This window comes from Kluyvera chengduensis (genome assembly GCF_044197065.1).
Lineage (GTDB): Bacteria > Pseudomonadota > Gammaproteobacteria > Enterobacterales > Enterobacteriaceae > Kluyvera > Kluyvera ascorbata_C.
The window spans coordinates 115,344-173,014 of record NZ_JBIQOI010000008.1; the positions used below are offsets into that span (position 1 = coordinate 115,344).

Sequence of the window (57,671 nt, forward strand, 5' to 3'; positions counted from 1 at the left end):
CCAAGAAAGCCGCCGGGGATAAATGAGGTGAGCCAGAATCGGCCCTGCCAGACCACCACGGCGGAGAACGGCACCGTCATGACCACGCCCGCCCAGAAGGGTGACAGGCCGCTTACCGACGCCAGCCAACCGGAGGCTGCCGCTGCGAGAAACGCCCAGACGGCGCCGGAGTAATTGACAAAAAGGCTCTTCACAAATCCCGCCTTGCCGCCGCCTGCCGCATAAAAACTGCAGAATGCCACAAAGCCAATCGTACCTAATAATTCCCAGCCTGGGGCCAGCCCAACCTGCGAGGACACCATTTGCCAGAGACCTGCACAGATCCCAACAGTAATGCCCGTTGCGGTGAGTCCGTTCATGATGATTTTCTCTCGTATAGTGGTTTCGTGTTGAAACTATATAGAAAGAAAACCCGATTGAGTTAAGGGGCATAGTGACAAACAAATAAACGGTGCACTACCGCACAGTCTGTATCGATTATTAAATAAAATTCACTAATCAAGCAGGTTATGGCGAATAAAATTTAAGCGGGTTCTTTTATGATTATTTCGTTGCTATTCTCATTTCATCGAAAACAGCCACAAAAAATCAGGGGATTTGACATGACCAACAACAATCTGATTGCTGACTATCTATTGGCTGCGCAACAAGGCGAACTGACGAAATTAAAATCCTGTCTGCATCAGGGTGTCGATATTAATGCCTGTAATCGTCAGGGGCAAACTGCCATTACGCTGGCAAGCCTGAATAAAAAATATGATTGCGTGGTGGCTTTGCTGGATGCCGGTGCGGATATTAATAAACAAGACCAGACCTGTTTAAACCCTTTTTTAATTAGCTGCCTGAATAATGATTTAACGCTGCTGCGTTTATTATTACCGGCCCGTCCGGATTTAAATCGTTTAACCCGTTTTGGCGGCGTGGGGCTAACGCCCGCCTGCGAAAAAGGGCACCTTGAAATCGTCAAAGAGCTATTACATCGCACCCACATCAACGTCAACCACACCAACTTCGTCGGCTGGACGCCGCTGCTGGAGGCCATCGTGCTCAACGACGGCGGTGAAACCCAGCAGACGATTGTCGGCCTGCTGCTGGAGCACGGTGCCAGCCCGCACATGACCGACAAATACGGAAAAACCCCGCTGGAACTGGCGCGGGAGAAGGGTTACGACGAGATAGCCCAGTTGCTGATTGCCGCCGGAGCGTAACAGAGGAGACGCGCTATCGACACCCCAATACGGCGGTGTGTGCAAGCGCTAACTGCGGACGAGCACTTTCTTTTGGAACGCGGCTCTGGTCGGGTCGAACAGGTCTTTTCCCGGGCGGTAAACCTTTATCTCCCGTCGCAGCAGCGATTACTGACGCTGTTGTGTGAATCGTACGACAATGCCCCGAACAGTTGTAGGTTAGCACTCACTCACTTTGACGGCCTTTTCCGGCCGGGTGAGACGGTTCAGTTTCACCCAACAGGGATAACGGTTGGCGAGGATAAATGGCTGAACACCGCCTCCTGCCAGCGCTGGCAGCCAATAATACCGCAGCTTAACGCCGAACGATTCCGGCAGATTCCCTGGCTGCGGTGGCACGACGAGATTCATCAACAATTACAGGATAACCAGACGCTGTTTCTCTGGCGCGGTGATAATCCGTTTTATCAGGCTATCTCCGAGGCATTACAGCAGCGGCGGAAAACATTATTTAATGCGTTATTGCAGGGCCGGGAAATCACCTCGGCGGTGGCTAATATGGTGGGGTTAGGTATTGGCCTGACGCCGTCGGCGGATGATTACTTAGTGGGGTTAAGTGCCGTTTTATTTATCGACGGACACCCGGCAAAAAAATATCGCGATGCATTTTATTCCGCGCTAAGAGTGGCGCGTGACAATACCACTTTATTAAGCGCCATTACGCTGGAATCCGCTTTTTCCCAGCGCTATCGCGAAACGATTTTCGGGTTTATTAACGGCATGGTTAATGAACCGCAACATATTTCTACCCAGACTATCGCCAGTATTAAAAATATTGGCTCCAGTTCCGGCTGCGACATGCTTTACGGCATGGCGGATGCCTGCGCGCTGAGCCAAGCCTATGGAGGGAGTTATGTCAGTCAAAATAGTGATTAAGAAGAATACGTATTTTGATTCGGTCTCGCTGATGTCAATTTCCACGCGCGCCAATAAGCTTGACGGCGTTGAGCAGGCGTTCGTGGCCATGGCCACCGAGATGAATAAGGGCGTACTGAAAAATCTCGGGCTGTTAACCGCCGAGCTGGATGACGCGAAAAACGGCGACCTGATGATCGTCATCAACGGCAAAGACGGTGCTGACAACGAGCAGACGCTGGCGGCCATTGAAGAGTTATTCACTAAAAAAGCGGAAAGCGGCTCGCACGAAGCGCGCTATGCCACGCTTGCCAGCGCCAAAAAGCACGTGGCGGACAGCAACCTGGCGGTGATTTCAGTCAACGGTCTGTTTGCCGCCCGCGAAGCGCGTCAGGCGCTGCAAAACGACCTCAACGTGATGCTGTTCTCCGACAACGTCACCATTGAAGACGAACTGGCGCTGAAACAGCTGGCGCATGAAAAAGGGCTGTTGATGATGGGGCCGGACTGCGGCACTGCGATTATCAACGGCGCGGCGCTGTGCTTTGGCAATGCGGTACGCCGCGGCAACATCGGCATTATTGGCGCCTCCGGTACCGGCAGCCAGGAGCTGAGCGTCCGTATTCATGACTTTGGCGGCGGTATTTCGCAGCTTATCGGTACCGGCGGGCGTGACCTCAGCGAGAAGATTGGCGGGCTGATGATGCTCGACGCGATCGGTATGCTGGAAAACGATCCGCAAACCGAGATTATCGCGCTGGTCTCCAAGCCGCCGGCTCCGGCCGTGGCACGCAAGGTGCTGGAACGTGCTCGCGCCTGCCGTAAACCAGTCGTGGTCTGCTTCCTCGGCCGCGCCGAGCCACCGGTAGACGAGCAGGGCTTACAGTTCGCTCGCGGCACTAAAGAGGCGGCGCTGAAAGCGGTGCTGCTGAGCGGCGTGAAGCAAGAGTCGTTAGACCTGCATCCGTTGAACGACGCGCTGATTGCCGACGTGCGCTCACGCCTGACCCCGCAGCAGAAGTACATTCGCGGCCTGTTCTGCGGCGGCACGCTGTGCGACGAAACCATGTTCGCGATGATGGAAAAGCACGGCGACGTCTACAGCAACATTCAGCCTGACCCGGCCTTCCGCCTGACAGACATCAACCGCAGCGTGAAGCACACCTTCCTCGACTTCGGCGATGACGACTTCACCAACGGCAAGCCGCACCCGATGATCGACCCGACCAACCGCATCAGCCGCCTGATTCAGGAAGCGCGCGATCCGCAGGTGGGCGTGATCGTGATGGATTTCGTGCTGGGTTTTGGATCGCATGAAGATCCGGTCGGCTCAACGATCGAGGCGATCAACGAAGCGAAAGCGATCGCCGCCGCCGATGGGCGAGAGCTTGCGATCCTCGCCTACGTGCTGGGGACCGATCTCGATACGCCGTCGCTGGAAAAACAGCGCCAGATGTTGACCGACGCGGGCGTTGTCCTTGCCAGCAGCAGCACCAATACCGGTTTGCTGGCACGTGAATTTATCTGCAAAGGGGAGGAAGCCTGATGAGCCAGTCACTGTTTACCCAACCGCTGAACGTCATTAACGTCGGCATCGCCATGTTCAGCGATGACCTGAAAAAGCAGCACGTCGCCGTCACCCAGCTCGACTGGACGCCGCCGGGGCAGGGCAATATGCAGGTGGTGAAGGCGCTGGACAGCATCGCCGACTCCCCGCTGGCGGAGAAAATTGCCGCCGCCAACCAGCAGGCGCTGGAGCGCATTATTCAGTCTCACCCGGTGCTGATTGGCTTTGACCAGGCGATCAACGTGGTGCCGGGCATGACGCCGAAAACCATCCTCCACGCGGGCCCTCCAGTTACGTGGGAGAAAATGTGCGGTGCGATGAAAGGCGCGGTCACTGGGGCGCTGGTGTTTGAAGGGCTGGCGAAGGATATCGATGAAGCAGCAGAACTTGCGGCTTCCGGTGAAATCACCTTCTCGCCGTGCCACGAGCACGACTGCGTCGGTTCGATGGCAGGCGTGACCTCAGCCTCGATGTTTATGCACATCGTCGAGAACAAAACCTACGGCAATATCGCTTATACCAACATGAGCGAGCAGATGGCGAAGATCCTGCGCATGGGGGCCAACGACCAGAGCGTGATCGACCGTCTTAACTGGATGCGCGACGTACAGGGCCCGATGTTGCGCGATGCCATGAAGGTCATCGGCGAAATCGACCTGCGCTTAATGCTGGCGCAGGCGCTGCACATGGGCGACGAGTGTCACAACCGCAACAACGCGGGCACCACGCTGCTGATCCAGGCGCTGACGCCGGGGATTATTCAGGCGGGTTACTCCGTTGAGCAGCAGCGCGAAGTGTTCGAGTTCGTCGCCAGCAGCGACTATTTCTCCGGCCCGACGTGGATGGCGATGTGTAAAGCGGCGATGGACGCCGCGCACGGCATCGAATACAGCACCGTGGTCACCACCATGGCGCGTAACGGCGTCGAGTTCGGCCTGCGGGTCAGCGGCCTGCCGGGGCAGTGGTTCACCGGCCCGGCGCAGCAGGTTATCGGCCCGATGTTTGCCGGATACAAGCCGGAAGACTCAGGTCTGGATATCGGCGACAGCGCGATTACCGAAACCTACGGCATCGGCGGTTTTGCGATGGCGACGGCCCCGGCGATTGTGGCGCTGGTGGGCGGCACGGTGGAAGAGGCTATCGACTTCTCCCGCCAGATGCGCGAAATCACCCTCGGCGAGAACCCGAACGTCACCATTCCGCTGCTCGGCTTTATGGGCGTGCCAACGGCTATCGACATCACCCGCGTCGGCAGCAGCGGCATTCTGCCGGTGATCAACACCGCTATTGCCCATAAAGATGCGGGCATCGGCATGATTGGTGCCGGGATTGTGCACCCGCCGTTCGCCTGCTTCGAAAAAGCCATTTTAAGCTGGTGCGAACGTTACTGCGCATAACGTTGTAGCCCGGGCGAGGCGTTTACGCCGACCCCGGGTTTCTCCCGGCGGCGCTTCGCTTGGCCGGGCTACAACGGCCACCCCAACAACAATAATCACATCACCTTCTGCACTGGAACCTACACGATGAAAGAACTTGTGGTCGTTGCCATTGGCGGCAACAGCATTATCAAAGACAACGCCAGCCAGTCGATTGAACATCAGGCAGAGGCGGTGAAAGCGGTCGCGGACACGGTGCTTGCGATGCTGGCATCGGATTACAACATCGTCCTGACCCACGGTAACGGCCCGCAGGTGGGGCTGGATCTGCGTCGCGCGGAGATTGCCCATGAGCGTGAAGGGCTGCCGCTCACCCCGCTTGCCAACTGTGTTGCCGACACTCAGGGCGGGATCGGCTACCTTATTCAACAGGCGCTGAATAACCGGCTGGCGAAACGCGGAGAGCAAAAAGCGGTGACGGTAGTCACGCAGGTGGAAGTCGATAAAAACGACCCCGGCTTCGTCAACCCGAGCAAACCCATCGGCGCGTTCTTCAGCGCCGAGCAGCGTGACGAACTGTTAAAAGCTAACCCGACCTGGCGCTTCGTCGAAGATGCCGGGCGCGGCTATCGACGCGTGGTGGCCTCGCCGGAGCCGAAACGCATCGTCGAGTCTGAAGCCATTCAGGCGCTGGCGCAGAAAGGCTTCCTGGTGATTGGCGCGGGCGGCGGCGGCATTCCGGTAGTGCTGGGGGAAGAGGGTGATTATCACAGCGTCGATGCGGTGATCGACAAAGATCTCTCCACCGCCTTGCTGGCGCACGAGATCGCCGCCGATATTCTGGTGATCACCACCGGCGTAGAGAAGGTCTGCATCCACTTTGGTAAACCGGAACAGCAGGCGCTGGGGCAGGTGGATATCGCCACCATGACCCGCTACCTGCACGAAGGCCACTTCCCGGCGGGCAGTATGCTGCCGAAGATTGTCGCCAGCCTGCAATTTTTACAACACGGCGGTAAACGGGTGATTATCACCACGCCGGAATGTCTGCCTGCCGCCCTGCGCGGCGAAACGGGCACCCATATCGTCCATTGATAAGGAACGACGATGAAAGAGCATAACAGTCGCCGTGAGTTTTTAAGCAACAGCGGCAAAATGGTCACCGCCGCCGCGCTGTTTGGCGCAACCGCGCCAATGGCCTATGCGGCCACTTCTGGCGCTGCCGTCTGCGAGACGAAGGGAACCATGAATATTACCGACAGCCACTACTATCTGGATAACGTGCTGCTTGAAACGGGCTTTGAGTACGAGGGCTCGGTCGTCGTGCATACCCGCACCGCGCAACAGACCGTGGAAATTCAGGACGGTAAAATCGTTGCCCTGCGCGACAACAAAAGCCACCCGGATGCCACGCTGCCGCACTATGACGCCGGCGGCAAGCTGATGCTACCGACCACCCGCGACATGCATATCCACCTCGACAAAACCTTCTACGGCGGCCCGTGGCGCTCGCTCAATCGTCCGGCGGGCACCACGATTCAGGACATGATCAAGCTTGAGCAAAAGCTGCTGCCTGAACTCCAGCCGTACACGCAGGAGCGCGCTGAAAAGCTGATTGACCTGCTGCAATCAAAAGGCACCACCATTGCCCGCAGCCACTGCAATATCGAGCCGGTTTCCGGGCTGAAAAACCTGGAAAATTTACAGGCGGTGCTGGCGCGGCGCAAAGCCGGTTTCGACTGCGAAATCGTCGCCTTCCCGCAGCACGGCCTGTTGTTATCGAAATCTGAACCGCTGATGCGCGAAGCGATGCAGGCCGGGGCACACTACGTCGGCGGACTGGATCCGACCAACGTCGACGGCGCGATGGAGAAGTCCCTCGACACCATGTTCCAGATTGCCATCGACTACCGCAAAGGGGTGGATATTCACCTGCATGAAACCAGCCCAGCGGGCGTGGCGGCGGTGAAATATATGGTGGAAACCGTGGAGAAAACGCCGGAGCTGAAGGGCAAGCTGACCATCAGCCACGCTTTTGCGCTGGCGACGATGAACGAAGGGCAGGTGGATGAGATTGCCACCCGCATGGCCGCGCAGCAGATTTCTATCGCTTCAACGGTACCGATTGGCACGCTGCATATGCCGCTCAAACAGCTGCGCGACAAAGGCGTGACGCTGATGACCGGCACCGACAGCGTGATCGATCACTGGTCGCCGTACGGCCTGGGCGATATGTTCGAAAAAGCTAACCTCTACGCCCAGCTCTATATCCGCCCGAACGAGCAGAACCTCTCCCGCTCGCTGTTCCTCGCCACCGGTGACGTGCTGCCGCTGAACGACAAAGGCGAGCGCGTGTGGCCGAAAGCGCAGGATGAGGCCAGCTTTGTGCTGGTGGACGCCTCGTGCTCGGCGGAAGCGGTAGCGCGGATTTCTCCGCGTGCCGCAACGTTCCATAAGGGGCGGCTGGTGTGGGGAAGCGTGGCGTAACGCTATCTGCATTGACATTGCCGGATGGCGCTGCGCTTATCCGGCCTACATATCACCTGTAGCCCGGACGAGGCGCATCGCGCCGACTCCGGGGCCGCTCGATCCAAAATTTTTTTACCCCGACCGAAACCTTCAGGCCTTAGCGTGCGAACTATTATGTACAGAGCACCTTTATCCCCCTGATGGAGTCGACCATGAATCGTTTGAAAGCCTTGTCAGCCGCCGCCGTACTCAGCCTTTCTCTGTTCGCCGTGAACGCGAACGCTGCCCTTGAACCCGGCGCGAAAGCCCCGGACTTCAGCCTGCAAGGTGCGCTCGGCGGTAAGCCGCTGACCTTCTCCCTGCAACAGGCATTGCAGAAAGGTCCGGTCGTGCTCTATTTCTTCCCGGCCGCGTTCACCAAAGGTTGTACCCTCGAGGCGCATGCCTTTGCTGAAGCCACCGATAATTTCAAAAAGCTTGGCGCAACCGTGGTGGGCGTGACCGCCGGGAACGTCGACCAGGTGGATGAGTTCTCAAAACTGGAGTGCCGGGATAAATTTGCCGTGGCGGCAGACCCAGGCGCGAAAGTAGCGGCGCAGTACCAGACGCTGATGCAGATGAATGGCAAAACGGTGTCCGACCGTACCTCGTTTGTGATCGCCCCGGATGGCAAGATTTTGATGAGCTACACCGACCGTAACCCTGATGAACACATCCAGAAAGCGATGGATGCCGTGAAGCAGTACGCACAATCGCATTCGTAATTTAGCCGCCGGGGTTCGCTATGCTAACTGCTATTCTGGCCGCCTTTGTCGGCGGCATTATCCTCAACCTGATGCCCTGCGTGTTCCCGGTCATTTCACTGAAGGCGCTGGGTATTTTGCGCCATGAGGGCGATGCCAAAAGTGCGCGTACCGAAGGGTTGGGCTTTTTGCTCGGCGTGATTTTTACCATGCTGGTGCTGGCGGGCATACTGCTGGCGCTGCGCGCTGGCGGCACCGCCGTCGGCTGGGGGTTCCAGCTTCAGTCGCCGATGGTGATTGCCGTGCTGGCGCTGATTATTCTTGGCGCGGCGCTGAACCTGCTTGGCGTGTTTGAAGTGGGCTTGTCGTTGCAGCGAGCCGGGGAAATTTCGGTGGGCAGCGGGGCTTTTGTGCGCTCGGCGCTAACCGGCGCGCTGGCGATTGTGGTGGCGACACCCTGCTCGGCCCCGTTTATGGCGGGCGCGGTAGGCTACGCGCTGGTGCAGCCGCCGGTGGCCTCGCTGGCGATTTTCCTGTCGCTGGCGATAGGCTTTGCCGCACCGTTTACCCTGGTCTCGCTGTTCCCGGCCATCGCCAAACGTCTGCCACGACCGGGCGCGTGGATGGATATCCTCAAGCGCGGCCTGGCGTTCCCGATGCTCGGGGCGTTTGCCTGGCTGGTGTGGGTGCTGACGCAGCAGGCGGGGACGACCGCGCTGTTAGCGATGCTGATTTGCGCCGTGGTGGTGAGCTTTGCCGCGTGGCTGTACGGTATGGCCCAGCGCCGACGCTATATCGGCCAATCCTATAAAGCGCTGCTGGGGGTGACGGTGGTGCTGTTTATCGCTGCGGTTAGCCCGCTGCCGGGCGTGATGCACGTCCAGCCGTCGCAGCCGGAACTCGCGCGCGTGGAAAATATCACCCACGTGAAGTGGTCGCCGCAGACGGTGGCGGAGATGCGCGGGCATGGCAAAGCCATCTTTGTCGATTTCACCGCTTCCTGGTGCATTACCTGCCAGGTGAACGAGCGCACCTCGCTTTCAACGACGGCGGTGAAGCAGGCGCTGGCGAGCACGAATACCATCTACATGGTGGCGGACTCCACCAAATTTAACGCCGATATTGATGACGCGATGACCGCGTTCGGGCAGGGTGGTTTGCCGCTCTACGTGGTCTACCCCGCGGACGGCAGCGCGCCGAAGGTGCTGCCGCAGGTGCTGACGCCAACGATTGTGGTCGACGCCCTGAATCAGGCATCCGCTAAAAAAGCATGAGGTAACGGGCATGGCGGAATATGGATAACGGTTTAGCGCCGCGTGAAGCATGGCCTGCGTTGATGGCAAGCGCGCAGGCGGGGGATCGCGATGCCTATACCCAACTGCTGCGGGCCATTGTGCCGGTGATTCGGGCGATAGTCCGCAAGCAGATTGCCGACAGCGTGCTGGTTGACGACGTTATCCAGGACGTGCTGCTGGCTGTCCATCGGGTGCGCCACACCTACGATCCCGCCTGTCCGTTTTTACCCTGGCTGATGGCTATTACCCAGGCCCGTACCGTTGACGCACTGCGCAAGCGTGGCCGCCACTGGCTGCGTGAAGCCGAGGAGGAAGAGGCCGTTGAGCCTGCCGCCGAACACATCCCGGAAGAGGATGAACGAGAAGAAACGCTGGCGCTGATCCTCGACCAGCTTCCCTCGCGCCAGCGGCAAATTGTGGAGCATATCCACCTGCAGGAGATGAGCCTCGCCGAGGCCGCTGCCCGCCATAATTTAAGCGTTTCGGCAGTGAAATCGCTATTACACAGAGCACTAACCAACCTTCGCCGGATGGGAGCGAACCATGACCGATCATGATCTTTTTATTGCGAAGCTAAGCCGTGACGCCGGGCCGATACGCCGCCCCTGGGCGAGCAACAGGCGGGTCGCCGCCTGGCTGCTGATGGCGCTGCCGTGCGGCTGGCTCAGCAGCCTGGTGTTTCACCGGGTGGCAACAGACTGGACGCAGTCCGGCGCGCTGCTGGCGGCGCTGCAACTGACTGTGGCTTTTGTGATGGGCATACTGGCGATACGTAACGCCTTCCTGCTGAGCATCGCCGGGCGCAAACCGCTGGGCTGGTGCTGGTTCGCACCATTGATTGCGCTCTGGCTAGGTGGCGTTATCTTCAGCCTCGGAACGGCGCACGCGCCGGAAAGTCATCCCGATGAGGTGAACTGCTACGCGTTTATGATGGCGGTGAGTACGCCGATGATGGTCATAATGATGGGCTACCTGCGCCGCACACGGGCGTTGTATCCGCTACGCACGCTGGCGACGTCAGGGGTGGGAATCGCCTGTATGGCGCTGATGATGCTGTCGTTTTGCCACCCGGTGGAGGTACATCCGCTGGATTTCCTGCTGCATATGGCGGCGGGGGTGACGATTGTGCTGGTGATGATGGCGGCGGGGTGGCGATGGGTGAGGATTGGATGACGAGCGCCTTGTATCGATGCGTTTATCTCACTCGTAGCCCGGCCGAGGCGCAACGCGCCGACGCCGGGGCGGCTCTTTCTAAACCTCTTCAACCTCATCCAACCGCCGCTTCAACGCCTGCAACTGAAACTCGCTAAACACCTCAACCCCATGCTGGCGCAACAGCGCCGCCGCGACCCCTTCGCCCGGCACCTTCACCCCGCTAAACGCCCCGTCATACACGTTCTGGCTCCCGCAGGTTGGGCTACCGTCGGTCAAAATCGCAAACCGACAGTCGTGGCTTTGCGCGGCTTTTAACGCCAGCCACGCCGCCAGCACGTACGGCTGTGTCACATCGCGCCCGTCGCTTTCCACTACTTGCGCCCGCCCGCTCAACACCTCGATACCCTGACCGTTAACCATCTCCGCAGACAGCCGCGGCGTCTCAAGCCCCGCTGCCAGCTCCGGGCAATGGGTGACCAGACGGCCTTCATCGCGCCATTGTTGCAGCAGGTTAGCGGTACAGGATTTATCGGTGCCGTTGTAGCGCACGGGATGCCCGGCGAGGCAGGCGCTGAGGAGGATTTTGTGTTTGACGGTCATGGAGAACCTTGAGGATGCGTGGCAAGGCGGTTGTCGCGATGCCTGCGGCTATAGGGTAACAGATAATCAGTCGCGGGGGCGGTCAGACCTTCGGGGGGGACTCGATAAGTACAAGGAGTGATGCACCTTAAAACAGACGTAAACTATATTTTGTCTGTTTAAGGGATTGAGCTTCGGGCATCGCGTTTTGTCTATGGCCTGAAGCACCTGAAACGCAATGGGGCAATTGACATCGACCCCGTCGGGTTGGGCATGCTACAAGGGCAGCAGGTGGCTGGGCAGGCATTGTTTGCACCAGAGTCTGCGCTGTTTGGGGCCGCCGTGTTATTGAGGCCAAAAAGCGGGTTCCGGCTAACGCATTACCGGAGTCAGTGTAGCTAAAAGTACTGCTCCAGAACGCCTTCTAACTTGCTCACCGCCGCCGCATACTTAGCCGGATTCTTATCCTTCAGTACCGCCAGATTACGCAGTTTCCAGCGAATAGCCGGTAGATGTTGAATTTCTGGATAGCGATAAAGCGACCAGTCGGCATTATTTTGCTTATAGCTGAGCAAGAATTGACGATCCCTGTCCGTAAGATGCGATTTCAGCGCTTGTGGCAGCGAAGTTGTTACTGATAAAAGGGACTCCAGCGACGTTTCCTGCTGTGTCATTCCTGAAAATTCCTGTGCGTACAGAGTAGCGATCCGCGCTGTATCCCAGTTTGGTGCCAGTAGCTCGGCAATGGGGCGGGGATGCCCTGCCAGATAGCAAAGAAAACCGTCAAAGATCTCGCGTGTCAGGCCCGGTTTCTCCAGCATATTCAGCACGTCAAACAGATCTCGCGGGTGCTGGCGGTCGAGCGCGGCGCAGATTTTACCGCCGTAAAGATCCGCCTGCGAGACGACATTCATCGTGGTGAAGCCATACTCCATTTCCACCTGTTCACATACTGGCATTTCTGTTGGTGGCAACAGCAGCCCACGCCAGACTGGGCTAACTTCAATCTTTATCTGCGCGTCGGCGGTGTTAACGATGATGCGCTTTTCATCCGCTTTGTTCTCCTGTCGGATAGCGGTGATCCCCGGTCTGCCGTTTAGCGATTCAGTAATACGCATCAAGGCGTCATTGATGGCAGCCAGATCGGTATCGCGATCCGCATAGGTCTTATACGCCAGATCGATATCTACTGACAGGCGAGGGAAATCCTGCACAAACAAATTGATTGCTGTGACGCCTTTCAGAGCGAAGCAAGACTCCTTTGCCACATGCGGCAGCGCAGCCATTAATAGCCTGACCTGTCGGGTATAACTATCACGAAGATCCATCTTCAACTCCTTCCGATTTAAATGCGCGGGGAACGGTGATTTGATAATCCGGCTCCAGCCAGCCGCCGGGAATGATTTGCCGCTTTCCCGTACCTGTTTCTATACCGCTTTGATCGAGATACCGAAAATAAGGATGCGCATTGCGCCGGGCAAGATAGAGCATCACCCGGTTGGTTTTAACCGAATGGCTGGCGCAGAGCAGTGTCTGTAATTTTCGCGGGCTGAGAAGATTCATTCCCTGAAACAGAGCGTCGGCATGTTCGAACGAGATCAATGAAGGAACACCGCAGGCGATCTCATATGCGGCCAGTTCCGGGACGCTGCCCACTAACTGTCGGTCGCCGATTTTAAGTTGTGTCGTGAATGACGGTATATCAACGGTGAGGCCAGAGGTATACAGCGTGACAAACGTCGCGGATGGTTCAAAGGCGGCAAACCACCCCGGCAGTTTGGCGTAAGCTGGAAGCGCCAGCCAGACCTGCGGCCTGCCCGGTTCGGTATAGTGGGCATGGCCCTGTAGCGCAAGGCTGGTCAGCCCTGCTACACGAACCGGCTTTTCCCACTGTGTTTGCAGGCAGTATACCGCATCCACCCAGTCCGGCTCACGGCCCGTCCGGCAGTATACGCCGTGCGCGATCCGCCTGAGCCAGCCATTCTGGACATAGAGGTAAGAGAGCTTACGGTCTATACCGTTGTGTGTAAGCCATGACTGGAGCAGTATCTGACCGGGTAAGGTGCTCTGCATCAGCCAGTTTAGATAGTTTGGCAAATGTCGCCTCTGAATGGACAAATATGCAAATTATTAAACTAATTTAGATCGGGAGTGATTTTATCGCAACATCAGGTTTGGTTATTCTCGTATTTGTCGATTATAAATCGACATTTTTTATAAAATATAAACTGTAAATCATTACAGAAAAGTAGGGCTAAATGTATTCGTCAGCTAGCGCGGGGCGTGTAACATAGATTTAAAGCGAAGCAGCAAACGTAGTGTATTGCCCCTGTGGTAATTGTTGTATAGGGCTTGGGGCGTGGCAAAACGATAAGAAGAGAATCTGATGAAATTTACCGAAGATACCCGCGTTAAAATCCCCGTTATCCTGCATTTGATCAGGCTGGGTTACAGCTATTTGTCACTCAAAACGCAAAACTGGGACAAAGAAACCAACATCTTCCCTGACATCTTCACCTCCGCCCTTGCCAGAATCAACCCCAGTACCGCGCTTGATGACATCGAACGCGTATTTAAAGACACTAAGCTCCTGCTTGATAACGAAGACTTAGGTCGGGCTTTCTTTGAAAAGCTGAGCGATCGCTCGAACATCAAACTGATCGACTTTGAAAACTTCAATAACAACAGCTTCCACGTTGTCACCGAACTGACCTGCGAAAATGGCGATGAAGAATTTCGCCCTGATATCACTTTATTGATCAACGGAATGCCGCTGATTTTTATTGAAGTGAAAAAACCGAACAACCGGGAAGGCATTCTGGCGGAACGGGAACGCATTAACAAGCGCTTCCAGAACCCGAAATTCCGCCGCTTCGCCAACATCACCCAGTTTATGATCTTCTCCAACAATATGGAGTACGACGACAGCGATCCTGAGCCGCTTCAGGGCGCGTTTTACGCCAGCAGTTCTTACCACAAACCTGAATTCAACTACTTCCGCGAAGAAGAACTCGTCAACCTTACGCTACTATTAAAACCGCTTACGGACGACGCCGAACTGACGGTACTGAAAGACAATAACCTTGAGGTTATCCGCACCAGCCCGGAATTTCAGACCAACAAAGACCATAACCGGCCGACAAACCGTATTTGTACCTCTTTGCTGAGCCGCGATCGGCTGGCGTTTATCTTGCGTTATGCGCTGGCGTATGTCGCAGAGCCGGACGGTATCCAGAAACACATCATGCGCTACCCGCAGCTGTTCGCCACCAAAGCGATAGAGCGCAAACTCAACAAAGACGTGAAAAAAGGTATTATCTGGCACACCCAGGGCAGCGGAAAAACGGCGCTGGCTTATTACAGCGTGCGTTTCCTGACTGACTATTTCCAGAAGCAGCAGGTGATCCCCAAGTTTTACTTTATTGTCGACCGGCTGGATTTACTCCAGCAGGCGCACCGGGAATTTACCGCCCGTGGCCTGACTGTCCACCTGATCAACTCGCGTAGCGCCTTCGCCCGCGACATTAAAGCCACGCAGGTTATCCATAATCATCAGGGAAAACCGGAAATCACCGTCGTCAACATCCAGAAGTTCCGGGATGAACCGGACGTTGTCTCCACCAAAGACTATGATGTCAGCATTCAGCGCATCTATTTCCTTGATGAAGTTCACCGTAGTTACAACCCGAAAGGCAGCTTCCTGGCCAACTTAAGCCAGTCCGACACTCACGCCATCAAAATTGGCCTGACTGGTACGCCGCTACTGGGAACAGACTACAACTCTCGCGATCTGTTCGGCGACTATATCCACAAATACTACTACAACGCCTCCATTGCGGACGGTTACACCTTGCGCCTGATCCGTGAAGAGATCGCCACCAGCTACCGGCTGACCCTGCAAAAAGCCTTGCAGGACGCGGAAATCCAGACGGGCGATGTCGACCGTAAGCTGGTCTATGCTCACCCCAGCTTTGTCAAACCGATGCTGGACTACATCATCACCGACTTTGCCAAAAGTCGGGGCGCGCTGAACGATGACACCATCGGCGGTATGGTGATCTGCGACAGCTCCGAACAGGCAAAACAGATGCTGGCGCTGTTCAACGCGCACTATGCCGAAACGCCCGCAGCGGCAGAAACAGAAGACGAACTCCCCATTGCTCACGCCGCTGAACCGGAAGTGGTCTACCTTGCCACCGCAAGGAAAAAGCAAAGCATCAAACGCGCCGCCCTTATCCTGCATGACGTTGGCACCAAGCAGGAACGTAAAGACTGGGTGGACGAGTTCAAAGCGGGCAAGATTGACCTGCTGTTTGTCTACAATATGCTGCTGACCGGTTTCGACGCCAAACGCCTGAAAAAGCTCTATCTGGGGCGCGTGATCCGTAGGCACAACCTGTTGCAGGCGCTGACCCGCGTTAACCGCACTTATAAAGATTTCCGCTACGGCTACGTGGTCGACTTCGCTGATATCCGTCAGGAGTTTGACGCCACCAACAAAGCCTACTTTGAAGAGCTTCAGTCCGAACTGGGCGATGAGATGGAACATTACTCGCGGCTGTTCAAATCGCAGGAAGAGATCCGCGAGGAAATTGAGCAGATCAAAGACGTCCTGTTCCAGTTTAATACCCTGAATGCCGAAATTTTTGCCGACCAGATAAGCCAGATAGAAGACCGACAAACCATGCTGGCGTTGAAAAATGCGCTGGCCGATGCCCGAAGCCTGTATAACCTGATCCGGCTTCAGGGCGACGTTGAGTTTCTCGAGGAACTGGATTTCAACAAACTCAACGTGCTGTACCGTGAAGCCAGCCGCCGCCTCGACCTGCTCAACCTGAAAGCCGATCTGGAGCAGGGCATCGATATCTCCGGGCTGCTGAACCGGGCGCTGGAAGAGGTCATCTTTGAGTTTCACAAAATCGGCGAAGAGGAACTGGTGCTTGCCGACCAGTTGAAAGATACCCTGCGCCGCACCCGTGAAGCGCTGGCCAGCAATTTTGATCAGCAGGACCCGCAGTTCATCACCCTGAAGGAAGAGTTGGAGCGCCTGTTCAAGAAAAAGAAACTCAGCGAAGTTACGCAGGAGGAAATGGTTGCGAATATTGGCACACTCAATAAAATTCATGACCGCATCAAAGAGCTGAATCGCCAGAACGCTCTGCTTCGCGATAAATACCGCGGCGACGTGAAATACGCCCGCACCCATAAGCGCCTGCGGGAACTGGGCAGCCCCAGCGAGCCGGAGCGAAAAATCTTTGAAGCGCTGCTCGGCATCAAGCTGGATGCCGATGATAAGGTGCTGAACAACAGCCAGATTTTAAACAATGAAGGGTACTTTGAACGACAAATGATTTCCTGCGTGCGCACCCACTTTGAAGAGCAGCATCATATAAAACTGACAGCGCAGGCCGCGAGCGATATCAACCGTATGATTGTGGCAGAGTACCTGAACGAATATAACACCGGAGCACTAACGTGGTAGAACAGGAATTTAGAGACAAAACCAAGGCGCTGATCGACAGCCTGAAGAGCATCTGCGCCAACTATGGCCTGGGTAACGACGGTAATGAATTCAAAATCATTACTCAGGCGTTTTTGTACAAATTCCTCAACGATAAGTTCGCCTTTGAAGCTAAGAAAAAGGATAAAAGTGTTGCCAGTGCTGAAAGCTGGGAAGATGCGCTTAGCCAGATGAGTGATGAACAGCGGGACACACTCCAGCAGAAAATGAGCGCGGATACTGCGTGCCTTAAGCCGCATCACTTTATCCGTTACCTGTTCAGCCAGCAAAATGTCGCCGATTTCGCGAAAACCTTCGACGATACCTTGATGGACATCGCGATCACCAATAACGACGTCTTCGCGGTCAAAACCGACGGCGGCGCAAAAGTGGTGCTATTTGACCGCCTCAGCCAGTTTATCGCCGACGAGTCAAAGCGCGACGACTTCTGCCGGGCGATCATCAACAAGCTGGTGGAATTCAGCTTCGAGCGTATTTTTAGTCAGAAATTCGACTTCTACGCCACGATTTTTGAATACCTGATCAAAGACTACAACAGCAACGCGGGCGGCAAATACGCTGAGTACTACACCCCCCACGCCGTGGCGCGTATTATGGCGGCGATCCTGGTGCCAGAAGCACAGCGGGGCGTGGTGCGTAACGTCAGCTGTTATGACCCGTCTGCCGGGTCCGGCACGCTGCTAATGAACGTGGCGCACGCCATCGGGGAAGATCGTTGCAGCATCTTTACCCAGGATATCTCGCAAAAATCCTCCAGCCTGCTGCGTCTGAACCTGATCCTCAACAATCTGGTGCATTCGATCCCGAACGTGATTCAGGGCAACACCATCCTGCACCCGTACCATAAAGACGGGCAGGCGCTGAAACGCTTTGACTATATCGTCTCTAACCCGCCGTTTAAGATGGATTTCAGCGATTTTCGCGACGATCTCGATACCAAAGAGAACCAGCAGCGTTTCTTTGCCGGGATACCGAACGTGCCGAAAGCCGCCAAAGACAAAATGGCGATCTACCAGCTGTTCCTGCAACACATTATCTTCTCGCTGAAACCGGGCGGCAAAGCGGCGGTGGTGGTGCCGACCGGCTTTATTACCGCCCAGTCCGGGATTGATAAAAGTATTCGCCAGCATCTGGTCAACAATAAAATGCTGGCGGGCGTGGTGTCGATGCCATCGAATATCTTTGCGACGACCGGGACGAACGTTTCCATTCTGTTTATCGATGCCAGCAACAAAGAGAAAGTGGTGCTGATTGACGCCTCGAATCTGGGCGAAAAAATCAAAGACGGCAAAAACCAGAAAACGGTGCTGACCGAAGAGGAAGAGCTGCGTATCTGCGAGGTGTTTAACAACAAGTGGACGGAAGACGATTTCTCGGTGGTGGTCTCTTATGATGAGATTGCGGCGAAAAATTACTCGCTCAGCGCCGGGCAGTATTTCGACATCAAGATTGAGTATTCGGATATCACGCCGGATCAATTTGCCGCGAAGATGAAAGGGTTTACCGATAATCTGGACAGCTTATTTGGTCAGTCGCGTGAGTTGGAAGCGGAGATTAAGAAGGGACTGGCGGGGTTGAAGTATGAGTAATCAGATAAATGCAACTCTCGGCGATTTAGTTCAGGCTGGGGGAGGGATAATTCATACGGGGCCTTTTGGAAGCCAACTCCATGCTGCGGATTATATTTCAGAGGGTATTCCTTGTATTATGCCTGCTAATATGAAAAATAATCGTGTAGACCTATCTAAGATAGCTTTTATCTCTGAAAAAGATGCCCAGAGGTTATCGAAATATCTTGTGAAAGAGGGGGATGTTGTTTATAGCCGAAGAGGGGATGTGACATTAAAAGCATTAATTGGGTCGCGTGAGGTTGGATATTTTTGCGGAACGGGTTGCTTATTATTACGCCCGGGCGATAAGCTTGATCCTGATTATCTCACCTACTATCTTAGCACCCCTAAAATTCAGTCATGGATTATTAGTCAGGCGGTTGGTGCTACAATGCCCAATCTTAATACGGGGATTTTGTCTCGAGTCCCTTTTATTGGCCCGGAAAAGGCTACGCAAGAAAAAATTTCAGCAATACTTCGTGCAATTGATGACAAGATAGAAGTTAATAACCATATCAACACCGAACTGGAAACTATGGCGAAAATGCTGTACGACTACTGGTTTGTACAGCTTGATTTCCCTGACGCTAACGGAAAACCGTATAAAACATCCGGCGGGAAGATGGTGTATAACGCAACGCTGAAACGCGAAATTCCGGAGGGTTGGAAAATTGGCAATGCTTCGGAGTTGTTTAACTTTAATCCACTGACTTCTTTAAAAACAGGAAGCCTTGCATCTTATATAGATATGGATTCTTTACCTGTTAAAGGGTTTATGACTAAGAAAATCCAAAAGAAAGAATTCGCTGGTGGTACTAAATTTATTAAGAATGATGTGGCAGTGGCCCGAATAACACCTTGTCTGGAAAATGGGAAAACTGGATTAATATCAAAATTAAAAGAAGGTGAAGTGGGGTTTGGATCAACGGAATTTATTATTCTAAGAGGAAAGGAAATTTCTTTATCTGGATTCGGTGCATGCTTAGCCCGTTCCGATTCCTTTCGTCAATTTGCAATATCAAATATGACAGGGACATCTGGCCGAAAGCGTATTGAATCAAAGATACTGGAAACATACACTCTACCGATTCCTTCGCAAAGTCTTTTGATGAAATTTGAAAATATAGTACAGCCATTTTTCGACATAATGACATCTAAGAGCATCGAAAATGATGAGCTTACAGCTTTAAGAGACTGGCTCCTCCCCCTGTTAATGAACGGACAGGTTACGGTAAAATAATCGCCCTACGGTTTTGCGAGGCGGATTCCAGATTAACATCACGCCTCGCTTACCGTCATAAAACTGTTTGCTGTCCGTAATTGATAGCGGTATCTTTTGCCCGCACCTGCAAATTCAGGTGCCAGGTTTGACAGCCTGACTATCAACGCGGACAGCCGCCGTTTTCCGTAGTGCGGTTTTTTTGTGTCCTTCATACGCCCATATTATGGTGGGGCGTAGCGGGGGAGCGTTCGCGCTCGCCGGTTCCGTTGATGCCGGTCTGTCAACCCTGTTACGTCTCACCACCCCGTTTGACAGCGGTCTGGTGAGGTTTGCAAAACCTAATCAACGAGGCTGCCACTATGGCTACGATCCCAACACCTACCCACCCATCATCCGAAAAATCGGCAAAAAACCAGCGCCGCTACACCGTCAGCTACGTTCCCAGCCAGAACGGCCCCAGCACGCCTGCGATTAACCTCAGCGGCAAATGGCTCAAAGACGCTGGCTTCGACACCGGTACCGGCGTTACGGTGAAGATTGCTGGAGACTGCATTGTGCTTATTCCCGACGGCGATGAAGTGCAGGCTCTGCGCGAGCAGCTTAAACAGATGAAGCAGGCGATAAAAACGGTGAAAGCGGAAGTGCTGAACGCACTTTAAATGACTGAATCAGCGGATTCGTTTAATAAACGATTGGGATGCAGAAAAGCAAAAACCCAGCCATAGGCTGGGTTTTCTGAAGAAGTGGTGCCGGACTCGGAATCGATGTTTCTAATTAACTTGTTTATATTTAAGGTTTATTTTTAATTTGGTGGTTTTTGTACCCTCAATTGTACCCTCGGTTCGCATTTGTCGGTTTTGGTGTCTCGAACCGGGTAACGAAGATGCTGACATTATGAGTTTGCTTCTTATGCGCATCTTTTTGAGGGTGATACTGTATTGTACCTCATCATTTGAACAAGTTGTCTGCGCATTTGATTTGTCTCAAGCTCTCACTGTTCTCAAGAGTAAAATGATAAAAGCTGTTACCCCCGTCTCCTACATCAATATGCCAGCTTTTCTTCACGATGTACGCAAACGCTGCTTTGCAGACCAAAGTCTTCTTACCGTCGACAAAACCAAATTCTTTTGCAAGTGATGATTTGTTCTGGCACTCACTGTGGATAGCAAGCTGCAGCGGCAATAATGTATGCCACGCCTCATCCTGAGACATACTCTCATGGAACGCAGGTTTATCTTGGGGTAACTGTATTGCTGATTTTATTCGTGCCATTTTAAAGTTCTTAAAACCACAGCTTTCAGCCTTTGCATTTCGATCATAAGCTCTGAAATACCAGTGCCCTCGATCCACGAAAATTGCAGTTGGGAAAAGCACCCTTTCATCGTGGTTTTCGCTCGAAGAGGAGAGGTAGCAGCACTGTATTCCACTTTGGCTGTGAATCGCTCGTGTGATGGCCACAACATTTTTCTCCTGTAGTGTGTCCGTGGTCATTAACGCATCTATAGAGCCTGCAGGTAGATAGGGCGGTCTGGTCAGTAACTCATTCCGACAAAATCCACGCAGTATGAAATTGAGGGCCGTGTGGACGTTAAGCATGATCAACGGTGAAAACGAACTATCCGTCGCTATTGTTGTACGGGATGTATTATTTCGGTCCGTATTTTCCGGGCGTAATACCTTGTATCGCTTTAAATCATTGGAAGCTGTAGCCTGACCAATCTTGAACTCATCAATGAGGTCGCTTCTTGCGATCTCCCCCAGATATCTCAGCCTGAAATCAATAAATGCCAGTCGCTCCGCCTGTGATAGCGATTCATTTTCTGCCAGATTTTCGAATGTTGGTGTCATGATTTTTTCTCTTAGTGGATTTAAAAATTATATTTGCTTGATCTGTTTTTTTCAAGTTGTTAGTATAAACGCTCACTAAACACACAGGAGTAAGATTCATGGCTAAAAATGCACCTTATGGCGATAACCGCCGGGTTGGGATGGTAAAAGAACGCTCACAAGCTTTTAACCCTCAAACAGAACAGTGGGTTAAGAGAGACGCGACAACAGGGCGATTTATGGATGTGAAGCAAGATGGAACCCCGTTCAAAGGGGTCAGGAAAGAAAAATAATTGGGCGGTATCAGAAATACCGCCCGACAAATCGGAACAAGTGGGCGCTTAAGGTGAGATTTAAGTGCTGAGATACAGCAGCCACAGGATTTGTTGCCAATAACAGTACAATTTTTTACTGAAAAAGCAACCTTCCTGTGGCAATCAGGAGGGCTTATGCCTGTTATTGAAGAGCAAGAATACATTTTTAGACCGTACATTACGGTTAAAGGGCGGCGGATCACCCGACCTAATGGTGGAATGTTTAAAATTCCGGTGAAAGACAAGAAGCCTGAAACAAGGGATACGTCACGATGAACTGCATAGAATCGACACGTTGTCCTCGCTGCAATAAGTATGCTGAGGGAGTTCTCTCTATCGAAATCTTGTTTGGTTTCAGAAATCTGAGAGGACAACGAAAACCTCAATCGCATTGCCGCGCTTGTCGTATTGAAGAGCTACGGTTGTCGCGCCAACTTGCAGCATGATTAAGTGAACCAGGCTCGGCTATGAGTCTGGTTTTTATGGAATCTTTGCCGGGTAGTGTTTGGCAATGATGTCGTTCATCTTCTCAACCAAATCCGAACGCTTAAAGATAATGTGCCCCGACCCCTTCTGGAAGTAGCGAATCTCCACGTACTCATCCTCAAAAACGGAGGCGTGTTGCTTGCTGATATGCGCGTCAAACCTGACTGCAAGATCGTTGCGATTCTCAGGGACGGGTTTGCCATCCAGCAAATTCAACATGCGATCCAAATCGGATAACTGCTCACGCCTGCGGCCATGGCGGAAATGAAATCCCCAGCGGTCATATTGCACTAGACCATCGACGATGATTTTCTTACCGAACATACAGGGGCTGTTGCTCTTGTAGTCCCAGCTCAGTGATTTGAAGACGTTAATGATCCCACGCTCAAAGACTTCTGCTTTGCTTTGATGCAACTGCTCAAAGGTACTGACAATATTGGCCTTACTTATGGCGGGTATGTCACCCCTCTCCAGACTGTTGTACCACTCGTCACGTGCCTGAGCGTCCATCAGCGCGATCATGCCGGATTTCTTCATCAGATTACGCCAGATACTACGATCGATATTGCGGGTGATGGCTTTCATGGCTGTTTCAGGCGCTTCTGTTAACCAGCTCCCATAACGGTGCCCCTCCCGCATGGCCCAGTCATTAGACGTACCGCCGCCAATGCTGATGGTTACCTGAGAGATCGTATCAAGTTGCTGGGTCAGAGTATCGATGCATTCCAGTGCGTTATTACGTCCCGTGACGACACGCTCAATATTGGTGGAGCAAATTATGTCGGTGTGGCCGGTTAACACTTCGGATTCGGTGAAGTTAAGGTCTGACATTTTTTCTTTCCTTTATCTAAAAGCAAAGCGCCAGCCGGTAAGGGCTGGCGCTTATACGTGTGTAATGAGTATTGCCTGGTGGTTAATCAGTTCTGGTCTGTTGCAGAAGCTGGATTGAGCGGGCGCGAACACCATTTTGCACCCGCTCAATCCAGGACAACAACTTTGCTAAGTTGGTGTTGTCTTCGTCGTTGTCGAAGATGATCCTCGTACCGTTATCGACATTGTCCTGCAGCCAGCCAGTCAGACTATTGAGAGCGACTTCAGTGGTTAACTCTGGCATTAGAGTTTTTTGTGGTGATTGATGTTGTGTTACCAGTCAAATGTGGGAAAACCTGGCAGCACTTCGCCACAGGCATCAAGATGAATAATGCTGACGGAGTAACGACGCATAAGTGCTACCACCAGACGACGACAGGCTTTCGACAAACCGAGTCGTTTTAGCCGCAACACCGGAAATGACCACGCGCTCAGACGGAGCAGATAGCCGGTGCCTGAAAAATGGATCCATTCTGACTCGCTAAAGTCTTCATGCTGATGCGACTGTTTGTACAGCAGGGTGTTGTCGGCTTCGGTGATATGCGCGGTACTGCAATGGATACCGGTAAGGTGGACGGCGGGTAGTAATGGATCTTCAACAACCCGCTTTCCGGGGGTATCAGCAATACGAAGTGAATATCCGTTGTCGCAGATCGCGTTAATAATATCGTCCAGTTCAATGCCATCGATATCCACGATGATACGACCCATGTTGAGGGCCAGTACATTGATAGCATCGGCTTCTGCCGTCAGGGATAGTTTCATGAATGTTGCTCCCGAGCTGCATTTCCAGCGATGAGAAGAGTGATCCTTTTATACCCGTTACGTTGCATCAAACCCGTTGCCCGTCTGGCCCGGAGAATATCAATCACCCCGATAAAAGGGGACTGATGCTTAATGGAGAAACCGGGACGATCAATCCGCACCAGTTCAGATTTTTCAACGAGAAAATTGAGTGCATCTGACAGTGAGATACCGGCGTCAATATATTGCGTAATAATCTTCTCATCGGAAAATTGCGTGTCGCTAAGCGAAAGGCCGTAATGTCTTTTTAACAGATACGTAAGAAGTTGCTGCCAGATTTCAACGGGCGTCGGGCGTGACGGTGCCTTCCGCTTCGGGATGGCGGATAAGGTTTGCATAATGAAATGTTCCTGAATGAAGTCGGGTTAAAAAGAATGAAGGATTATGGGACGGGGTTACCAGGTTATGCTGTCGTCTGGTGTCGGATAAATTGCTGTATAAATGTAGCCATGTGATCCGAGGGAATCTGCTTCACAGGTCAGCCCTTTTGCATATAACGTGACACAGTGCTGATGGCGGGGATTGAGCTCACCGGAAACCAGCATTAATTCCAGCTGTTTGAGCAGTACCGGAAATGCCTGATCGAGATGGCGTAAATCCGCATCGCTGAACACACCGGCGATACTGGCCCGATCAGCCAGATAATGCAGGCGGTTGCCTTCCTGTACCAGTCGTGCGCCAAAACACGGAGTGATGCCCGGTTTCAGCCCCCACCAGGGCTCAGAGACATCATGGTTTACTGGAGGTATTGGATTCGACAATTTAGTGCTCCTTAATTAAGGTTAATTGAGCGTGACGCTACGCAATACGACATACGGGCCGTTACGGTCCTGGCTGCGTTCAGCGAATACAGCCAGCACACCACTGATATCCTGCACCTCCCGGCCGGCATAGTGGCAGATACTGCCGGACCACACGTATTTCCCGGTACAGAAGCGAAACAACCGGGACTGCGGTTGTTGACGGTATATTGCCATTGCCTGACGTTTGCTGATTATTTTCATCGCTGTTTACTCCTTACAGCCAGCCGCGCTCAGCAAAAGAGACAATATCCATCCCGCCGATGATCAGATGGTCCGGCAGGCGAATGTCAACCAGTTCCAGAGCCTGTTTCAGACGTTCCGTAATCAGCCTGTCGGCTTTACTGGGTTCAGCCTCTCCCGACGGGTGGTTATGCGCAAGAATGGCTGCGGCAGCGTTATTTTTCAGGCCGGATTTAACGACCTCACGCGGGTGAACGGTGACAGTGTTGATCGTCCCCAGAAACAGTGTGTCGTGGGCTATCAGTCGATTCTGGTTGTCAAGCCACAGGACGGTGAAAGCTTCGCGGTCAAGTGTGGCAAGCTGCAGACGCAGCCAGTCACGAACGGCATGGCTGGAGGGAAATGACGTGCCGGGTTCGCGTAGCTGGTACTCCAGCAGGGTTAAGGCTTCCCGGATAGTGTGTTGTTCTGATGACGTTAATGAGGCGGCAAATAGCGGTAGCTGTTGTTCCATACCAGAGCTCTCTCAGTCAATAATACGCATAATGGCGTTGCATTCCGCGTGGTTAATCGCGTAATCGCGCAGGTGGTAATAGTGTCCGGTCATGGCATCGCATTCCGTGCGACAGGCGTGGTGGCTGTAGGCGATGAGGCAGACCGCAATCCCGGCGGCTTCAGCGCTCATCTCCGCGCCGTTGCCGTTCATGGGGTTAAACAGCACCCATTTCTCATCGTCGCCTTCGTCAGCGTCCGGGGCCATAAATGCCCCGCCGTTGGCCAGCGTATAAAAATTCCAGATGCCCCCGCTGTAGTGCTCACAGAAACGCTCCATCCACGCAAAAACAGCCGGTTCAAGGATTATCCATTGTGGAATGCTGCCAAAGTGCTGCGGCCAGAAGGCAATGCGCTGTTCATCCGGTACAGGTGTGCAGACAATTGCGGTTGCGTGCTGTTGTTCAGGGGATGCTGAGTCGACGGTATTGTCGTCCAGGGTGAGCATGTTGTTCATTTGATTTCCTTTGTATTTTCAGGTGGGTTGTTGAAACGAAGTGACGGACAGGACTGTGCGTAGCCATTCTCATCACAGCGTGAGGGCCAGAGCCCCTCAGAGATACTTACGCTGCACAGGCTGAGTTCACCGGGACGATAAAGAAGGTGAGAGCACCAGGCGCACAGGTCGTCATCAGAGATGGAGCGGCAGCCTTGCTCACTGTTCAGGGAGAACGGATGTGGCGAAACCTGAATCACGCCGCCGGGAATACACTGCATTACTTCAGACTCTCCAGCAGACTTTCCGCCATCACCCAGAGCGCACGGTTGAGCTTCACGTCACCGTCGATGCCCTTAACCGCACGAGTGTGGGTACGTTTACCCTGTGCGGTGCGCCCGCTCAGTCCGCCTTTCAGCAGGTTCTCCTGGATGCGCTGGTAGGTGGTCCACAGATCGCCACTTTCATCCTGCCAGCGGCGTGCAGACAGAATTTGAGACTCTGTCACTGGCTGGTGCTCTTCCCCAAAGCGGTACGTCAGCGCAGCCCTGGCAAACGCCTGTTGTGCTGGCGGGGGAAGTAACAGCGACTGCATGGCATCCCGCTTCTCCTCCACCCTGTCAAATATCCCCAGCACCTCATATGCCCCCTCAATGACCTTTTCCACCACGTTGCCCCGGTGTGGAACCCGAATTTCACCAAACGACTGCCCGCAGACGAGCGAATTGGTGCAGACACTTCGGAATATTCCCGGGAGTAACTGAAAACTGGACTCACCACCGTGCGAATTCAGGATGATGATTTCCGGCACCTGCTGACCGGTGATTTGTCCTGACTTGCGCAGGCGTAGCATGTGTTTCGTGTGCTCGCGGCGGCCCGGGTCGCGTACCCGGGACTGGCAGGCGAAAAACGGCTGGAACCCTTCGTTCTGCAGGTTTTCCAGCAGGGTGATGGTAGGAATAAATGTATATTTTTCACTTCGCGAGGCATGTTTATTCTCCCCGAAGACGCTGGGGACGACCTGCATCAGTTCGTCACGGGTCAGTGGGCAGTCACGGCGTATCTGATTAATTTGGCCAAAGCGGCTGGCTAATCGCATGGTTTATTCCTTATCGGGTTAATCTGGCGGCATAAAAGCAAAAGCCCCTGCTCCGTGAGGAGGCAGGGGCAGATATGATGTTCATGGTGGGAGGGATATGGCGGGCAGGATTACAGCGTATCCAGAATCTTCAGTATCTGCGCCATCAGGGCGGTTATCAGTGCGCTAACCAGAAGCGTCACGGCTTCTCTGGCGGCATCAATGCTGTCGTCATCGTAACCGGCCTGACGAAAGCGGATTTCAATATACTGCCTGGCCTGATGCCCGCCACACCAGGTCAGTACCTGGCTCAGGGCGGTTACCAGCATTTTCAGAACGGTCATAGGGTTTACTCCGGACTGCGCAGCGGCAGCCCGTTGGTCATGTGGCATTTTTTAGGTTGGGAAACGTTAACCAGGGGGGGGCTCAGTGGTAAGTGTAACGCCACCCCCCCTTATCAGTAGTGACGACGACTTCTGAAGCCACGCAGTTATTATAAAAACTCACGCTGACGGACTGCCCGTAACGCAGGGTGGCAGGCAAAATAGTTTCTTTATTGCTGGAGTACAGATATTTCTGGTTGGCAATGCGACAGTTTCCCCGGTTCACGTCAATATTTTCGACTTTCACGGTGTTATCCAGTGCAGTGACCACGACAGTGACGTAGCGTGTTCCGGCAGGGTGAACCTGATTACTGGTCTCCACTTTGATGGATGGCGTTGGCTCTGCCAGCGCCTGGGCTGACAGTGCAAACAGCGCGGGCACCAGCATGTGTTTAAATTTCATAATCTGTTCCTTTTAAAAATAACGTCATCAACAGGTATTAAATTCAGATGCAGGCTAGAGTGCATCTTTACCCACGCAGCCGTGGGTCCCGAATACCGGCAATACCTTTGCTGCCCCGGCCAGCGTGAATGTGGCATCCTTAACACCGTCTCCGGTTACTGAGACCTGTTTGCCATTACGTAACTGAGCCCAGGCCAGCGCCAGGTTATTACCGCCCACGCGACTGCCAGATTCGCTGATATCAATAAGTGCTCCACCGTCGATACTGACCTGAAGGCTTTTATCTTCATCCATACTGACCTGATGCCCGCTGGTGTCAGTAAATATGACTGTGGCCGGTTGCGAGCCATAATCCTCGCAACTCAGAGACAGCTGCGACTGACCTTCCCCGTTGATAACAAACTCTGATACTCCCTGGCCCCATCCACGGGTCCAGGTCTCCTGACTACCAGATGCCTGCGCCATAACCGGCAGCAGACTGCCAGCCAGTATCAGGATGCTGAGTGATACATTTTTCAAGATGAACTCCTTACTGTTAGTAAAACGGCGGTGCTGATGAATGAACATGAGGGTTCATTCCCGGATGAGCCTGCTGATGTACTGAAAATGCGGCAGGGCCTGAATAAATCGCGGGTCTTCAAAAATCCGCCGGATATGACTGCTTCTGGTGAAGCCACCGATGGTCATAACCACATCGGTGATGGCTGAAAGGGTAAATACCTGAATCTGCTCGCCAGTGACTGCCGTCAGGTACCACTCGCCTTCCAGACAGATAAGCCGGTAAGGGGCAACGGCGGACTGATGGTGTCCGTGGTGCAGAAAATGAATGCGGCGATTGCTGATGATGGCCTGGATAATGACCTGAAAACCGCCAAACAACGCCGGAGCCTGCCGGGGTGGCGCATTCCAGATAATGCAGGGGGAGTCCTGGCCGTTGTCGAGCAGGACAGACAACAACTTAGGGTCAAGTGCTGGAAAGTAATGTGCCACCCTGGTTATCCGGGCAAAACGGATAATGTCGCTGTTGGTACGAAAGGGGCCCCGGGCATCCCGGAGACTGACGTGACCGTCGATATATTCCGTGTCGATATAGCGCAGTCGTTCACGCAGGTCGCGCTGAACGGTACGCTCAGAGACGCCAAACTCCTGAGCAAGTTGCCTGATACTGAGCGTTTCCCCCATAAAGAGGCGGCTGACCAGTATGGCGAGACGGCTTGCCAGGCGGTCATAGCGTTGTTCCTGTTCAGACATGAGTGATGCTTCCTGCGCAAATTGCAGCCCTGTCGTGGCTACTGGTTAAGTAAAAAAGGTGTTAACGGGAAAGGTGCTGCTGTCTCAGCCATGACACGATGATGCATGCGGGAATCGTGACCCGATAAGCCGGACCGGCGATGTCGGAAATCATCCATGCTGAACTCAGTGCGATGGACAGAGGACCCGCCAGTACGGAAAGTGCACGTGAAGCGACCACAACAGTTCCCCAGGTGGCGACACCGCCAAGGGAGGTGATGACACTGGCAGACAGCATTGTTGCCAGCTCGAGCGCAGCCAGTGAGGAAGTCCGGATGGCAGCCTGAACGGCGATAAGAATGAGTTGCGGCGTGGGGTTTGTCAGATCCAGATGCATATTGCGGGAAAAAGCAGCCAGCTCTTCTGGTGTCATCTGATCCAGGCTCTTTTCCAGTACCTTCATCAGCAGAGTAAGCTCAATGGTTTCGGTAGTGCTTTTCTGGTTGTAATTCACATCAAGCTTGTCACACACATCGACGAGAATTTCCCGATAGGTCACGCCTTGCCCCAGCCGGACCAGACTCGCCAGGGTATTTGCGCCGTAACGCTGAAGCTCAGCGGCTATCAGTTGCCAGTAGCGGCGATGGTCTGGTGCCAGCAGACGAAACTCCGGGGTTCCGGTAAGACTCTCTGTCCAGCGGGTATCACCGTCGCGTGGGTCAGTGGTCAGGATGGAAACCAGCAGTTGCAACTCTTCATTACTGCACTGGCCCAGCAGGTTTAAATCAGGGTCATTACGGTAGACAGCCATTATCGGTCCTCAGTCAGAGTGATATGAGGTCACACTGTAAAAGAGGCGGTTGCACGGATGTGTCATCGAAAATGATGGATTTTTATACGCAACGTTCGGCTGGCGACAGGGTATGTCGATATTTCGGCGGAGCGACCATCAGCCAGCCAAAATACCACATGCCAGTCCTTGTTCATGAAGGTGATATATATCTGAAAAATAATTGAAAAGGTGAAGATTGCATACATTGTGCTGGAGGGGATAGCGGGTTATCGGGGAGAGTGGTTGGCAGGATTCTGGCTGTTTAACACGTGGTCGGCTTTGTTGAATAAATCAGATTTCGGGTAAGTCTCCCCCGTAGCGGGTTGTGTTTTCAGGCAATACGCACGCTTTCAGGCATACCTGCTTTCGTCATTTTGTTCAGCGCTCGTACCAGGGCCATAGCCTCCGCAACCTGACCATCGTAGTCACGCAGCGTCAGTGAACCCCCGAACAGCTGTTTTACCCGGTATATCGCCGTTTCCGCTATCGAGCGACGGTTGTAATCTGTTGTCCATTTCCACCGCGCATTACTCCCGGTCATTCGCTGATTGGCCACTGCACGGTTACGGTCTGCATATTCACCGGGCCAGTAACCCGCACCTTTTCGGGGAGGGATAAGCGCGCTGATTTTCTTACGCCGCAGTTCATCGTGACAGAGCCGGGTGTCGTAAGCGCCGTCTGCCGATGCTGCCCTGATTTTTCTGTGAGTCTGCCGGATAAGACCCGGGAAGGCTTCTGAGTCCGTGACGTTGTTCAGCGACAGGTCTGCGCAGATGATTTCATGTGTTTTGCTGTCAACTGCCAGATGCAACTTTCGCCAGATACGACGGCGTTCTTTGCCGTGTTTTTTGACTTTCCATTCGCCTTCACCAAAGACCTTCAGCCCGGTGGAATCAATCACCAGATGCGCGATTTCACCCGGGGTGAACGTTTTGAAACTGACATTAACCGACTTTGCGCGCTTGCTGACACTGGTGTAATCCGGGCAGCGCAACGGAACATTCATCAGTGTAAAAATGGAATCAATAAAACCCTGTGCAGCCCGCAGGGTCAACCTGAACACGCGTTTAATGACCAGAACGGTGGTGATGGCGAGATCAGAATAGCGCTGAGGTCTTCCCCGTGATGAAGGCGTTGCCGGCTCATACCAGGCCTGAATAGCTTCATCATCCAGCCAGAAAGTTATGGAGCCACGGTTGATGAGGGCTTTATTGTAGGTGGGCCAGTTGGTGATTTTGAACTTTTGCTTTGCCACGGAACGGTCTGCGTTGTCGGGAAGATGCGTGATCTGATCCTTCAACTCAGCAAAAGTTCGATTTATTCAACAAAGCCCTGTCAAAGTTTCACAATTTACGCGCTGTGCTACATGGGGGGGTCCTCATGTAGCTTATGAGGACATTACTAACATCGCGGTGTATTAATCGACGGTGAGCAGATCAGGTAAACATTTTTAACTCCAATAACCTGAATAGAACGCTCCCTACTTCATTCATTTCTTACTCCATGATAAAAATTAAAAGATGGTAATCTTAAATAACCATTTTTAACTCCTAACTTCTTAGCGGCATTTAATTTCTGAGAACTAATGGTTTTAACACTTCTATTTAAGGATGATGCTATTCTAGAAGGAGTTAAACCATGTCGGAACATAATTACTACCCTAAACTCAGAATCTGTCATCATTGTTTTTTTCTTTATTTTACATGAAGGTCTGGTTAACTCTTTGTGAATCACATCAAGTATATACTCAGGTTCCCTTCTGACCTCAATAAAAACCAATGTATAGCCGCACATAATCTCTAATAAATCATGCACTTCTTTTGTTGACAAAACAATGATGCAATTCCTTGAATTTATATTTGATCTAATTAAAACAGCATATCTAAACAAATCAGAGCATTCCGGATATAGAATGACAACATCTGATTTTCTAATGCAAACCGATGCACTGAACCCTGAGTTTTTCGTCGAAAAGGGGGGGAGCATACAGATAGAAAACCTATCAACAAAAGATAATGAAAAAAGTTCGCTCAGTCCCTCAAATGTATATATACACTCACCAACGTAAACAATATTAACCATTGATAAACCTTTATTACTTCATGAAAATGCAACCTGCACAACTACAAAGTGCTCAAATTATATGTTGCATTAAGCAATACCCTCATCATTAAGATGAGGGTATTCATCTATTAAAACGATTTCTTAAAGCCGATAGAGGCACTGACCGGCGCTTCTACCTGCGACTTACTGCCGCCGTTGCTGAACTGCGTACCCAGCTCACCGTAGACCTGCAGGTTTCTGTCGATAGACCATGACAGGCCAGCTGCAACTTCAGTGCTTGAGTACTGCTGTGAAGATTCCAGCGTAGTCGTGGTTACCGTATTGCTAAAGTGTGTTTTGTCTTTTGAACCCAGACCCTGCCAGACGTTAACCCTGCCGTACGGCTGGAATTTGCCATGGTTGGTGTCATAGTCAGCGACCAGACGCACGCCCAGACGTGCGGTAAAGGAATCCGCGGTATCCATTTTCACTTTCGTTGGGGTCACACCATCCAGCGTGCTGTTATCAAAGTCGCTGTACTGGTAGATCAACTGAGCCTGAGGTTCCAGACTCCATGCGCTGGCACCTAAACGGAACGATTTGCCTACCTCTGTCGACGCCGTCAGCGTATTGCCTCTGACGGTATACGAGCCGTTGTTACCGGTCGCCTCCAGGCGGGATTTATGGTTACCGTACTGCAGGACGTTATCAACATACATACCGTCACCCGAGAACCAGGTCGCATAGCCGCCGACGTAAAATGCGTTGTCGTCGATGTTACCACCTTTGCCATCGCTGCCTGTCTTCGTGCCTTTCACGTTGCTGTCGATATCAAGGATGCTGGTATACATCCCGGCTTTCCAGCTTTCATTAGCATACATATCAACGCCGACCTGAATTCCCATGGTATGGGAGCTGGTTTGCGTACCGGCCGCATCATCCAGTTTGGTTTTACCGGAGTAGCCAATCATTCTTGCCCAGGCGCGATTGTCTTCATCAATGCCCGGTTTAACCTCGTCACCCATACGTTGGTGCATGTTACCCAACAGACTAATATCCCCCTGACGTACGACGCTGGCGAGGCCTGAATACAGCATGGTTTCTGGACGGTATTCACTTCTCAAATACCAGTTTTCACCCTGGCCCTGAGCATTACCCGCATGCAGTTGGTACTCAAACGCACCTGCTGCCATACGATCGGCGGCAAGATGGAAGGCATCCCGCGACGTTTGCGCGGTGGTGGTTGCGCCATTGAGCGCGGTCACCACTTCGATACCATCCCCAATGGTCGGCGCGCCGAGACCAGAACCATCGACATTCAGCAGCGTGCTACCGCTGGCTTTACCGCCATCGATAATCAGACGGTCGGCAATGCCTGCACCGCTACCATTCTGGATAGCCGCCATGTTGATAGTCCCTTTTTCGCCGGTGTAATCCCCTTTGACGGTTAAGGTTGTGCCTGTCTGCTGACCGATGAGTGAAACATAACCACCGTTGCTCAGGCCCGCTACCGTCTGGTTGTAACCCTGAGTGTTCAGGGTGGTGTCTGCAACCACATAGTGGTGTGATGCGGCACTCAGGGTGTTGGCATTACCCGCCTGCAGCACGCCGTTGGCGATCAACGTCGCGCCGCTGTAGCTGTTTTCACCTTGCAGCTCGGTAATGCCGCTACCGGTCTGATGCAACTGGCCTTTACCACTGATATTACCGGTCAGCACCAGGGTATCGCCACGATTGACGTTGAGTACGCCGTTATCAACGACATCCCCCTGAATGCTGCCGATATCGCCGCCGTTACCCAGCTGTAAAACACCTTGTTCGATGGTGGTGCCACCTGTGTAGGTGTTATCCTGCGTCAGGGTGAGGGAGCCTTTACCTGTTTTGGTCAACTGACCGTTACCTTCGACTTCCGTCAGCAGGGAAACGTCATGCCCGTTGGTGTCGAATGTCCCGCCGCCGGATTCCAGCGTCACCTGACGGGCAGTATCAAACGCTTCGCCATACTTCAGCGTGCCGCCATTAAAGATAATTCCCGTATCTGCCGCACCCAGGTTGGTATCGCCCGCTACCTGCAGCGTCCCGGAAGTGATAGTCGTTCCACCGCTGTAGGTGTTGTCGCCCGTGAGGATCAGGGTACCGAGATCGCCTTTATTCAGGCCGCCGGTACCGCGGATAACGCTGTCGATAGTCGCGGTATAATTGGCGCCGTCTACTGTGCCATCGCCAACGCGAATCAGGGTGTTGGCCGTATCGGTGGTAATGGCTTCGCCGCCCACACGATAACCATCGGTGGCGAACTGCGCGCCACTGATAATGACATCGCCTTTGCTGTTATCGACGGTCACGTTGCCTGATTCGCCCTGGAACACAGCAAACGCGGCATCGGTAAACGGTGCGTTCAGCGCGCCTTCCGGCGTTGATTCATCAGTAGTCCAGTTGTCGTTACCCTTGCTGGATTGCCAGATACCGTCGCCGCCGTCGATGACGCCGTTGTTTTTCAGCTCGCCATTCTCACCACCGGTGCCGTCCCAGAAGCGCAGCGTCAGTCCGGCGTGATTGACCAGGTTGACCTGATTTTTCACCGATGTCTGCACGTACAGGCTGTCTGCCGCTTCCGGCGCGTTAGCAATATCCATCACATTGTTGGTCAATGTGCCGGTGTAATTGATGACGCGATAGACGCCCACATCAAATTTTCCGCCCGGTGAGGTTTCAATATTGAGCTTACCGTCGAGAGTCAGATCGCCGTTTACGTCAATCAAGTCGTTGAAGGCACCGCCCGGGGTATAAGCCTGACCAAACTGATAATCAAGCTGTGCGTTATCACTGAGCGTCAGCGAACCGGTAGTCAGTTTACCCACGCTGTTGATGGCGGCACCGGCGGTAATATGACCGTCGTCCTGCACATCAACCGCGCCGCCGATAATGCCGTTACCGCCGAGCGTAGCACCCGATTTCACTGTGACCTGACCGGTAGAAGCAGACTGATTGCCGTTGACCAGCAGTACGCCTTCGTTGACGTCCGTGGTGCCGGTATAGGTATTGTCGCCGGTCAGAATCAGTGTACCGTTACCGATTTTCACCAGACTGCCGTCGCTGCCGCTGATAATGCCGCTGATGGTGTCAGGGTCCGGAAGATTCAGATTCCCCAGAGACAATTCTTTATTGCCCAGCTCGACATTACCCGCGCCAGACAACGAGCCAATAGACGTTGCGCTGTCGACTGCGCTGATATCGACCTTACCACCCGCCAGGTTTTTAACGACGGTATTTTCTGCCATTGCCTGGTCAGCGAAGGTCATCAATCCGCTGTTGTTCACAATGGCGTTGCCGCCGCTGGAGTCTTCTTCCAGCGCCAGAGTACTGGCCTTTGACACGTTCACCGTCGCATTGCCCGCGGTGGCGTTGTTGGTTAACAGGGCTTTCGCTGTGCCCGTCAGGTTCAGCATTGCGCTCGCTGCGGTGACGTTATCTGCCAGCGTTAACAGGCTGTCGGCGATGTTCATGGTCAGTGATTTCAGGCTGGTATCCGTCCCGCTGACATTGAGCGTCGCGCCCTTATTGACATTCACCTTGCTGCTTTCATTACTGCCAAAGGCTCCGGTTTTGCTGACGTTGACCGTCACATTGTTGGCGTTTCCGGTACCGGCAATTTCTGTGTCGCCTTTGTAGCTGTTGGCGCGGCCGAGCGACAAGGTGCTGCCCGCATCGCTAGAGCTGCTGGTAACTTTTAGTTTACCGTCGCCAGTAATCTCGCCGGTTGGCGTGAAGTGGTGCGAATTGAGATCGAACACTGCAGCATTATTCTCATTCGCTCCCAGCTCAATGGTGCGATTACTGGTTAGGTCCGCGCCCAGTTGCAGCGTTGAACCGTTATTGATTGCCAGGTCAGTTCCGCTCTGGCCGAGATTGCTGTCGGAGGAGATCTGCAACGTGCCACCATCAATACGCGTGCCGCCGCGATACTCGTTATCGCCGCTGAGGATCAGACGACCAAGGTCGGTTTTTACCAGCGTCAACTTGTCAGCAGTACTGGCTTCGCGGATAACGGACTCAATGGTCGCGGTATAGTTTTCCCCCGCGCCACCGGCACCAACGCGTAGCAGCATTTCACCTGTTCCCGGCGTCTGGCCTGCATGGGTCGCGTTTTCCGTGGTGGCATACGCGTTAAGCGCATCGCCTTTAACGACATAGCCATCGGCGTCAAACTGTGCCCCGGAGAAGTTAACTTCTCCCGCGGCGTTATCCACGGTAACGGTACCGCCTTTGGTGGTGAAGACGGCGAAGGACTTCTGTGCCCAAGGAGCATTACCTTCACCGGTTGCGGTGGTCCAGTTGTTATCTCCCTCGCTACCGATTGCCATCCATTTGCCATCGCCACCGTCAATTTTGCTGTTGCCTTCAATGCCCGACGCGCCGTGACTCTGATTGACGGTTGCACCGTCCCAGAACTGCAAGGTAACGCCATTGGCGTTCACCAGGTTGACCTGTTTGTCGATGGAGGTCTGGACAAAAATATTTCTCTTATCCTGGCTGTTCGGTATCTCGCCTAATTCCAGCGTCCGGTTATCCAGCGTGCCACCGTAGTTATAGATACGGTACACGCCCGGTCCGAAGTTACCGCCCTGTGAAGTGGTGACATCCAGAGTTCCGTCCAGTTGCAGATTGCCTGCGACATTAATCAGATCGTTTAGCGCGCCGCCTGGCGTGTAGGCTTGACCCAATTCGAAAGCGGAGGTCGTTTTGCTGCCAAGCTGCAGATTACCGTTAATGGATAACGTACCCGCACCGCCGTCACCGGCGCTGAGGGTAGAGGCATCGTTCATCAGCACGTCGCCGCCGATCACCCCGTTACCTCCCAGCGTCGCCGTACCGCTTACTTTGGTCACACCCTTAGCGGCACTCTGATTACCTTTCACCAGTAGCGTACCGCTGGTGACGGTCGTGTCGCCGGTATAGGTGTTATTGCCTGTCAGGCGAGTAGTACCGTTACCAATCTGCTGTAACTCACCGCTCCCGGAGATTACGCCGCCAAGCAGTACGTCATTGGCCCGATTAATCGCCAGTACACCGTTGTCGATGATATTTGAAACCGCGCTGACTTCACCAGTATCACCACCGGTACCTAATTGAAGCGTGCCATCTTTATCAATGGTCGTGGAGCCGGTGTAGGTGTTGTTGGCATTAAAGATGGTCGTGCCGCCAGCCGCACGTTCAAACTTCCCATCACCGCTGATGATGCCTTTATAGATCTGCGCAACCGTCGTGTCGCCCAGCGTATCAAAGATGACCCGGCTGCCAGCCCCCTGAGTCGTCACATTGTAGTCACCGATGGCCGCGGCAGTGCTGGTTGACTCTACGTGGTCTCCAGTGCGCAGTGTTGCGCCATTGTTTACGGCAATGGTTTTACTTGCCAGCGTCAGGTTTTCTACGACGCGAACATCCGCGCTTGATCCGCTGATGGTCAGTGAATCCCAGCCTGTGCCGATATTGGTACCAGTGGTCAGGTTATCGCTACTCAGACTGCCGATTTTCGCACCGTTACCATGCGTATTGGTGAAGGTGAGGGCGTTGCCGCTTCCCGCTTGGGTCAGAATGTGGCGCGTGTTATCCAGCGCGACATCGCCAATGTTGGCTTTATTGTTGCCGCCAGTACCATTGAAATTCACTTCCCCTGCGTAGGTTCCGCTGCGCCAGTTAAAGGTATCGTTACCTTCACCGGTGTTGATCACGCCGCGGGTGACGCCGCCGCTGATATCAATGGTGTCATTACCCTTACCAGACTCAATTGCCACTTCCGTGTCGTTGATGGCTTGCAGGGTTCCCGTGTTTTTGATGGTTTTATTGCTGTCGCCACTGGCATCAATCACAGGTGAAGTGGTGCTGGCAGAAATAATCTTGCCGCTGTTGGTCAGCGCGCTGACGTTTTTCGCGATGATTGCAGAGCCGCCTGCGCTGTCATACACGTTGATGTCGGCGCTGGTGGTGACCAGGCCGTCTGTGTTGGCGCGGATGCCGCTGCCCGTACTGTTATGTACCTCAACGGTATAACCTTTGCCGATGGTCAGATTGCCCTTCACCGCGTCGCCATTGCGTTGTTCGAAGGCGAAGCCCGTACCTGCGCCGTTGACGTTCAGAATGTTGTTAAGGCCATCTTTCATGTTCAGCGCGACGCTGGTACGGATCCCCCGACCATCATTGGCGTTGATGGTTACATCATTGAGCGTGATATCGGTATTGTTGGCATCGTTTTGAATACCTGCGCCCGTTCCTTCGGCGCTAATGGTGACGCCTTTTGCGGTCAGCTTACCGGCTCCTGCGTCCAGCCGAATACCGTCAGCGGAGCCATTAGTAGTGATGGCATCGCCTGTTTCGCCGGTAATATTCAGGCTTGCATCCTTGGTCAACAGCACACCTGCGGTTCCGTCATCAACGGTTACCCGGCCCAGTTTTTTAATCTGTGCGCTGGCACCTGAAGCCCGTACACCAACACCGTTGCTAACATGCAAGTCTTTGGACGAGTTGTTGGTTAAGCTCCCGCCTTTTTGAAGATCAACGCCGATACTGCCGACACTGGCCAGAGCGATAATCGATTTGGTATCGAGGATCAGGTCGCCCAAATTCTTCGCCATGTAGGCGATAACCTTGTTGCCGCTGGTTTCAGAGGTAATCTTCGCGTTTGAGGTGAGAGTGGTGCTGGTTGCCTTACCCTCTTCTCTGCCATCCAACTGATGCGCCTGACCATCCACAACCCCAGCAATGGCCCTTTCACCGATTAAATTGATGGTCGTTTCATTGCTGATGGTCCCTTTCGCGCCGCCTTCGATGACCAGCGCCGTGGAGTCGGAGCCATCCACGGTAAACGTCGCTTCACCGGTATCCACACTACTGTCAACACCGGTGGCGAAAACGCCAACGGATTTCTTACCGCTGAGGGTAAGGTCAAGGTTAGAGCTGTCCTGACCGCCAGGAGTGGTGGTGTTACCGGCCAGCATTGCACCATTGGCAATACGGAAAATGGTGGTGCGATCCTGGCCATTGTCATTCATCACTGCCTGACCAATATTGGCGGTTGCGACTTTACCATACAGGTAATAACCAATCTGATCGGTGCTGTTAAATACCGGGCTACTCAGGCTGTCAACGTTAGCAATGGCGTTATCACGAACGTGTACACCGATGTTACCGGCCTTACCCAGCGTAATGTTGGAGTAGACGTTGACCACGGCCTGGCCTTTGGCGCCTCCTTCAGCCCAGATGGCGTAGTTACGGTTACCGACGCCGCCGTCACCGTCCACGACAATAGAGCCTGTGGCACTGGTGGTGACTTCGGCATTTTTGTTATTGGCACTGACGTGGATCCCCACGTTGTTGGTGCCATTAACGTTAATCTTGCCGTCGTTGCGGATTTCCTGATTATTCCCCGCGCCACTGTCATGTACGGAAATGCCGTAGTTCTTACTGTTGCCCCCGTCCGAACCGCCATTTATCACGATATTGCCGGTATTGAGGACGTTGCCCGTGGCATCCCCGACCAGCATCCCTGCGGCGTTGCGTATTCCGGTTCCCAGCGTGATCAGACCGTGGTTAATCACCTCTTTGGTACTCTTGGTCATGATCCCGGCGCTCAAACCAGAGCCGCCAGCCATGGTGACATCTTTAAGCGGATCACTTGCGTCGCGACCAAGATAAATTGAGGCGTCCTGAGCGTTGGTAAAGGTCGCATTCCCGGCGACTTCTACGCCATAAGCGGTGCCTTTGGCAAAGGATGCCCCGTTTTTTCGCCCGTCTACGACGTTGATATCGCCGTTGTTGACCCCTTGAGTATCGTCAGACAATTGCATACCAATAGCCAGTGTCAGCGAAGAGTCGGGTACGTCTTTGCTCCAGGGATCGGCTGCAGCCGCTGTACCAAAGTTATCGGTGGTGATTGCCTGGTTGATGGTGCCGTTATTCGCTATCTGGCTGGCGCCTTGCCCCTGCATGCCAAATGCGCCATAGCTGTTGACGTTTTGGTTGCCGTCTTTATCAATAAACAGCCCGGAGTTGATAATCCCGTTGTTGGTTGCCTCAGCATCTTTTGCCAGCATGCCAATCGCCAGACTCTGTTTGGCAGACGTGCGTAATGCGTTCAGTTGGCCGAGGTTGGTGATAACCCCGCCATTAAGGGCTTTCATGACGCCATTAATACTGCCGTCAACGGCAATAATCGCATCTTTGTTCAGGGAGCCGGAGGTGCCTGCACCGTTGGCGTAAATAGCATGCAGCTCACCGCGGCCAGCGGTCGCGTTATTGCTATGTGACAAGCTGTCGGTCCAGACGTCGTAATCCCAGGTGAGCTCGTCTGAAGGCTTTTGGGAATCGATTAATTTACCAATTAAGCCAGCGTATTCATCCTGTACGGCTTTGGTGGTCGTGATATTATTATTTTTGAAATCCAGCCAGAGCTGCAGTTGGCTGACCTTTTGCCCTTTTTCCTCTTCTTCCCTTTTAGGTTTTTCTACCGCGTCGCTGCTCTTACCTAACAGCCAGTCGTTAAAATCGGCCAGCTCCTGCGTGTTGGTAATGGTAAATGTGCGATTACCCTTTTCGATGACATTGCCGTCTGCATCATAGTCGTAGGACATGAGTGTTACATTATCGCCAAACACGGAGGTTTGCGCTGAACCAGCGAAAGTTTTTTCAGGAATAACGAGAGCAGCGTTAAATTTTATATAGTTATCGGATTGCCAGTTTACCTGACTGCCTGTATCCCGAGCTTCCAGTAAGGAGGAGTCTTTGGCCAGTAACTCAATGGTATTAGCTTTGTCGCGCACATTGAGCGAGTCGTTGCCAATATCCAGATTGGCTATTGAGCCATTTGTCGCCAACGCCATGCCAAATTGCTTATAGATTTCAGTGCGATCTGGATCGTAGGTATTTAATACTGAATCGCCGATCGGTGATTCGGTAAGAAAGCTACTTAACTCTTTGGTATCAAATACCTTAATTGATGTTGTGTCACTAGGAAACGCCGGGTCAATAATAGGAAAATCTGTGCTCTGAGAAGGCGTCAATGATTGTTTGTATGTCAGATATTTCGCGAGTTCTTCAGCGTTAGTAATCGTTTTTACGTCGTTTTTAGGGCCAGTGGCCTTGAGCGTGATTTTACCTTTTTGCAGCAGTTCCCTGATGGTAGTCGAATCGATAACTCCACTGTCACCCGGCTTGATTGTAGGGATTGCGCCTTTGATATTGAGCACCTGACCGGCTGTATTATTTGCATATAAGAAGCCGTAGTCGTGTACATTCTCATGAACACCAGCGGTAATACCCTTCTCGTAGTCAGTATAAATATCTCGGTCACCCGAAGTGGTAATCGGGGCCGCAGAAGCCAGCATCGAAGCAGCGCTTAATACACCTGCTACCAATACCACAACCGTTTTACGCGAGCTTTTTTTTTTCTTTCCTTTGGTTAATTCAGATACTACCACCCATAGCTGCAGAGAAGCATTCCATATAACTCTATATACTTTATTCATAATTCATTTCCATACTCGATAATGCTTGGAATGATAGGGGTTTGATATATTTAAATAACTCATAGAATAAAAATTTGCATTTAGATATCAGCGCAAAATATCAGCGCGTTAAGAATGAAACTCACCTTTGAATTAAAATTTAATATTTTTATGGTATATCGATAATAAGAACGTAATATAATCGTTTAAATCATCTTTGAGAATAATATTGATAGCTTTAACGTATCAATAAATCTATTTTTCCATTTTTTTTTACACTAAAAAAAGGTGTTAGTCTCATAAATAGAAAACAAAAATAACTTATATTCAATGAGTTACATAAATTTAAAAATTGAACTTAAACAAAAATAAGAAAAATCTTAATAAAATCTCAAATCAAAATATTGAACTTAATATAACCATAAAGTTGGTGTTATATCCCAATTAAATTAAAAAAATAATTTATAATATTGGTGAGATCTCCATGTCATCTCCACCTCGCGAGTTAAAATGTTAACCCCAGAGGGATCTGCTTGGAAAACGGAATCTATGGTCACTCCCATTTTTGCAACACCGATTTTGACGATAAGCTAGCTTGCTTGAATCTATCCAGCGTCTAATTGGGATCAATTTCCCGCTCCGATAAGTTCCGCACCTGATGAAACTCCAGAAAATATACGCCTTCAGATGAGTCTTTCCGTTTTACAGATTCCTCAGTAGGCCGACTGGTCGTTCTGGTAGTGTGTCCAACTATTTAGATTTGATGTAAAATACGCTGAGAGAATGTTCTTAATATATTTGTTATCGCAAATAAAATGATAACCGCTGGCAAACATGAGAGGAATCAGTGGACAAAAAATTCTGATGGCAGTTATAATGGAGAATATATTTGAATGTAAAGGTTGGCTAAAATGACCAAGCAGGAGTGGATTTTACGATTAAGACGTTGCACCTCAAAAGAAACGCTTGAAAAAATAATTGATAATAATAAATATAAACTTTCAAATGATGATCTTGAGCAGTTTAATTCTGCAGTTGATCATCGATTGGCTGAACTGACTATGGGAAAACTTTACGATAAGGTTCCCGCCAGCGTCTGGAAATATGTTAGCTAAGAACCTGTGTATCGCATTTCAGGATGGCACCGATGGTTCAGGGATACGTTTTAACAGTTAATGGACTGGCCCGATAACTCTCCAGACAGTTAGTATCACTTAAGTTAGTGATAGTCTTGATACATAAGACAGTATGACTTTCTGTGAGACAGGCAGACGAAGATTTGGGCTTCATAGTGATGCTATCGAGCAAGTCGATTAAGTAGTTTTTGATGTCGATAGATAAATTCAGCGTTTCGTGGGTCAGGGGAAGCAGATTGCTCTACACGTGGCTGCGAATATCGGTCATCTTCATATGCGTTAATCTTTCTTTGTTTTTTTTGTTGTAGTTGTTATCTTAAAGTACGATAAGAAAGTAAACAAATTATTAACGTCAATATGATTTTTTTCAGTCCCGGAAGGGTTAAACGCCTTTGGAGGATTCTAAATATTAAATATCTTAAAATGAGTTACAACTTGAAGAAGATGAAGCAATGGCGTTGGCACAGGTTCTCAAAAAGCTAACGTGGGCGAATATACGTGCTTGTGCGGTCAGCAATGATGAGGCGTACAAAATCAGTGATACTATGGCTAAGTTACAAGAAAGCCTCGCTAAAGTTGGCTACCCGCCAGGATGAACCAGGGAGCCATCAGATACAAACTGGTGGCTTATTAGGCTGTGTTCCTTAATTAAATAACCTTATGTAAAATAATAGGATGCCCCCACCCACCATCGTCATATAATTCCTCGCCTTTGTGTTGTAACGTGCGGCTATGTGACAGTATTCTTTCAGTCGACCAAAGCCCCCTCCATACGTGTGTAATGAGTGTTGCCTGGTGGTTAATCAGTTCTGGTCTGTTGCAGAAGCTGGATTGAGCTTGCGCGAACACCATTTTGCACCCGCTCAATCTGTAAGCACACCCGTTTTAGTTCCACGCACTTTTTGAGAGTTCCGGGTTTTCAGCCATCAGCCGGTACTCTTCTGGCGTCAGGTTATTCAGGGATTCATGGGGCCGCTCGTTGTTATATTCCATCAGCCAGTGCTCGGTAATCTCCCGTGCTTCATTCAGTGTTCTGAACAGGTAAAAATCCAGGATTTCTGTCCGGTATGTCCGGTTGAACCGTTCGATAAAAGCATTTTGTGTAGGCTTACCCGGCCTGATAAATTCGAGCTGCACGCCATGCTCTTCGGCCCATTGTGCCAGCACCAGCGAGACCAGTTCTGGCCCATTGTCCATCCGCATTTTCAGCGGGTAGCCGCGGTTTGCCACGATCCTGTCCAGCACCCGGATGACTCGCTGAGCCGGGATATTCAGGTCGATTTCTATCGCCAGTGCTTCACGGTTAAAATCATCCACCACATTAAAGGTCCGGAAGCGTCTGCCGCAGACCAACGCGTCGTGCATAAAATCGATGGACCAGCTCTGGTTTAACGCTTGCGGTGTCGCCAGTGGTGCTGGATTACGCACAGGTAGCCGCTGTTTTCCCTTGCGGCGAAAATTCAGTTTCAGCAGGCAGTAAACCCGATGAACACGTTTATGGTTCCAGGTATTACCCTGCCTGCGCAGCAGCTGGAACAGTTTCTTAAAACCGTAGCGCGGATAGCGTTCTGCCAGCTCAGTCAGCGCATGGATAACCGGTTCATCACGCCGGGTATCAGGCTGATAAAAATACACCGTCCTGCTCAGCGATAACGTCCTGCAGGCCTGGCGTAAACTCATGGCAAATTGTGCCGTCAGATAGCTGACGAGTTCACGCTTTATCGCTGGTTTTAAAGCTTTTTTTCGATAACATCTTTAAGTGCCCGGCACTCAAGACTCAGGTCGGCAAACATCTGTTTCAAACGTCGATTCTCATCCTCAAGGTCTTTGATTTTTTTAATATCGGCCGCTTCCATCCCGCCATATTTCGCTTTCCAGTTGTAATAGCTGGCTTCCGAAATAGCGGCCTCACGGCACACATCCTTGACGGTACGTCCGGCTTCAACGGACTTCAGAACGGCGATGATCTGGTGTTCAGTGAATCGGGCTTTACGCATAGCGATCTCCTCAGGGGACATAATCAGTATGTCGGAAGATCTCTAAAAGTGAATGGTGCGTTTTACAGGGATACTTACAGATCGACAAAATCGATCGTAATTAAGCAAGCATTCATCGAAACCAAATATTCCTTAACTGAATATTTGATAAATCAAGGGAAATCGATATTACCTCCCAGGTTAATGGTTCCTGAGCGTGTGTTATAAATCTGATTTATATTCACAAGGGTAATATATATTTAAAAGGAAAATGAAAAAGTGCGTAAGGATATCTGCATCATTAGAAATAAATACATAATTATAAATAAACAGTACCTTTAATTTCCATGCCGATGCCAGTCCTGCCCCAAAAAATAAAAATCATTAATTAGACCTAAAAACGGAGTGTCATATCATGAAATTCTCAGCAATCGTTTAATTCCACGAGCGTCACTCATCGTCAACAGGCATCAGCTGATGTAAACGGCCGAAAATCGTCAGCAATTAATTCTTGCAGGAAATGCAGTGAATGATTTCAATAGCATCAGGAGGCACTATTCATTACCCAAAACACAGAGGAGATTTTGTGAACAATATTTACCCATACGCCACTTTAAATGGAGGACCTCAATTCCCTCTGGAGTGTGTGCCGGAAATTATTCGAAATGCCATTATCGGGGCAGGCAGTAAAACAAAAGCACCAGTACCGCTGATTTTCGCTTCCTCTATGGCGCCAGTTTCTCTGCTTTGCCAGGGATTAACGGATATCAGCCCGGCTGAAGGTCTGACCTTTCCGGTGTCATGTAATTTCTGCACTGTAGCAGAATCAGGAGAACGTAAGTCTACAGTGGATAAACTTTTTATGGCCCCAATACATGAGTTCGAGCATGAAGCCGGGATTCGGTATGGCAATGCGCTTCAGCAGTATGAGACTGAACGGGATATATGGGAGGAAGAACTGAAGGCGCTGAAAAGCGTGTTGAAAAAACAGACCAAACATCAACAACCCCTGGAGGAGATAAAAGAACGTATTCGGGAGCACCGGAGCGACAGGCCGGAGGAGCCGGCACGGGAGCAACTGCTTGGCAGTGATATCACTCCGGCAGCACTGCAGTTTCAATTATATAAAGGTGGGGGCTCGATGGCCTTACACTCCGCAGAGGGCGATATCATTCTGGGTGGGCAGGCCATACAGAATCTGGGGATGCTGAATGACCTGTGGGATGGTGCTCCCTTTACCGTCACCCGACGGAGCTCAGAAAGCTTCACCGTCCATGGCGCCAGACTCAGTGCGAACCTGATGGTCCAGGACGCACCCCTGCGTAAGTATTTCAGCCGGGCACAGCAGCAAGCCAGGGGCAGTGGTTTTCTTGCCCGTTTCTTTTTTGCCCGCCCGGAGAGCGCTATCGGTACCCGGACAGGCCATACGCTGGAGAATTACCGGCAATTACTGGCGCCGTATCACGGGCGTCTTGGGGCTTTACTGGAGGTATATTCGGCTGAAACCGCAAAAAATGCCCCATCCGGCCGGCAGAAGCTGACATTCACACCGGAGGCTCAGTTGCGGTGGATGGATGTGTGTGACTATTTTGAACGACAGATGGCAAAATACGGCAGCTATTACCATCTGCGCGATTTTGCGTCCAAAGAGGGAAACAAAGTAGCGCGACTGGCGGCTCTTTTCCACTATTTCAGTGGCGCTGAAGGGGATATCCCGGAAGCTACCGTCATGCAGGCCCAGAAAATCAGCGAATGGTACCTGAACGAGGCACTTGCCCTGTTCGGGCCGATCCCGGAGGTGCCGCAGCATATTCAGGATGCAGAACTGCTGTGGAAATGGCTGCATGAGCATTTTATCGATAATAACGGGCAGCCTTTAGCGCGCAGCTGGATCACCCCCCGGGTACCGGGCAAGCTTCGTGAGCCCGGGCGACTGCGGCCGGCGCTGCAGTATCTTTGTCAGCTCCGGCGCATTACGTTCTGGCGGGAGCACAAGAAGACATTGATTGCCCCTTACGGCTGGGTACCGTATGCCCGATGAACATTCAGGCACACTCTCTCCGACATTTCTGAATTAAAGCGGGGAACATAAAGTTGCTAAATCTGCTAAATAAAGCAGATTTAGCAGATTGCTGATGCGGAGCAGGATTGAAAAGCGTTCATCTGCGATACTATTGACTGCTAAGTTCAATACCTTTCAGCACAGGAGCATAAAATGCAGGATACCGGGAAAGAGAGAACGCCAGGTCAGAAAAGTGTCCGTCCGGTCAGCTATTACCAGCAGTTATTACATCAGGCCCGCTGCCGGAAGAATATTTCCGTCAAACCAGAGGAACTGGCATGGTTTGATATCAGTCATTATAAGTACGTGCATTGTCTGACCCTGCGGGAGCTCATGACGGAACTGATGGTGCGGGGAAGCCTGTGTACCGCGCCCGACATCGAGACATGGGATGATGCGGTGCTGGGGCCGGGTGAGGTCTTTCAGACCTGTTACCCTAAAATCCTTGCGGGTGAGCCAGCGTTGCACAAGCTGTTTATCTCTCATGAACAAATACCGGAACTGAACTATCTGTCTGACCCCGGGGAGTCGTCTTCCCCGGTGCTGACGTTACCGGTCCGGGAACTGAGTATCGGTGATATCGATACCTGTTATCATGCGCTGTCTGCAGCCGACACCGACACACCATTTTTTTCACTTGAGGAGTCCCGACACCCCTGTTATCTGGAAAGGAGCAGCAAAAGCGATATCGAGCCTGACACACCGCTGACCACGCTTCAGATATCGGCCTTTGGCAGCCATATCGAACAAATTTATCTGGCTGTCGATCCTTCATATTCAAAGACTCAGCTAATCGACGCTTTCAGGGTGTTATTAACTGATCTGGATAACCAGTACGGGATTTTTACACCGCCTGCCGAACAGACTACCGGAATACGCCAGAAGCTGTTGTACGATATCCAGGCTTATCACCTCATTCCGCTGATTGATTTGCTGCTGTGGCAGATCAGCAACAGGAGGATACTCCCGCTCAGGAACCTCTTTAATCTGTTGAATAACCATCCGTTTGGTGCCTCTGCAACCTATACAGGTTATGCCAAAACCAATTTCCAGAGCAGTTATCTGAGAACTTTTGACCAGGTGATGAATCGGGGAAATCCCGGTGAAGTTTTAAGTAAACTTTTAGTAAAAACAGATGGTTATGATACATCGTATTACGCTGCCACTCACGTATAATTCTCGCTGATTTTTGATTCATAAAATCGGTGTTCTGGCAATATGTTTTTTTCCGCAAAAAACATAAAACGAAAGTAGTTCTTCCATCATGCAAAATGGCTGTCTATTCAGAACAGAGGACAGCCTGATGAAAGATGAACATCCGAACGATACGAACCCACTCAAACTGGTGGACCTGAAATTTATCTGTGAAAGTACGGGGCTTTCCCCGGCTTATATTTACAAACTGATGAGTAGTGGGCTGTTCCCGAAACCCCTGAAACTGGGACGTGCCAGTCGCTGGTATCTCAGTGAGTTTAAGGACTGGCTGGAAAGTCGTCTGCGGATGTAAGGCATCATTACCTTGGCAAAGGCTAACAAATATGATGCACTAACTTGCCATCGTGCTGGCAGTCGTTTACCTGGTCTGTCATGTGGGTACTGGTCCTGTTAACTGATATAAGAAGCTAAAAACCACATGCAGAATTATGGTTCTTATATTATTAAATTAATTATATAAACTATTAAACCAATATTAATTAAATTGATTGGTATTATGCTGATTAACATATTTGTATTGTTCATGAATTAATCAGGGTAACTGAGGATGTATTTCTTTGAATTTAATTGGTTAATGCCATGCATTGACTGTATGTTATTAAATAAATACTCATTGAGATATAAGTGTTGTTGTTTTACATGATGCAGGTTCAGGTGCTGTCACCACCGTGATAGTATGTTTAAAACATAGAGTCACTAATGAAAACAGATTGATTTTTTTGTTTTTAGTTATGACTGATTGATAATCGTATGGCGGTAATCAGTGCTGACTACCAACAGAATACAGAGGCAGGATAATCATGGACAGTTATCTGGATGTCGAGTCAAGTAGTATGCATGCTATGGACAGTGATACTACGTTAATTATTACCGATGATCTGGATATCGTACAAATACAGAGTCGGTTGCTTTCAGTTTTAAAGAAAATACTACGTTCTGAAACCGAAGCTTTTAAAATGGCTAAGTCCGGGGGCTACAACAGAATGGGCTATTTACTCAACGAAGCCATCAGTGGGCTCACTGTACTGGAAAAAAGTCTCAGTGAGTATCAACAGCTGCATCCCACGATACGGCTATTCAGCAGGACGCTTAAAGCCTATAACCTGACAGACCTGTCAGTAACGGAAGCTACGACAGCAAACGATGTGTTGAGACGCTTTCGGGACGAAGCACAATCAACCGCTTATAAGAGACAGCTACGTAATTTCCAGAGGACCGCCAGTAAGAACCTGGCAGGTGCATTAGCTTACGTAGATCACCTTTTTGAGCATCACTCCCGGTTGCAGGTTATCCGTGTAGATCTCTCTTATCAGAAAGTCATTGTGAAGAACAATGTCGTTTCAGCTGACATGACCCGATTACATCGTAAACGTTTATTCAAATGTGTACAGTCGTATTCTTTATTTGAACATTGTATGGGGTATATCTGGAAGCTTGAATACGGGCAGTACAAGGGTTTTCATTATCACACCTGTTTCTTCTTTGACGGGAGTAAGGTTCGTGGTGATGTTTCATTGGCTCGTCGAATTGGTGAGTTCTGGAGAAATGAGATTACTGAGGATAAAGGGCTGTACTTTAATTGTAATGCGATTGCCAATAGCTATGCCCAGTCAGGTATCGGTGACATTCATTACACTAATCAGGCTAAACGTAGCGCATTACAGAAAGCAATAACATACCTGGCTAAAGTAGATACGGCAGTACGACTGACTTTACCCAAAGGGGGGCGTACATTTGGGCGCAGCGAATACGTTGTACGACAGGGGAAAAAGCGTGGACGGCCACGGTTGGCTGTTGAAACAACGGGGAGCAGGTCAGCCAGTATTGACGCATCAGATTAGAAGCCCGCTGTCAGTTCATCGATCGGCTATGAAGGCAATGACAGTACCCGTCGCTCTCGCCCGGACGAGCGTTATTTGCGCCTGAGCATGCAGTCTGACGACATTCTCCGGCGCTGATGTGATCCCCCCTGCCTTCAACTCATTTCTGCGCTACGTGCTGCCGATATACTCCCTTCCATGAATAAAGCGAATCACATTGCATTACCTCCTAAAGAATCACTGGCTGACCTGGCGCATTTTGCCTGGTGTGCGCTGGTGGGATTACGGCTGGCTCAGCAGGACGGCCTGGCACGTTCACCGCTGACCATTCACACTTTTCTGGTCCGCTGGCTGGCGGATGTACAGAAACAACGTCGGTTTCCGCGCTCTGTTGCGCCCGACATCGACAGCCTGTTGCGTCTGGGGATGATGAAAGGTCCAGCAGCTACTCTGTTGCAGCGGCTGGAATACCTCTTTGACGCCTGCAGCAACCCGGTTACCACTGAGACAGTGGATAACGGACGTCAAAGCATACCGGATATGTGCTGGGCAGTCTGCGTATCAGAGAAAGCGTAAGCAAAATTGATGGGAAAATTGGTAAGCGGCTTGGCCATGAAAAACAATGGTCTCTACAACACGACCTCAGGCGAACGCTTTCAACCCATCTGAGTGATTTGGGCGTTGAGTTTCATGTCGTGGAGCAGCTGTTAGGCCATGCATTACCTGGTGTGGCGGGTATTTATAACCGAAGTAAATTTATGGCGAAGAAACTGGACGATTTGGAGCTCTGGACAACATATCTCAATAGCATCTCAAGTGCTGAGTCAAAAGTGATGAGCCTCAAACAAAAGGCAGGCTAACATGAAAAAAATGGAAGTTGTTGATAAAAAAGGGAGTGTGGCGCCAATGTAGTGTTGGTGTACTCTTTTGGCTTTTGAATGCAACTATGTCAAAGATTGATGTGGTGTCCTCGTTGTTCTGAAATAAAGATGGTAATTCGAAACGGTCATTCCAGCTCAGTTACTGCTACAATGGCACTAAACCCGAACCCCATCAGACCATTGAAGATAAGCCTCAATGCTGTTCTTCGTCATTTAAAAAACTGACCCCACATTAGGTAGCACAAAACGTTAAACCCGGCGCTGAAGTTGTTATCTGCTGTGAAGTCGATGAACAGAGGTCTTACGTACAGAATAAAGGTCATCCACGCTGGCTATTCTACGCTTATGACCGCATCGGAAAGTGTGTCCTCGCCCATGTATTTGGTACACGTAATGCTCTGACTTTACGGCGGCTTCTGGTTTTACTGAGCCGGTTTAACATCGTTTCCTACATGACTGACGCCTGGCCTGTGTACCGGGCTTTACTGGCTTCAACCAGCCATGTCGTCGTCAAAAAATACACCCAGCGAATAGAACGGCATAATCTCAATTTGCGAACCCATCTTAAACGACTGGCCCGCAGGACTATTTGTTTCTCAAAGTTAGAAGAAATGCACGATAAGATCATCGGGTGGTATCTGACGATCAATCATTACCACTGAGTCAGCGTCACGACCCTGGTTGTAATTTATCCGGTTGTTGAACTAGTACGCAATGAAAAAAAATCGGCTGACCGGCGTTAAGCTATTTTTTCAGCGAGACGTTGATACCCGCATTTGGCGCAAGCCGCGTCATGTCATACACTCCGAGCGCAGTGATAATCGCGATGACGACAAATCCCAGGCGAAACCCCATTCCAGGAACGGTGGCGTAACCAAGATCCTCACTGAGGATGCTGCCCATGCGAATACTTAGCGCGCCCATTGTCACTCCCAGTCCGCTGGCGAGCTGAAGTGAAGTACTGAACAGCGTATTGGCTGAACTCATCTCCTGGGACGGAACTTCAGCGAAGGCCAGCGAACTGATACCAGTGAACTGCATGGAACGGCTTAATCCGCCGAGGAACAGCAGCACCAGCGTTACCAGATGCGGCGAGTCAGGCGTTAGCAGTGCACAAAGCAACAGCGTCAATACGCAAGCGACACCGTTACCGATAAGCAGCTTACGGAAGCCAAAATAGCGAATTAGCGGTGTTGTCGCGGGTTTCATCGCCAGGTTGCCTGCAAAAACGGCCAGCACCATTGAGCCTGCTTCAAACGCGTTCATTCCGAAGCCAACCTGAAACATCAGGGGCAGCATAAAGGGGGCTGAGCTAATCGTCGCACGAAGGATAAATCCTCCGCGCATGCTAATACGAAATGAGGGAACCGAGAGCGATGACAGGCCAATCAGTGGCGTTTTACAGGTCAAAAGATGACGAATACTCCAGAACAGGGTGGCGAGTCCAATTGTAATGGTTACTGCAACTTCGAACAGGCTAACATTTTGCTGGCTGAACATTTCCAGCCCGGCAACCAGGCTCAGCATCGTTATGCCAGTGGCGACAAACCCTGTGAAATCAAATGGTCTGCGATCTTTAGCCGATTGGTTTGGCATCATCCGCAATGCTAATACAATAGCAATCAGCCCCAGAGGGACGTTGAGAAAGAAGATCCAGTGCCAGCTGGCGTAGGTAGTAATGAATCCACCCAGCGGCGGCCCAATGATGGGGGCCACCAACGCTGGCCAGGTTAGCGTGGCAATGGCCTTGATAAGTTGATCTTTAGGAGTGGTGCGCAGAACGACCAGGCGTCCTACAGGAACCATCATCGCGCCGCCGGTTCCCTGAAGGATACGCATCAGAACGAACTCAGTTACGTTATGGGTCAGACCGCATAACAGGGATGAAAGTGTAAAAATGCACAGCGCCAGAGTAAAGACGTTTCGTGCGCCGAAACGCTCCGCAACCCAACCGTTGGCCGGGATCAGCACTGCCAGAGTTAATAGATAGGCACTGATGCCAATATTAAGGTCTATCGCCGTGACACCAAACGCCTTTGCCATATCCGGAAGAGCAGTAGCAATCACCGTTCCATCAAGAAACTCCATAAAAAATGCGCTGGCAACCAACAGCGCCAGCCCTGAAATCTGCCCAGAGTCAGGGCGTTCCTGCCGGAGTGCTTTGTCCTGGGGGGAATCTGTTAAAGCCATATACCGTCCTCACCGATTTGCCACGGTGCCGTAGTGGTGTGATAAGTTCGAAAGATGTTATACCAAACAAACAAGCTGGCTGAGAACTAATTTTTAATATATGTTACATAAATATTGATTTTTGATAATAGAAGTACTCGTATCTTACAGATACCATTCCGTTAATGTAACGATGGGAAATTATATAGATATTAAAAACAAGATCGTAACAATTCAATACGGACCTCAATGACTTGCAATCAACCTCTTTAACTTTAGTGCAGTATTATTTTTTTACAATACCAATGTCTGCCTTATTAATATTTTTCTATTTTTTCAGGGTGAAGGTTTAAAATGTCGAGAAAAAATACAATTTTGTTAGCACTAGTCTCTCAATCAGTTGAGGGAGTGTTGAATTTATATACCATTAAAAATGGTGAAATATATTATCATCGGAGGATAAATGCAGGTGATAAAGTGATGCCTCTGGCACTATCTGCTGATGGAAATGCTCTTTTTGCTCATACTCGTGGGCTAAAAAAAGAGATTCTTTACTATCCACGTAAATGGTTAATAGTAGAAAATGAGCCCCTCGTGAGAACAGTAGTTGAGGATAACTTTGTTTTTCTTGCTGTGTCGCCGTTTTCTCGTTTTTTATACGCTGTGTCATATGAAGCCCATCGCTTAGTTGTCTTTGATCTGGATGCGTTGAAGCGCGGAGAACCCCTGGTGGTAACAACGGTGGAAAATATTCCTCATGCTCACTCTGTGGCTGTTTCATCGGATGAACGTTTTGTATATATCTCGTCATTATCAGCTGGTTTTGTCGCCACATTGCAATGGCAATGCCAGTCGCTGGTTGTTGTTGGACGTCAACTTATTGCGGCAGATTTTGGCCCTCGCCATCTTAGACTTCATACGCCTTCTGCGAGGCTATATGCTATTAGTGAATTTAAGGGACAAATTGCAACGATGTGTGTGAATCCGCAAACGGGCCAGCTTGCTCTTGAAGAGATATCTTCTCGACCGGTGGCGCTTGCGGGTTTACAGGATGGTTTCCCTCGTCCTACTGCAACTGACACTGTCCAGCCTTCTGCTGCTTTGTTGGCAGGGAGGTGCTGGGGGTCTGAGATTCAGATTACTCCTGATGAACGCACCATACTTATTGCCGAACGAACTTCCAGCCGCATTTTACTCTGGCAGCGCAATGCCTCAGGATGCCTTATCTGTCGCTCATGGATTGAAACTGAAACTCAACCGCGCAGTATACAGCTTAGCCCTTGTGGGAATTATCTGATGAGTTGTGGTGAGAAATCGTCAATGGTTGCGCTTTATAAAATTGATCATTTAAATGGCAAACTTGTATTAGTTGATCGTGCGCCCGGAGGCAATGGAGCAAACTGTATTGAAATTATTACGTTGCAAAGAGGTGAGAAAATGTTGTGAGCATACGAAACGGTATAAAACCACTTCCCAGGATTTAATGTTATCAGAGATGTATATTGCTGGAATGTAAATAGCATCACGGTAGATAATGCTGGAGAAGTACTCTATCGGTTGGTAGGGTTATGCAAGAAGCAGTTCCGCTGGCGTCTGCCAGAAGGTAATTCTTATCTGAGGACACCCGTTGGCATTGTCTCCACACCACTTGACGACACGCTGGCAGATACGACAGTTCGTCTTCTGAAGGTATTATTTTCACCACTTGAAGCGCGGGTTCTGGGCCCGGGGATTGTGCGGGAGCTGATTTTTCGTGTGCTGCTGGGTGAACAGGGCGGAGCCATTCGTGCTGCGCTGGCCTGTCATGGCAACTTTGGACGTATTGCACGTACGTTACGGCGTATCCACCTCGATTACGCCCGTCCACTGGATGTGGCTTCACTTGCGCACGAAGCTGGCCTGAGCGTTCCGGCTTTTCATGCGCATTTCAAAGCCGTGGCGGCGACTTCTCCCATTCAGTACATCAAGTCAGTGCGTCTTCATCAGGCGCGACTGATGATGATACGGGATAACGTTACTGCAGCAGGGGCAGCAGCGCGGGTCGGCTACGAAAGTGCGTCGCAGTTCAATCGGGAGTTCAAAAGACTGTTTGGTCGCAGCCCCGGAGAGGAGACACGTAAAATGCGCACAGCATTCGCACTGATGGAACCTGCGCAACTCGAAGCAGCGACGTCGACACACTAATCTGCAACTGTCGATATTCATGCGCAAATGTTCACTGTAAACCGGACTGAGACGCCAGGAAGCTAACAGTTCATGCTGATATGAAGGTTATCTGAATAACCTGTAGAATTTTCGTTCGTAACAAAAATGTCAGCTACACCTGCCGGCACATCAACACCGGCAGCCAGAACCAGTATGTACCTGTACCTCTGTGAACTGCGTGGAAGACGAACGTAAAACATCGCAAAACCTGGTGCGAAAGCGTAAAGCAGTCGTGCCATTTATATGCGCAGATTGACGGGCTAACCGTCCTGCTTTCATCACCAGGTTTTCAGGCCCGTTCGAGTTACAAACCCAGCTTGTCTTTCATTTCTTTTTCTTCAATCGCCTTGGCAATAGCGTTTCTCATCACTTTCAGAATGATCCCGCTGAACATGGCCGTTAAACCGATGGTAAAGAATGCCGTAACCGCAAGGTCAATTAACCAGAATCCTGAATGAACAAGAACGGGCCTGTAAATTGCAACACCGGCAAAAACCACCCAGTGACTGAAACAATAAAAACAACTGAACAGGTAACCTGCCATGGCATTTTTTTTGACCATCCATTCACGCAACGGGCGAAACATTTCCTGCTGTGTGACGGTGATTGAAATGCAACTGGACATCAGTGCAATGACGAGGCAGACCCATAACTGTTCTGACACATTATCGAATGACATAAAAAATACTCTCTGTATGGATTTCATGTAATAGTATAAGATACATGATATCGCACCGCTTATGCAACAACGAAAGTTTCATAAGAAGCTTCGCAGTAAACAGGATAAAAAATGAGAAAAGACCACCGGCTGTCCCGTGCATTACACGTGCTGATACATATGGATAAAATACGCGATCCCGTTACCTCGGAAGATATAGCATTGATGATCAATACGAATCCGGTCGTGGTCAGACGCCTTTTCCAGGGGCTCAAACAGGCGGGTATCATTCATTCTGAAAAAGGGCATGGAGGTGGCTGGACACTCCAGAAATCTCTCGGAGACATCACTCTCCTTCAGGTTTTCCACGCTATTGGCAGCACTGAACTTTTTTCAATAGGCTGGGCGACTGAGCATGACAAATGCCAGATAGAGGATGCAGTTAACAATGAAATAAGTGATACGCTTGAAGAGGCTAGGTGTCTGATTACGAACCGCTTTGCTGAACTTACCCTTGATAAGCTTGTGCCGGAAGTCCTTAAACATAAATAAATTCAACAGCCGGGCATCATATAGTGTCCGGCTGTTGAAAGGTCATGATAAATTTTTAGTCTGAAGCCTGTTCTGTTACCGGCCGTTCCTCAGGCGCGTCCGGTAAAGTGGCCGAGTGCAGTGGTTTCCCTGATATTTGTCGGGCTAACAGGTAGAACACGGGAGTCATAAACAAGCCAAAAAGGGTGACGCCAAGCATTCCAGAAAATACCGATATCCCGATAGACTGACGCATCTCAGCGCCAGCGCCATGCGATATCATCAGGGGGATTACACCCATGATGAAAGCCAGTGAGGTCATCAGAATAGGACGCAGCCTGAGACGGCATGCTTCCTTCACTGCGCTACAGGCAGACTTACCTGAAAGTTCAAGTTCACGGGCAAATTCAACGATAAGAATGGCATTTTTAGATGCCAGCCCGACCAGGACGATAAATCCAATTTGCGTAAAGATATTATTGTCCCCATGAGTGAGCCACACCCCGGTAAGTGCAGAAAGGATACTCATTGGAACAATCATAATCACAGCCAAAGGGAGCGTAAGGCTTTCATACTGGGCAGCCAGCACCAGGAATACAAGGAATACACAGAGTGGGAAAATCCAGACGGCACTGTTGCCTGCAAGAATTTGCTGGTAGGTCAGGTCTGTCCACTCATACTCTACGCCGGGTGGAAGTGTTTTCATCGCTATACGTTCAATCTCTTCCATCGCCTGACTTGAAGAATAGCCTGGAGCAGGCGCGCCACTAAGATCGACCGCTGTAAAACCGTTATAACGGGTAACCAGCTCAGGACCGTGTGTCGGCTCAATACGGGCTATGGCAGACAGCGGTACCATATTGCCATCGGCATTTCGGGTCTGTAGTTTCAGTATATCCTCCGGGGTCGCCCTGAACTCTGCGTCGGCCTGCATTCTTACCTGATATACACGACCTATTATATTGAAATCATTTATATAATATGAGCCAAGATAGGATTGTAATGTCTCGGTGATATCACTGATGTTCACCCCAAGTTGTTTGGCGCGATTACGGTCAATATCGACATTAATTTGTGGAAAATTATTCTGGTATGTTGAAAAAAGTGGCGTCAGCACAGGTGATTTAGCTGCTTCTGCCTGAAAGCGTCGAAGTACTTCGGCCATTCCGTCGTAACCGATATTTCCTCTGTCTTCAAGCTGCAATTTGAATCCCCCCAGGGAACCCAGACCCATAACGGGTGGTGCCGGGAAAACGGCCGCAAAATCTGCGCCAGGAAGTGACTGATATCTGGCATTCAGAGAGGCGGCAACATCATCTGCGCTGATGCCAGGCCGTTGCTCAAAAGGCTTGAGGAGGACAAATGTCAGACCGGAACCAGGGCTTGTGGTGGTGCCGTTTACAGACAATCCAGCATAAGAAGATGTGGAAGATACTCCTGGCTCACTTCGTGCTATTTCATTCATTTTTTCCAGTACCCGGTCTGTTCTGGACAATGATGCGCCAGCTGGAAGCTGCACAAAACTGATAAGGTATTCTTTATCCTGAGCAGGGATAAACCCCCCTGGTACAGACCTGCCCAGTAACAGCGTAATTGCCAGCAGAATGCCATAAATCACCATAATCAGAATCTTGCGCT

51 protein-coding genes and 3 pseudogenes (2 of these 54 cut by a window edge) are annotated in these 57,671 nt (G+C 51.2%); 28 read left to right on the plus strand and 26 right to left on the minus strand.

What is annotated here, in order from left to right:
- Positions 1 to 359: the 5' portion of a DUF1097 domain-containing protein gene (locus ACH1XZ_RS18405; RefSeq protein ID WP_395596669.1), read on the minus strand. The gene continues 136 nt to the left of window position 1, outside the view; the window shows 359 of its 495 coding nt (coding positions 1-359); the start codon lies at positions 357 to 359; the stop codon falls past the left edge of the window.
- A gap of 243 nt (positions 360 to 602) precedes the next feature.
- Here ACH1XZ_RS18405 and ACH1XZ_RS18410 point away from each other — a divergent pair, with 243 nt between their 5' ends.
- From ACH1XZ_RS18410 to ACH1XZ_RS18460, 10 genes are all read left to right on the plus strand, one after another.
- Positions 603 to 1,208, plus strand: a complete 606-nt coding sequence (locus ACH1XZ_RS18410) for an ankyrin repeat domain-containing protein (protein ID WP_395596670.1) — start codon at positions 603 to 605, stop codon at positions 1,206 to 1,208.
- A 39-nt stretch (positions 1,209 to 1,247) separates the two neighbouring features.
- Complete coding sequence (locus ACH1XZ_RS23380; RefSeq protein ID WP_459253856.1) at positions 1,248 to 2,123, plus strand: oxamate carbamoyltransferase subunit AllH family protein; 876 nt, start codon at positions 1,248 to 1,250, stop codon at positions 2,121 to 2,123.
- Entirely contained in the window at positions 2,101 to 3,648 is a 1,548-nt protein-coding gene (gene fdrA / locus ACH1XZ_RS18425) for an acyl-CoA synthetase FdrA (RefSeq protein WP_395596671.1), read from the plus strand. Before ACH1XZ_RS23380 ends, fdrA begins: the two co-directional genes overlap by 23 nt.
- Positions 3,648 to 5,066, plus strand: a complete 1,419-nt coding sequence (locus ACH1XZ_RS18430; RefSeq protein ID WP_395596672.1) for a YlbE family protein — start codon at positions 3,648 to 3,650, stop codon at positions 5,064 to 5,066. Before fdrA ends, ACH1XZ_RS18430 begins: the two co-directional genes overlap by 1 nt.
- Positions 5,067 to 5,192: 126 nt before the next feature.
- On the plus strand, positions 5,193 to 6,140 hold the full coding sequence (locus ACH1XZ_RS18435; protein WP_395596673.1) for a carbamate kinase family protein: 948 nt from the start codon (positions 5,193 to 5,195) through the stop codon (positions 6,138 to 6,140).
- A gap of 12 nt (positions 6,141 to 6,152) precedes the next feature.
- Positions 6,153 to 7,532, plus strand: coding sequence for an amidohydrolase family protein (locus tag ACH1XZ_RS18440; protein WP_395596674.1), 1,380 nt, complete (start codon positions 6,153 to 6,155; stop codon positions 7,530 to 7,532).
- A 194-nt stretch (positions 7,533 to 7,726) separates the two neighbouring features.
- Positions 7,727 to 8,278, plus strand: a complete 552-nt coding sequence (locus ACH1XZ_RS18445; RefSeq protein WP_395596675.1) for a peroxiredoxin — start codon at positions 7,727 to 7,729, stop codon at positions 8,276 to 8,278.
- A gap of 20 nt (positions 8,279 to 8,298) precedes the next feature.
- On the plus strand, positions 8,299 to 9,531 hold the full coding sequence (locus ACH1XZ_RS18450) for a protein-disulfide reductase DsbD family protein (protein WP_395596676.1): 1,233 nt from the start codon (positions 8,299 to 8,301) through the stop codon (positions 9,529 to 9,531).
- Positions 9,532 to 9,551: 20 nt separating this feature from the next.
- Positions 9,552 to 10,109, plus strand: a complete 558-nt coding sequence (locus ACH1XZ_RS18455; protein WP_395596677.1) for a sigma-70 family RNA polymerase sigma factor — start codon at positions 9,552 to 9,554, stop codon at positions 10,107 to 10,109.
- On the plus strand, positions 10,096 to 10,725 hold the full coding sequence (locus tag ACH1XZ_RS18460; RefSeq protein WP_395596678.1) for a DUF1109 domain-containing protein: 630 nt from the start codon (positions 10,096 to 10,098) through the stop codon (positions 10,723 to 10,725). The genes ACH1XZ_RS18455 and ACH1XZ_RS18460 overlap by 14 nt, the downstream gene beginning before the upstream one ends.
- A gap of 78 nt (positions 10,726 to 10,803) precedes the next feature.
- On the opposite strand, the gene ACH1XZ_RS18465 is transcribed toward ACH1XZ_RS18460, so the two are convergent.
- The 3 genes from ACH1XZ_RS18465 to ACH1XZ_RS18475 all read right to left on the minus strand — a co-directional run bounded on the left by ACH1XZ_RS18465 (position 10,804) and on the right by ACH1XZ_RS18475 (position 13,383).
- Positions 10,804 to 11,307, minus strand: coding sequence for a 2-thiouracil desulfurase family protein (locus ACH1XZ_RS18465; protein ID WP_395596679.1), 504 nt, complete (start codon positions 11,305 to 11,307; stop codon positions 10,804 to 10,806).
- A 377-nt stretch (positions 11,308 to 11,684) separates the two neighbouring features.
- Positions 11,685 to 12,614 carry a nucleotidyl transferase AbiEii/AbiGii toxin family protein gene (locus ACH1XZ_RS18470; protein WP_395596680.1) on the minus strand — a complete coding sequence of 310 codons (930 nt, stop codon included), beginning with the start codon at positions 12,612 to 12,614 and terminating at the stop codon, positions 11,685 to 11,687.
- Positions 12,601 to 13,383 carry a type IV toxin-antitoxin system AbiEi family antitoxin domain-containing protein gene (locus ACH1XZ_RS18475; RefSeq protein WP_395596681.1) on the minus strand — a complete coding sequence of 261 codons (783 nt, stop codon included), beginning with the start codon at positions 13,381 to 13,383 and terminating at the stop codon, positions 12,601 to 12,603. Before ACH1XZ_RS18475 ends, ACH1XZ_RS18470 begins: the two co-directional genes overlap by 14 nt.
- A gap of 289 nt (positions 13,384 to 13,672) precedes the next feature.
- On the opposite strand from ACH1XZ_RS18475, the gene ACH1XZ_RS18480 reads away from it, so the two are divergent.
- From ACH1XZ_RS18480 to ACH1XZ_RS18495, 4 genes are all read left to right on the plus strand, one after another.
- Positions 13,673 to 16,768 carry a type I restriction endonuclease subunit R gene (locus tag ACH1XZ_RS18480; protein WP_395596682.1) on the plus strand — a complete coding sequence of 1,032 codons (3,096 nt, stop codon included), beginning with the start codon at positions 13,673 to 13,675 and terminating at the stop codon, positions 16,766 to 16,768.
- Positions 16,762 to 18,396, plus strand: coding sequence for an HsdM family class I SAM-dependent methyltransferase (locus ACH1XZ_RS18485; RefSeq protein WP_395596683.1), 1,635 nt, complete (start codon positions 16,762 to 16,764; stop codon positions 18,394 to 18,396). The genes ACH1XZ_RS18480 and ACH1XZ_RS18485 overlap by 7 nt, the downstream gene beginning before the upstream one ends.
- Complete coding sequence (locus ACH1XZ_RS18490) at positions 18,389 to 19,657, plus strand: restriction endonuclease subunit S (RefSeq protein WP_395596684.1); 1,269 nt, start codon at positions 18,389 to 18,391, stop codon at positions 19,655 to 19,657. The genes ACH1XZ_RS18485 and ACH1XZ_RS18490 overlap by 8 nt, the downstream gene beginning before the upstream one ends.
- 341 nt (positions 19,658 to 19,998) lie before the next feature.
- The gene (locus ACH1XZ_RS18495; protein ID WP_395596685.1) at positions 19,999 to 20,298 is read left to right on the plus strand and encodes a SymE family type I addiction module toxin; all 300 of its coding nucleotides are present in this window, start codon (positions 19,999 to 20,001) and stop codon (positions 20,296 to 20,298) included.
- A 289-nt stretch (positions 20,299 to 20,587) separates the two neighbouring features.
- On the opposite strand, the gene ACH1XZ_RS18500 is transcribed toward ACH1XZ_RS18495, so the two are convergent.
- On the minus strand, positions 20,588 to 21,487 hold the full coding sequence (locus ACH1XZ_RS18500) for a WYL domain-containing transcriptional regulator (RefSeq protein WP_270504068.1): 900 nt from the start codon (positions 21,485 to 21,487) through the stop codon (positions 20,588 to 20,590).
- A gap of 98 nt (positions 21,488 to 21,585) precedes the next feature.
- Between ACH1XZ_RS18500 and ACH1XZ_RS18505 the strand changes: the two genes are divergently transcribed.
- Together ACH1XZ_RS18505 and ACH1XZ_RS18510 are read left to right on the plus strand one after the other, a co-directional pair.
- Positions 21,586 to 21,759: a hypothetical protein gene (locus ACH1XZ_RS18505; protein ID WP_270504069.1), complete on the plus strand. Its 174-nt coding sequence runs from the start codon at positions 21,586 to 21,588 to the stop codon at positions 21,757 to 21,759.
- A 156-nt stretch (positions 21,760 to 21,915) separates the two neighbouring features.
- Positions 21,916 to 22,056, plus strand: a complete 141-nt coding sequence (locus ACH1XZ_RS18510; protein WP_191119885.1) for a hypothetical protein — start codon at positions 21,916 to 21,918, stop codon at positions 22,054 to 22,056.
- Positions 22,057 to 22,260: 204 nt separating this feature from the next.
- Here the strand turns inward: ACH1XZ_RS18510 and ACH1XZ_RS18515 are convergent, their stop codons facing one another.
- From ACH1XZ_RS18515 to ACH1XZ_RS18595, 17 genes are all read right to left on the minus strand, one after another.
- Positions 22,261 to 23,097, minus strand: coding sequence for a DUF4942 domain-containing protein (locus ACH1XZ_RS18515; protein WP_213354171.1), 837 nt, complete (start codon positions 23,095 to 23,097; stop codon positions 22,261 to 22,263).
- 82 nt (positions 23,098 to 23,179) lie between these two features.
- Positions 23,180 to 23,380, minus strand: coding sequence for a hypothetical protein (locus ACH1XZ_RS18520; RefSeq protein ID WP_395596686.1), 201 nt, complete (start codon positions 23,378 to 23,380; stop codon positions 23,180 to 23,182).
- Positions 23,381 to 23,409: 29 nt separating this feature from the next.
- The gene (locus ACH1XZ_RS18525; protein WP_270504075.1) at positions 23,410 to 23,901 is read right to left on the minus strand and encodes a DUF5983 family protein; all 492 of its coding nucleotides are present in this window, start codon (positions 23,899 to 23,901) and stop codon (positions 23,410 to 23,412) included.
- On the minus strand, positions 23,898 to 24,278 hold the full coding sequence (locus ACH1XZ_RS18530; RefSeq protein WP_101739931.1) for a TA system toxin CbtA family protein: 381 nt from the start codon (positions 24,276 to 24,278) through the stop codon (positions 23,898 to 23,900). The genes ACH1XZ_RS18525 and ACH1XZ_RS18530 overlap by 4 nt, the downstream gene beginning before the upstream one ends.
- Before the next feature lie 57 nt (positions 24,279 to 24,335).
- Positions 24,336 to 24,701 carry a type IV toxin-antitoxin system YeeU family antitoxin gene (locus tag ACH1XZ_RS18535; protein WP_270504077.1) on the minus strand — a complete coding sequence of 122 codons (366 nt, stop codon included), beginning with the start codon at positions 24,699 to 24,701 and terminating at the stop codon, positions 24,336 to 24,338.
- A gap of 21 nt (positions 24,702 to 24,722) precedes the next feature.
- Positions 24,723 to 24,944: a DUF987 domain-containing protein gene (locus ACH1XZ_RS18540; RefSeq protein WP_270504080.1), complete on the minus strand. Its 222-nt coding sequence runs from the start codon at positions 24,942 to 24,944 to the stop codon at positions 24,723 to 24,725.
- Positions 24,945 to 24,957: 13 nt separating this feature from the next.
- On the minus strand, positions 24,958 to 25,437 hold the full coding sequence (gene radC / locus ACH1XZ_RS18545; protein WP_270504082.1) for a RadC family protein: 480 nt from the start codon (positions 25,435 to 25,437) through the stop codon (positions 24,958 to 24,960).
- A gap of 12 nt (positions 25,438 to 25,449) precedes the next feature.
- On the minus strand, positions 25,450 to 25,923 hold the full coding sequence (locus ACH1XZ_RS18550; RefSeq protein WP_270504087.1) for an antirestriction protein: 474 nt from the start codon (positions 25,921 to 25,923) through the stop codon (positions 25,450 to 25,452).
- Positions 25,924 to 26,191: 268 nt separating this feature from the next.
- Positions 26,192 to 27,010 (minus strand): DUF932 domain-containing protein, encoded by an 819-nt coding sequence (locus ACH1XZ_RS18555; RefSeq protein ID WP_270504083.1) that lies wholly within the window; start codon positions 27,008 to 27,010, stop codon positions 26,192 to 26,194.
- 110 nt (positions 27,011 to 27,120) lie between these two features.
- Positions 27,121 to 27,333 (minus strand): hypothetical protein, encoded by a 213-nt coding sequence (locus tag ACH1XZ_RS18560; RefSeq protein ID WP_270504219.1) that lies wholly within the window; start codon positions 27,331 to 27,333, stop codon positions 27,121 to 27,123.
- Positions 27,334 to 27,415: 82 nt separating this feature from the next.
- Positions 27,416 to 27,775: a hypothetical protein gene (locus tag ACH1XZ_RS18565; RefSeq protein WP_073901162.1), complete on the minus strand. Its 360-nt coding sequence runs from the start codon at positions 27,773 to 27,775 to the stop codon at positions 27,416 to 27,418.
- A gap of 54 nt (positions 27,776 to 27,829) precedes the next feature.
- Positions 27,830 to 28,240, minus strand: a complete 411-nt coding sequence (locus tag ACH1XZ_RS18570) for a hypothetical protein (protein WP_395596698.1) — start codon at positions 28,238 to 28,240, stop codon at positions 27,830 to 27,832.
- A gap of 108 nt (positions 28,241 to 28,348) precedes the next feature.
- Positions 28,349 to 29,026 carry a helix-turn-helix transcriptional regulator gene (locus ACH1XZ_RS18575; RefSeq protein ID WP_270502583.1) on the minus strand — a complete coding sequence of 226 codons (678 nt, stop codon included), beginning with the start codon at positions 29,024 to 29,026 and terminating at the stop codon, positions 28,349 to 28,351.
- A 61-nt stretch (positions 29,027 to 29,087) separates the two neighbouring features.
- The gene (locus ACH1XZ_RS18580; protein ID WP_270502582.1) at positions 29,088 to 29,816 is read right to left on the minus strand and encodes a YaaW family protein; all 729 of its coding nucleotides are present in this window, start codon (positions 29,814 to 29,816) and stop codon (positions 29,088 to 29,090) included.
- A gap of 352 nt (positions 29,817 to 30,168) precedes the next feature.
- The gene (locus ACH1XZ_RS18585; protein ID WP_458276275.1) at positions 30,169 to 31,092 is read right to left on the minus strand and encodes an IS5 family transposase; all 924 of its coding nucleotides are present in this window, start codon (positions 31,090 to 31,092) and stop codon (positions 30,169 to 30,171) included.
- Positions 31,093 to 31,322: 230 nt separating this feature from the next.
- The gene (locus ACH1XZ_RS18590) at positions 31,323 to 31,919 is read right to left on the minus strand and encodes a helix-turn-helix transcriptional regulator (RefSeq protein ID WP_270502580.1); all 597 of its coding nucleotides are present in this window, start codon (positions 31,917 to 31,919) and stop codon (positions 31,323 to 31,325) included.
- A gap of 110 nt (positions 31,920 to 32,029) precedes the next feature.
- Positions 32,030 to 41,401 carry an autotransporter outer membrane beta-barrel domain-containing protein gene (locus tag ACH1XZ_RS18595; RefSeq protein ID WP_270502579.1) on the minus strand — a complete coding sequence of 3,124 codons (9,372 nt, stop codon included), beginning with the start codon at positions 41,399 to 41,401 and terminating at the stop codon, positions 32,030 to 32,032.
- A gap of 890 nt (positions 41,402 to 42,291) precedes the next feature.
- Between ACH1XZ_RS18595 and hha the strand changes: the two genes are divergently transcribed.
- Positions 42,292 to 42,495, plus strand: a complete 204-nt coding sequence (hha, locus tag ACH1XZ_RS18600; RefSeq protein WP_270502578.1) for a hemolysin expression modulator Hha — start codon at positions 42,292 to 42,294, stop codon at positions 42,493 to 42,495.
- Between the two features lie 461 nt (positions 42,496 to 42,956).
- Positions 42,957 to 43,112 (plus strand): annotated as a pseudogene (locus ACH1XZ_RS23385) (DUF7706 family protein); the annotation flags it as partial.
- Between the two features lie 289 nt (positions 43,113 to 43,401).
- Here the strand turns inward: ACH1XZ_RS23385 and ACH1XZ_RS18605 are convergent.
- Positions 43,402 to 44,513 (minus strand): IS3 family transposase gene (locus ACH1XZ_RS18605; protein WP_395596687.1). Its coding sequence is split into 2 segments (ribosomal slippage): positions 43,402 to 44,252 and positions 44,252 to 44,513, totalling 1,113 coding nucleotides; the frame shifts between segments, so codons are not numbered across the junction.
- Positions 44,514 to 45,078: 565 nt separating this feature from the next.
- On the opposite strand from ACH1XZ_RS18605, the gene ACH1XZ_RS18610 reads away from it, so the two are divergent.
- From ACH1XZ_RS18610 to ACH1XZ_RS18640, 7 genes and pseudogenes are all read left to right on the plus strand, one after another.
- The gene (locus tag ACH1XZ_RS18610; protein ID WP_270502576.1) at positions 45,079 to 46,533 is read left to right on the plus strand and encodes a YfjI family protein; all 1,455 of its coding nucleotides are present in this window, start codon (positions 45,079 to 45,081) and stop codon (positions 46,531 to 46,533) included.
- Positions 46,534 to 46,707: 174 nt separating this feature from the next.
- Positions 46,708 to 47,730 carry a DUF6387 family protein gene (locus ACH1XZ_RS18615; RefSeq protein WP_395596688.1) on the plus strand — a complete coding sequence of 341 codons (1,023 nt, stop codon included), beginning with the start codon at positions 46,708 to 46,710 and terminating at the stop codon, positions 47,728 to 47,730.
- Between the two features lie 127 nt (positions 47,731 to 47,857).
- Positions 47,858 to 48,061: a helix-turn-helix transcriptional regulator gene (locus tag ACH1XZ_RS18620; protein WP_270502574.1), complete on the plus strand. Its 204-nt coding sequence runs from the start codon at positions 47,858 to 47,860 to the stop codon at positions 48,059 to 48,061.
- A gap of 508 nt (positions 48,062 to 48,569) precedes the next feature.
- Positions 48,570 to 49,610, plus strand: a complete 1,041-nt coding sequence (locus ACH1XZ_RS18625) for a YagK/YfjJ domain-containing protein (protein ID WP_270502573.1) — start codon at positions 48,570 to 48,572, stop codon at positions 49,608 to 49,610.
- 177 nt (positions 49,611 to 49,787) lie between these two features.
- The gene (locus ACH1XZ_RS18630; RefSeq protein WP_270502572.1) at positions 49,788 to 50,165 is read left to right on the plus strand and encodes a DUF2913 family protein; all 378 of its coding nucleotides are present in this window, start codon (positions 49,788 to 49,790) and stop codon (positions 50,163 to 50,165) included.
- Entirely contained in the window at positions 50,132 to 50,449 is a 318-nt protein-coding gene (locus ACH1XZ_RS18635) for a tyrosine-type recombinase/integrase (protein ID WP_247751653.1), read from the plus strand. The genes ACH1XZ_RS18630 and ACH1XZ_RS18635 overlap by 34 nt, the downstream gene beginning before the upstream one ends.
- Before the next feature lie 195 nt (positions 50,450 to 50,644).
- A pseudogene (locus tag ACH1XZ_RS18640) lies at positions 50,645 to 51,132 on the plus strand (IS1 family transposase); the annotation flags it as partial.
- 82 nt (positions 51,133 to 51,214) lie between these two features.
- On the opposite strand, the gene ACH1XZ_RS18645 reads toward ACH1XZ_RS18640, so the two are convergent.
- Positions 51,215 to 52,660, minus strand: a complete 1,446-nt coding sequence (locus ACH1XZ_RS18645; RefSeq protein WP_101739915.1) for an MFS transporter — start codon at positions 52,658 to 52,660, stop codon at positions 51,215 to 51,217.
- A 333-nt stretch (positions 52,661 to 52,993) separates the two neighbouring features.
- Between ACH1XZ_RS18645 and ACH1XZ_RS18650 the strand changes: the two genes are divergently transcribed.
- On the plus strand, positions 52,994 to 54,085 hold the full coding sequence (locus tag ACH1XZ_RS18650) for a lactonase family protein (protein WP_101739914.1): 1,092 nt from the start codon (positions 52,994 to 52,996) through the stop codon (positions 54,083 to 54,085).
- 177 nt (positions 54,086 to 54,262) lie between these two features.
- Positions 54,263 to 54,823 (plus strand): annotated as a pseudogene (locus ACH1XZ_RS18655) (AraC family transcriptional regulator); the annotation flags it as partial.
- Between the two features lie 325 nt (positions 54,824 to 55,148).
- Here ACH1XZ_RS18655 and ACH1XZ_RS18660 read toward each other — a convergent pair.
- Positions 55,149 to 55,523: a hypothetical protein gene (locus ACH1XZ_RS18660; protein ID WP_044173415.1), complete on the minus strand. Its 375-nt coding sequence runs from the start codon at positions 55,521 to 55,523 to the stop codon at positions 55,149 to 55,151.
- A 111-nt stretch (positions 55,524 to 55,634) separates the two neighbouring features.
- Here ACH1XZ_RS18660 and ACH1XZ_RS18665 point away from each other — a divergent pair, with 111 nt between their 5' ends.
- Positions 55,635 to 56,054 (plus strand): Rrf2 family transcriptional regulator, encoded by a 420-nt coding sequence (locus tag ACH1XZ_RS18665; RefSeq protein WP_048330677.1) that lies wholly within the window; start codon positions 55,635 to 55,637, stop codon positions 56,052 to 56,054.
- Between the two features lie 55 nt (positions 56,055 to 56,109).
- On the opposite strand, the gene ACH1XZ_RS18670 is transcribed toward ACH1XZ_RS18665, so the two are convergent.
- On the minus strand, positions 56,110 to 57,671 hold the 3' end of the coding sequence (locus ACH1XZ_RS18670) for an efflux RND transporter permease subunit (protein WP_101739913.1). Its footprint extends 1,630 nt past the window's final position; only the last 1,562 of its 3,192 coding nucleotides appear in the window; the start codon falls outside the window, past its right edge; the stop codon is at positions 56,110 to 56,112.

Bases quoted from the DNA above. Each gene is read 5' to 3' on its own strand.
- ACH1XZ_RS18530 (WP_101739931.1), bottom strand. From the start codon at position 24,278: ATGCAAACCTTATCCGCCATCCCGAAGCGGAAGGCACCGTCACGCCCG.
- ACH1XZ_RS18440 (WP_395596674.1), top strand. From the start codon at position 6,153: ATGAAAGAGCATAACAGTCGCCGTGAGTTTTTAAGCAACAGCGGCAAA.
- ACH1XZ_RS18540 (WP_270504080.1), bottom strand. From the start codon at position 24,944: ATGAAAATAATCAGCAAACGTCAGGCAATGGCAATATACCGTCAACAA.
- ACH1XZ_RS18630 (WP_270502572.1), top strand. From the start codon at position 49,788: ATGAATAAAGCGAATCACATTGCATTACCTCCTAAAGAATCACTGGCT.
- fdrA (WP_395596671.1), top strand. From the start codon at position 2,101: ATGTCAGTCAAAATAGTGATTAAGAAGAATACGTATTTTGATTCGGTC.
- ACH1XZ_RS18625 (WP_270502573.1), top strand. From the start codon at position 48,570: ATGGACAGTTATCTGGATGTCGAGTCAAGTAGTATGCATGCTATGGAC.
- ACH1XZ_RS18555 (WP_270504083.1), bottom strand. From the start codon at position 27,010: ATGCGATTAGCCAGCCGCTTTGGCCAAATTAATCAGATACGCCGTGAC.
- ACH1XZ_RS18410 (WP_395596670.1), top strand. From the start codon at position 603: ATGACCAACAACAATCTGATTGCTGACTATCTATTGGCTGCGCAACAA.
- ACH1XZ_RS18595 (WP_270502579.1), bottom strand. From the start codon at position 41,401: ATGAATAAAGTATATAGAGTTATATGGAATGCTTCTCTGCAGCTATGG.
- ACH1XZ_RS18570 (WP_395596698.1), bottom strand. From the start codon at position 28,240: ATGGCGCAGGCATCTGGTAGTCAGGAGACCTGGACCCGTGGATGGGGC.
- ACH1XZ_RS18510 (WP_191119885.1), top strand. From the start codon at position 21,916: ATGCCTGTTATTGAAGAGCAAGAATACATTTTTAGACCGTACATTACG.
- ACH1XZ_RS18450 (WP_395596676.1), top strand. From the start codon at position 8,299: ATGCTAACTGCTATTCTGGCCGCCTTTGTCGGCGGCATTATCCTCAAC.
- ACH1XZ_RS18455 (WP_395596677.1), top strand. From the start codon at position 9,552: ATGGATAACGGTTTAGCGCCGCGTGAAGCATGGCCTGCGTTGATGGCA.
- ACH1XZ_RS18525 (WP_270504075.1), bottom strand. From the start codon at position 23,901: ATGAAACTATCCCTGACGGCAGAAGCCGATGCTATCAATGTACTGGCC.
- ACH1XZ_RS18560 (WP_270504219.1), bottom strand. From the start codon at position 27,333: ATGACCGTTCTGAAAATGCTGGTAACCGCCCTGAGCCAGGTACTGACC.
- ACH1XZ_RS18650 (WP_101739914.1), top strand. From the start codon at position 52,994: ATGTCGAGAAAAAATACAATTTTGTTAGCACTAGTCTCTCAATCAGTT.
- ACH1XZ_RS18465 (WP_395596679.1), bottom strand. From the start codon at position 11,307: ATGACCGTCAAACACAAAATCCTCCTCAGCGCCTGCCTCGCCGGGCAT.
- ACH1XZ_RS18665 (WP_048330677.1), top strand. From the start codon at position 55,635: ATGAGAAAAGACCACCGGCTGTCCCGTGCATTACACGTGCTGATACAT.
- ACH1XZ_RS18660 (WP_044173415.1), bottom strand. From the start codon at position 55,523: ATGTCATTCGATAATGTGTCAGAACAGTTATGGGTCTGCCTCGTCATT.
- ACH1XZ_RS18435 (WP_395596673.1), top strand. From the start codon at position 5,193: ATGAAAGAACTTGTGGTCGTTGCCATTGGCGGCAACAGCATTATCAAA.
- ACH1XZ_RS18430 (WP_395596672.1), top strand. From the start codon at position 3,648: ATGAGCCAGTCACTGTTTACCCAACCGCTGAACGTCATTAACGTCGGC.
- ACH1XZ_RS18575 (WP_270502583.1), bottom strand. From the start codon at position 29,026: ATGTCTGAACAGGAACAACGCTATGACCGCCTGGCAAGCCGTCTCGCC.
- ACH1XZ_RS18445 (WP_395596675.1), top strand. From the start codon at position 7,727: ATGAATCGTTTGAAAGCCTTGTCAGCCGCCGCCGTACTCAGCCTTTCT.
- ACH1XZ_RS18550 (WP_270504087.1), bottom strand. From the start codon at position 25,923: ATGCTCACCCTGGACGACAATACCGTCGACTCAGCATCCCCTGAACAA.
- hha (WP_270502578.1), top strand. From the start codon at position 42,292: ATGACCAAGCAGGAGTGGATTTTACGATTAAGACGTTGCACCTCAAAA.
- ACH1XZ_RS18515 (WP_213354171.1), bottom strand. From the start codon at position 23,097: ATGTCAGACCTTAACTTCACCGAATCCGAAGTGTTAACCGGCCACACC.
- ACH1XZ_RS18565 (WP_073901162.1), bottom strand. From the start codon at position 27,775: ATGAAATTTAAACACATGCTGGTGCCCGCGCTGTTTGCACTGTCAGCC.
- ACH1XZ_RS18620 (WP_270502574.1), top strand. From the start codon at position 47,858: ATGAAAGATGAACATCCGAACGATACGAACCCACTCAAACTGGTGGAC.
- ACH1XZ_RS18615 (WP_395596688.1), top strand. From the start codon at position 46,708: ATGCAGGATACCGGGAAAGAGAGAACGCCAGGTCAGAAAAGTGTCCGT.
- ACH1XZ_RS18495 (WP_395596685.1), top strand. From the start codon at position 19,999: ATGGCTACGATCCCAACACCTACCCACCCATCATCCGAAAAATCGGCA.
- ACH1XZ_RS18580 (WP_270502582.1), bottom strand. From the start codon at position 29,816: ATGGCTGTCTACCGTAATGACCCTGATTTAAACCTGCTGGGCCAGTGC.
- ACH1XZ_RS18470 (WP_395596680.1), bottom strand. From the start codon at position 12,614: ATGGATCTTCGTGATAGTTATACCCGACAGGTCAGGCTATTAATGGCT.
- ACH1XZ_RS18590 (WP_270502580.1), bottom strand. From the start codon at position 31,919: ATGGTTAATATTGTTTACGTTGGTGAGTGTATATATACATTTGAGGGA.
- ACH1XZ_RS18490 (WP_395596684.1), top strand. From the start codon at position 18,389: ATGAGTAATCAGATAAATGCAACTCTCGGCGATTTAGTTCAGGCTGGG.
- ACH1XZ_RS18520 (WP_395596686.1), bottom strand. From the start codon at position 23,380: ATGCCAGAGTTAACCACTGAAGTCGCTCTCAATAGTCTGACTGGCTGG.
- ACH1XZ_RS18505 (WP_270504069.1), top strand. From the start codon at position 21,586: ATGGCTAAAAATGCACCTTATGGCGATAACCGCCGGGTTGGGATGGTA.
- ACH1XZ_RS18460 (WP_395596678.1), top strand. From the start codon at position 10,096: ATGACCGATCATGATCTTTTTATTGCGAAGCTAAGCCGTGACGCCGGG.
- ACH1XZ_RS18500 (WP_270504068.1), bottom strand. From the start codon at position 21,487: ATGACACCAACATTCGAAAATCTGGCAGAAAATGAATCGCTATCACAG.
- radC (WP_270504082.1), bottom strand. From the start codon at position 25,437: ATGGAACAACAGCTACCGCTATTTGCCGCCTCATTAACGTCATCAGAA.
- ACH1XZ_RS18645 (WP_101739915.1), bottom strand. From the start codon at position 52,660: ATGGCTTTAACAGATTCCCCCCAGGACAAAGCACTCCGGCAGGAACGC.
- ACH1XZ_RS18480 (WP_395596682.1), top strand. From the start codon at position 13,673: ATGAAATTTACCGAAGATACCCGCGTTAAAATCCCCGTTATCCTGCAT.